Raw genomic sequence first — 54131 nt, forward strand, 5'->3', positions numbered from 1 at the left:
CGCCCGCACGCCCCGACCGAAGCCGAGGAGCAGGCCCACCAGGCCATGCTCGCCAAGCTCTCGAATCCGCTGTGGCAGCAATAGGTTTTTGGGTCACCACGAAGACACCAAGACACTAAGCAAGAGTTTCTCACCACAGAGGACACTGAGATCACAGAAAAAGTAGCGTACTGCGCGCGAAGCCCGCTAAGAATACGCGTCCTTTGGTACCGATATATTTTAGATCAAGCGCACTTTCTTCTATCTCTGTGGTCTCCGTGCCCTCTTTGGTGAATCCCTTATTCCCTTGGCGTCTTGCTGGTGAACAAAAAACGCCGGACTGCGGCACCTGCGCAGCCCGGCGTTTGATCGAACCACGATGGACGCGGGCGCTTAAGCCTGCTGGCCGTCGCCGTTCTGGTCCGGCTGCTGGGCCGCCTCGGTCTGGCGCGCCTTCTGGTCGCGGTAGAGGCGGGTGAAGTCGACCGGGTTGATCAACAGCGGCGGAAAACCGCCCTCGCGCGTGGCGTCGGAGATCACGTTGCGCGCGAACGGGAACAGGTAGCGCGGCACCTCGATCAGCAGCAGGGTCTCGCGCTGCTGCTCGGTGACCTCGCCCGACAGCGTGACCAGTCCGCCGTACTTCAGTTCGATCACGAACGCGGTGTGATCCTGCAGGGTCGCCTTCACCTCGGCGGTCAGGACCACCTCGTAGGTGTTCTCCTGCAGCCGCGTGCCCTGCACGTCGATCGAGACCTGCGCGCTCGGGCTCTCCTGCATGTTGACGTAGATCCGCGGCGCGTTCGGGTTCTCGAACGACAGATCCTTGACGTACTGCGTGTGGATCGTGATCCCGCGCTGGTCCGGCTGCTGCTGCGCGCTCTGCTGCGCACTCTGCGGGGCGCCGTCGGCGCCGCCCTGCTGGCCCTCGGCCGGGCCGCCGTTGCTGCTGTCGTCCTGTGCCATGTCTGTTGCCTGCTGGAGTGCCTGGTCGGTGAGCGGTGGGTGCGGCGAATGCACGCGGGAACCGCCCGGGCGGGATCGCGCGCCCCGCCGGCCGGTCGAAGCCGCGCGTTGGCTAGCACGAACGCCGACCCCTCACAACCACGCGCCGCGCGGGGACGGAAAGGCGGCCGCGGGCGAGTCCAAGCGGCAGGATCCCGGAAGCTCGCGCGAACCTGCCCTAGAGCTACATGCTTGAAGGCCGATACGGCCTGTGAGCTGAATGTAGCTCTAACTTGTTGAAGATAGGGCAAGAGTCAGCTGAAAGGCGATTCCACCTTTCAGCATCTTGCCTTAGCGCCGCAACCGGCGGTTCGGGTCGTTGGGGTCGTCGTTGGCGTTGGCGTCGTCCGGCTCGCGGGTGACGTCCTGGTAGTCCGCGTCGATCACCCCGTCGTCCGGCCCGCCGCGCCCGCCGAACGGGCCGCCCGGCCCGCCGGGACCGCGCGGACCGCCTGGTCCGCCCGGACCGCCCGGACCGCCCGGTCCGGCCTGGTGGGTGTAGACCCGCGCCTCGGCACGTTTACGGACGTAGGGACCGACCACCTGCAGCAGCAGCCGGCGGAACGGCGCGAGGAACATCAGCATGCCGACCACGTCGGTGACGAAGCCGGGGGTCAGCAGCAGCGCGCCCGCGAACAGCAGACACACGCCGTCGAACAGCGTCTGGGTTGGGATTTCGCCCTGGTCCAGCTGGCGGCGCAGCTTGTTGACCGTGGCGAGGCCCTGCGCGCGCAACTCGATCGAGCCGACGAGCGCGGTCAGGATCACCAGTCCCAGGGTGGGCCACAGGCCGATCCAGCCGCCGACCTGGATCAGGACGGCGATTTCGACGATCGGCACGGCGATGAACAGAACGAGGAGGATGAGACCCATACTTGCCCTTTCCCAGCTTAACTCCTATGTGTTGAGGACGTAGGCGATGCGCAAGCGGGCGGATCCGGGCTGCCTCGAAAACGCGCGCAAGACGCATCCGCGAACCCGCGCGCCGCGGCGGGGTCGACCGGCCCGAACAGGGCACCGGAGACCGCCGGGGTGGGCATGAGCAATACGTGCCGATGCGGCTTGTCGTCGAGGCGGACGCCTGACATTTCGGCGTGAGCCGGTCGCCGGGTCGACCGCACCAACGCCAGGACATAGGCCTGCTTCCATGGGTGAAGGCTTCCAGTTTTTCGACATCATTCTGTTCGCCGCGATCGCGGCGTTCCTGGTGCTGCGTCTGCGCAGCGTGCTGGGCAAGCGCACCGGGCACGAACAGCGGCCCGGGCAGGATCCCTTCCAGCCCTCGCGGCAGCGCCAGCAGCAGGGCTCCGACGGGTCGGACCGCGACACCGTGGTTCCGATGCCCGGACGCGCCGAGGACAACGGCGTGACCGACGAGGACCTGAAGAAGGCGGCCGACAAGGCGGAAACGCCGCTGTCCGCCGGCCTGACGCAGATCAAGCTCGCCGACCGCGACTTCGACGAGGACGGCTTCGCCGAGGGCGCCAAGGGCGCCTTCGAGATGGTCGTCAACGCCTACGCCCAGGGCGACCGCAAGACCCTGCGCCAGCTGCTCGCCAACGACGTCTACGGCGACTTCGAACAGGCGATCGACGAACGCGAGAAGGCGGGGCAGACGCTCGAGACCACCCTGGTCAACATCCGCGAGGCGGAGATCATCGAGGCCGAGCTCCAGAACCGCACCGCGTTCGTCACGGTCAAGTTCGTCTCCGAGCAGATCAATGTGCTCAAGGACGCCGAGGGCAACGTGGTCGAGGGCGACGCCGAGCAGGTGCTGGACGTCACCGACATCTGGACGTTCGCCCGCAACACCCGCTCGCGCGACCCGAACTGGACCCTGGTGGCGACGCGCAGCCCGGAGTAGGGTCCGTCGAACCAGCGGCGACGGGACGTCCCAAGATCATGCGACTCCAAGCGATTCCGGGCGCGGCCACACGATGGGTCGCGCTCGTTTTCTGTGCCCTCACGCTCGCGGCCTGCGGCGACGCGCCGAAGCCGCAACCCGCGGCGGACGCCGAGCGCGAGCCGCGGCTGCTGCTGGCTCGGGTCGCCTTTGCCGACCTGCCGGGCTGGCAGGACGATACGCTCGCCGACGCCCTGCCCGCGCTCAAGCGCTCCTGCGCCAGGCTGATGCAGCGCGCCGACGACGCGCCGGTCGGGCCCGACGGGCGCGCCGGCACGGTTGCCGACTGGCAGGCCCCGTGCGCCGCGCTCGCGGAGCTGTCGGCGGACGACGGCGCGGCCGTGCGCGCGGCGCTGGAACGTCACTTCGTCCCGTTCGCCGCGGAAAGCCCGGACGGACCCAAAGGCCTGTTCACCGGCTACTACGAGGCCAGCCTGGACGGCGCGCGCGAACGCCGCGGGCCCTATCAGCACCCGATCTACGCTCGCCCGGACGACCTGGTCACCGCCGACGTCGCCAAGTTCCGCGCCGACCTGAAGCCGACCCGGATCGTCGGCCGGGTCCAGGACCAGCGCCTGGTGCCCTACTACACCCGGGCGGAGATCTGGGACGGCGCGTTGCGGGACCGCAACGACCTGCCGCTGTTCTACGCCGACGATCCGGTCGACGTGTTCTTCCTGCACGTCCAGGGCTCGGGCGTGGTCGAGCTGCCGGACGGCACGCGCCAGCGGGTCGGCTACGCCGCCAACAACGGCCACGAGTTCTTCGCCATCGGCCGCGCCCTGATCCGCTCCGGCGAGATGGACGGGCAGGACATGTCGATGCAGGGCATCCGCGACTGGCTGCGCGCCCATCCGGACAAGGCCGACGCCCTGATGCGCCAGAACCCGCGCTTCATCTTCTTCCGCAAGATCGACGGCCCCGGGCCGATCGGCGCGCAGGGCGTGGCGCTCACCGCCGGCCGGTCGCTCGCGGTCGATCCCGCCTACATGCCACTCGGCGCGCCGGTGTTCCTGGACACCACCCACCCGGTCACCAAGCAGCCGCTGCAGCGCCTGATGGTCGCCCAGGACACCGGCAGCGCGATCCAGGGCCCGGTCCGCGGCGACTTCTTCTGGGGCTCCGGCGAACCGGCGCTCGCAAAAGCCGGCCGGATGAAGCAGCAGGGCCGCTACTACCTGCTGCTGCCCGAAAGCGTCGCCGCCCGCCGGGCGGGGAGCTAGCGGCGTCCCGGCTTGTGTGACGGGTGACCCGGCGGGTCCCTCTCCCTCGAGGGGAGAGGATAGGTGAGGGTGAGACTCCTCGGCGTACGGCGGGGACTCCCACCCTCACCCTCCCACAGGCCTTCGGCCCGCGGGCCCCGCCCTCTCCCGTCAAGGGACAGGGAGGGGTTTGGCGGCATGCCACCACCATACCCGTGTTTAACGTGAAACACCGTCCCTGGTCGCTGCCGCTGCGCGGCTTGCCTTATACCGGCGCCAAGGCCATTTTGGCGCGCGTATATGGGGAGGCGAAAAATGGCCGCGAAGGCTGAACACACGGGCGCGCCCAGCGCGCCGCCGCGCCCGCCGCGGGTCGGGCTGTTCGTCACCTGTCTGGTCGACTTCGTCCGGCCGAGCGTCGGCTTCGCGGGCGTCAAGCTGCTGGAGGACGCCGGCTGCAGCGTCGAGGTGCCGAAGGCGCAGACCTGCTGCGGCCAGCCGGCGTTCAATTCCGGCGACCGGCAGGACACCAAGCTGATTGCCCAGCAGGTGATCCGGGCGTTCCGCGACGTCGACTACGTCGTGGTGCCGTCGGGCTCCTGCGGCGGCATGATCGCGACCCATTATACCGAGCTGTTCGAGGACGACCCGGACCTCGCGCGCGACGCCGAGGATCTGGCCTCGCGAACCTACGAGCTGCTGCAGTTCCTGGTCGACGTCATGGGTGTGGACGCGGTCGACGCCAACTTCGAGGGCAAGGTGACCTATCACGACGCCTGCGCCGGCCTGCGCGAACTGGGCCTGAAGGGCCAGGCGCGCACGCTGCTGTCGTCGGTCGCCGGGCTGGAGCTCGCCGAGCTGGCGGACACCGAGGTGTGCTGCGGCTTCGGCGGCACCTTCTGCGTCAAGTACCCGGAAATCTCCAACCAGATGGTCGACGGCAAGGCGCAGTCGGTCGAGGCGACCGGCGCGGACACGCTGCTGGCGGGCGAGCTCGGCTGCCTGATGAACATCGCCGGCAAGCTGCAGCGCCGCGGCTCCGCCGTGCACGTCCGCCACGTCGCCGAGGTGCTGGCCGACATGACCCACGCGACGCCGCCGATCGGCGAGGCCGCGGGCGAAAGCCCGCCCGAGCTGGAAGCCGCGGCGGCCGGAAAGGAGGCCTGAGCCATGCAGCCGACCTCCCACGCCTTCAAGGAAAACGCGGCCAAGGCGCTCGACAACCAGCAACTCCAGCGCGCGCTCGGCAACATGAAGCAGGGCTTCATCGTCAAGCGCCAGAAGGCGGTCGACCGGCTGCCCGAGTTCGACCAGCTGCGCGACCACGCCAAGGAGGTCAAGGACCACGCGCTGGAGCACCTGGACTTCTACCTGGAGCAGTTCGAGGACCGCGTGAATTCCCAGGGCGGCCAGGTGCACTGGGCGCCCACGGCCGAGGACGCCCGGCAGCACGTGCTCGAGATCTGCCAGCGCCGCGGCGCCGGGACGGTGACCAAGGGCAAGTCGATGGTCGCCGAGGAGCTCGGCCTCAACGAATTCCTGGAAAGCCACGAGATCGTGCCGGTCGAGACCGACCTGGGCGAATACATCATCCAGCTGCGCGGCGAGCCGCCCAGCCACATCATCGCGCCGGCGGTGCACCTGAACCGCGACCAGGTGGAGGCGGACTTCCGCAAGCACCACCTGCAGTTCCCGCCCGAGCGCGCGCTGTCGGAAGCCCGCCAGCTGGTCAACGAGGCGCGCACGGTGCTGCGCCAGCGCTACCTGGACGCCGACATCGGGATCACCGGGGCGAACTTCCTGATCGCCGAGACCGGCGCCACCGTGATCGTCACCAACGAGGGCAACGGCGACCTGACGCAGTGCCTGCCGCGGGTCCACGTGGTGATCGCCAGCCTGGAGAAGATCGTGCCCACGCTGGAGGACGCGACCACGATCATGCGCGTCCTCGCCCGCTCCGCCACCGGTCAGGAGCAGACGGTCTACACCACCTTCTCCGCCGGGCCGAAGCGCGCGGGCGATCTGGACGGACCGGACGAGTTCCACGTCATCCTGCTGGACAACGGCCGCTCGGCGATGCTGGGCAGCGAATTCCAGGACATGCTGCGCTGCATCCGCTGCGGGGCGTGCATGAACCACTGCCCGGTCTACCACGCGGTCGGCGGCCACGCGTACGGCTGGACCTATCCGGGCCCGATGGGGGCGGTGCTCACGCCCAGCCTGATCGGCGTCAACGAGGCCGGGCACCTGCCCAACGCCTCCACCTTCTGCGGGCGCTGCCAGTCGGTCTGCCCGATGCATATCCCGCTGCCCAAGATGATGCGGCACTGGCGCGAGCGGGAGTACGAGCGCCATCTGCAGCCGCTGCCCGCGCGCACCGGCCTGAAGCTGTGGGCGGCGCTGGCCCGCCGGCCGGGGCTGTATCAGCTGGCGACCCGGCTGCAGGCCAAGGCGATGCACCTGGTCGGTAAGCGCAAGGGCCGGTTCGGCTGGCTGCCGCTCGCCGGCGGCTGGACCCGGCACCGCGACTTCCCCGCGCCGGAGGGCAAGACGTTCCAGCAGCTCTGGGCGGAACGCCAGCGCGACCGGGACGCGGCGCCAGCCAAGGACCAGCCGGCCGAATGAGCGTGCAGAACAGCCAACGCGCGCGCGTGCTCGGCGCCGTCCGGCGGTCGCTCAAGCGCGGCCCGCTGACCGGCGAGCGGCTGAACGCCGTGCAGCGGCGCACCGCCAACCCGCCGCGCGGGCCGGTTCCCGCGCGCGGCCAGCTGGGCCGGGAGGAGACGGTCAAGCTGTTCCAGCAGATGGCGGAAGAGGCCGCGGCCACGACCCAGCGCCTGGACACCATGGCGGAGGTGCCGCAGGCGGTGCTGTCCTACCTGCAGGGCCGCAACGAGGCGGCGCAGGCCAGGCTCGCCCCGCACCCCGAGCTGACCGAGCTGGACTGGCACGATACGGCGCCGCTGCTGCAGGTCGATCAGGGCGCGGGCGAAGAGCAGACCGGCGTGGGCGTCTCGCGCGGCTTCGCCGGGGTGGCGGAGACCGGCACGCTGCTGCTCTATTCGCGCGAGACCAGCCCGACCACGCTGAATTTCCTGCCGGCCACTCACGTCGTCGTGGTGCGCGCGGCCGAGGTGCTGGGCGTCTACGAGGACGTCTGGGACCGGCTGCGCGAACGCCTGGGCCGGCGATCCGACGGAGCCGACGGCGCGTGGTCGGACAACTGGCCGCGCACCGTGAACCTGATCACCGGCCCGTCGCGCACCGCCGACATCGAGCAGACGCTGCAGCTGGGCGCGCACGGGCCGATGAACCTGCACGTGCTGGTGGTCGGCGCGGCGGACGCGGACTTCGGGGGCGATGAGCGCGGATGATACCCCCGGCGGCCGGGCACGCCGGCGGCGCGAACGCGTCGCCAGCCGGGCGGAACGCGACCTCTGGCAGGAGGTGATGCGCGACGCCACGCCGATGCGCCACAGCAAGCGCGCCCCGGTCGACGTGCCCGATGCCAGCCCGGACGCCCGGCCGACGAAACCCGCGACCGGCTCCGACGCGTCCGCCAAATCCGCGGATGGCAAGCCCGCCAAGGCGCCGCCGCGCCCGCAGCCGACCCCGCCGATCCAGCCCAGGAAAGCGCCCGATCCCGGGGTCACGCCGGGTCGGCTGCACAACCTCGACCGGCGCACCGCCGACCGGCTGAAACGCGGCCGGCTGGAGATCGAGGGACGGATCGACCTGCACGGCATGACCCGGGCGGCCGCCCAGGACGCGCTGACCGGCTTCATCGTCGCCGCCGCCGACCGGGGCCAGCGCTGCGTGCTGGTGATCACCGGCAAGGGCACCTTTTCCGGCGGTCCGGGCGTGCTCAAGCAGGAAGTGCCGAAGTGGCTGAACATGTCGCCGCTGCGCGAGCGCATCGTGGCGGTCAACGCGGCGCAGCCGCGCCACGGCGGCGGCGGCGCGCTCTACGTCCTGCTCAAGCGCAAGCGCGGCTGAGCGCCCGGCCCCGTACGACGGACCGGACGAGGGCGCCGCGGCCGCGTCCGATTCCGGGACCCGCGGCCGGGCCGCGGCGTCGTGGGGTTTATCAAGCGGACTGAATAAGATACCGATGGGATGCGGCGGCCGGGTCGGCCAGGGTCTCCGGCCGGGACCGCGCCGGTCCACGGAATCGCTCTAACTTCAAGCGGTTGATCGCCGCGTTTCCACGGGTCACCTTCACGCAAGAGCCGGGGTTTGTGTCGTGCGCGGGCGCGGACGTTACGCGGGCGAAACGGCCCCTGGCTTCGCGAGGGAAACGCCACGGGAGGTCCCATGACCCCATTCGGCCAGCGCCTACGCGACCTCCGCGGCGAGCGCGGCCTGACCCTGAAGCAGATGGCCGCGGACCTGGGCGTCTCGCCCGCCTATCTCTCGGCGCTGGAGCACGGCCACCGCGGCCGGCCGAACCGGCGGTTCGTGCACCGGGTGTGCCAGGCGCTCAACATCATCTGGGACGACGCCGAGGAGCTGCAGCGCCTGGCCGACCTGTCGCACCCGCGCGTGACCGTGGACACCAGCGGCCTCAGCCCCGAGGCGACCGAGCTCGCCAACCGCCTGGCCGAGCAGATCCACGGCCTGGACCGGGAGACGGTCAACCGCATGCTGTCCGACCTGCGCCAGCGCGCCGCCGACAACGCCGGCGCCCAGGACCCCAATGCCGGCGACACTGGCGAAGCCCCGGCCCAGAACCGCCGCTCGGCGTAGGGATACCGGCGTTTTCAACAAGCTGTGCACGCTTAATATCCCCTCTCCCTTCTTGAGGGGAGAGGGAGGGGCCCAGGTGCCGAAGGCGCGTGGGAGGCTGAGGGTGGGAGTCCCCGCTCTACGCCGAGGAGTCTCACCCTCACCTGTCCTCTCCCCTCCAGGGAGAGGGACCCGCCGCGACGGCCGTCGTCATCCGGATGCCGCCGCTTGCGCGCATACCGTTGCGATATGGGTGTCGTAGGGCGGGTGCGCGCTTGCAACCCGCCGTTTTATCCGTCCGGCGTTACGGTGGATTGCCGCGGAGTGTGGCGAATCCACCCTACAGGGCACCGGGTCTAAAGAATAAACTTCGACAGGTCGGTGTTCTTGGCGAGGTCGGCGACCTGGGTCTGGACGTAGTTGGCGTCGATCGTGACTTCCTCGCCGCTGCGTTCGCTGGCGGTGTAGGAAATCTCGTCGAGCAGCCGTTCCATCACGGTGTGCAGCCGCCGGGCGCCGATGTTCTCGACGCTGGCGTTGATCTCGGCCGCCAGGTCGGCGAGCGCGTCGATCGCGTCCTCCTTGAACGTCAGGGTGACGTTCTCGGTCTCCAACAGCGCGCGGTACTGCCGGATCAGGCTGTTCTCCGGCTCCATCAGGATGCGCTTGAAATCGTCGCGCTGCAGGGCCTGCAGCTCGACGCGGATCGGCAGCCGGCCCTGCAGCTCCGGCAGCAGGTCCGACGGCTTGGCGTAGTGGAACGCCCCGGAGGCGATGAACAGGATGTGGTCGGTCTTCACCGTCCCGTGCTTGGTCGCGACCTGGGTTCCCTCGATCAGCGGCAGCAGGTCGCGCTGCACGCCTTCCCGGCTGACGTCGCCGCTGGCCTGGCTGGCGGCGGTGATCTTGTCGATCTCGTCCAGGAAGACGATGCCGTTGTCCTCCACCGTGCGGATCGCCTGGCTGGACAGCTTGTCCTGGTCCAGCAGGTTGTCCGCCTCCTCCTCGGTGACCTGCGCGAGCGCGTCGGCGACCCGCATCTTGCGGGTTTTCTGCTTGCCCTGGCCGAAGGCTTTCCCGAACAGCTCGTTCAGGTTCATCATCCCCATCTGGCCGCCCTGCATGCCGGGGATGTCCATCATCGGCATGCCGCCGCCGGAATCCGACACGGCGATGTCGATCTCGCGGTCGTCCAGCTCGCCGCCGCGCAGCATCCGGCGGAACTTGGTGCGGGTCTCGCCCTGGGCGTTCTGGCCGACCAGCGCGTCCAGCACCCGCTCCTCGGCGTTCAGCTCGGCGGACGCCTGGACCTCCTTGCGCAGCCGCTCCCGGGTCATCGAGATCGCGATCTCGACCAGATCGCGGATGATCTGCTCGACGTCGCGGCCGACGTAGCCGACTTCGGTGAACTTGGTCGCCTCGACCTTGAGGAACGGCGCGCGGGCCAGCTTGGCGAGCCGGCGGGCGATCTCGGTCTTGCCCACGCCGGTCGGCCCGATCATCAGGATGTTCTTGGGCAGCACCTCCTCGCGCAGCTCGTCGGGCAGCTGCTGGCGGCGCCAGCGGTTGCGCAGCGCGATCGCGACCGAGCGCTTGGCGTCCTTCTGACCGACGATGTAGCGGTCCAGTTCGGAGACGATCTCGCGCGGGGTAAAGGCGGCGTCGCCGGCCTTGCGCTTGGCCTGCTGGGCGGCCTGCGGGCCGCTGCCGCCGGTGCCGCCCGGGCTGGCGGCGTCGCGGTTGGGCTGGGTATCGCTGTCAGCGGGCATCGAGTTTCTCGATCGTGATGGCGTCGTTGGTGTAGATGCAGATGTCGCCGGCGATCTTCATCGCCTTCAGCGCGATGTCCTCGGCCGTGTAGCCGTCGACGTCCAGCAGGCCGCGCGCGGCCGCCAGCGCGTAGGGGCCGCCGGAGCCGATGCCGATCAGGCCGTCCTGCGGGTCCAGCACGTCGCCCGTGCCGGTCAGCACCAGGGAATGCTGCGGATCGGCGACCGCCATCATCGCCTCCAGCCGGCGCAGGTAGCGGTCGGTGCGCCAGTCCTTGGCGAGCTCGACGCAGGCCCGCTTGAGCTGGCCCGGATGCTGCTCGAGCTTGGCCTCCAGGCGCTCGAACAGCGTGAAGGCGTCGGCCGTCGCCCCGGCGAAGCCGGCGATCACGTCGCCCTTGGTGCCGAGCGGGCGGACCTTGGTCGCGTTCGCCTTCATCACGGTTTGGCCGAAAGTGACCTGCCCGTCGCCGGCGATCACCACCTGGTCGCCCTTGCGCACCGACAGGATCGTCGTGCCGTGCCAGGGGGCGGGGGAATGCGGCTGTTGGGAATCCTGCGCGTCCTGTGCCATGCCTGACAAATGAGGGAGTGGGGACCGGCGTTCAAGACGCGCCGTGCTGGCGGGCGTCCGGCGATCCTGCTACAAGTCCGCGCGCTGAGCGAAAACGGCCACAGTAGCGGGTCCCTCTCCCTTGAGGGGAGAGGCTAGGTGAGGGTGGAAATCCCCGGCGTACGGCGCGGAGTCTCACCCTCACCCTCCCACGAACCCGACGGTTCGCGGGCCCCTCCCTCTCCCCTCGAGGGAGAGGGGATTCAGCGCCCTCGAGGGCGTGGGGATGAGAGAACGAAGGACGTGAGGGCCATGCGCGAAGGGCGCGTCGAGCGGAAGACGAACGAGACCGAGATCGCGGTCCGGGTCAACCTGGACGGCCAGGGCGACTACCAGATCGATACCGGGATCGGCTTTCTGGACCACATGCTGGCCCAGCTGGCCCGGCACGGCCTGCTCGACCTGGAGATCGCGGCCAAGGGCGACCTGCAGATCGACGCGCACCACACCACCGAGGATACCGGCATCGCCCTCGGCCAGGCGGTGGCGCAGGCGCTGGGCGAACGCACGGGCGTGCAGCGCTACGGCCATGCCTACCTGCCGATGGACGAGACGCTGACGCGGGTCGCGCTCGACCTGTCGAACCGGGCGTATCTGGTCTGGAAGGTCGACTTCAGCCGCGACAAGGTGGGCGACTTCGACACCGAGCTGTTCCGGGAGTTCTTCCAGGCGTTCGCGCAGCACGCCGGGATCACGCTGCACGTCGAGACGCTGTACGGCGACAACAACCACCATATCGCCGAATCCGCGTTCAAGGCCCTGGCCCGGGCGCTGCGCGCGGCGGTCGAGATCGACCCGCGCAAGGCCGACCAGGTCCCGTCCACCAAGGGCGCGCTGTAGCGCCCACCCGTCGCCGCGGCGCGCGCCGCCGCCCGGCACGCGTCCGATCTCGTTGCGTAGGCGAAACGTCATGACCCGCAGCACCATCGCCGTGATCGACTACAGTTCCGGCAACCTGCGCTCGGCCGCCAAGGCGCTGGAGCGTGCCGCCGGCGAGGCCGGCGTGCGCGCCGACGTCCGGGTGACCGACCACGCCCGGGAGGTGGTGGCGGCGGACCGGATCGTGCTGCCCGGGGTGGGCGCGTTCGGCGACTGCTGGCGCGGGCTGAACGCGCTGGACGGTGTGGTCGACGCGCTTAACCGAACCGTGATCGACGGCGGCCGGCCGTTCCTGGGCATCTGTGTCGGCATGCAGCTGATGGCGACCCGCGGCCTGGAATACGGCGAGACCCCCGGGCTGGACTGGATCCCGGGCGAGGTCGCCGCGCTGCGGCCCGGCGACCCGGCGCTGAAGATCCCGCACATGGGCTGGAACGCGCTGGAGCCGGTCGCGCCGCGCCATCCCCTGCTTGAGGGCCTGAGCGCGGACGCGCACGCCTACTTCGTGCACTCCTACGCCGTCCAGCCGCGCGAGCGCGCGCACGTGCTGGCGACCACCGACTACGGCGGGCCGGTCACGGCCGTGATCGGGCGCGACAATCTGGTGGGCACGCAGTTCCATCCGGAGAAGTCACAATCGACCGGCTTGCGCCTGCTGACGAACTTTCTCACCTGGACGCCATGACCCAGCACACCGAGACCAAGGCGCCGGCGACCGCCGTCGAACTGATCACCGAGCTGGTCGGCGCGGACCTGCACGATCTGTGCGACGCCGCCGAGTCCGCGATTCAAGACGGCGGCGGCTTCGGCTGGCTGAAGGCGCCCGAACGCCACGTCATGGAATCCTACTGGCGCGGCGTGCTGCTGGTGCCGGAACGCGAACTGTTCGTCGCCCGGCTGGACGGCGTGATCGCCGGGTCGGTGCAGCTGCAGCGCGCGCCGCGCAACAACGAGGCGCAGGCCTATGTCGGCCAGCTGACCACCTTCTTCCTGGCGCCCTGGGCGCGCGGCCACGGCCTGGCACGCCGGCTGGTCGAGGCGGTCGAGGCGCGCGCGATCCAGCATGACCTGCAGGCGGTCACGCTGGACGTGCGCGACACCCAGACGCGCGCGATCCAGCTGTACGAGGCGATGGGGTACCGCCACTGGGGCACCAATCCCTATTACGCCCTGGTCGACGGGCGCTGGGTCGGCGGCCACTACTACGTCAAGCCGCTGGAGGCCTGGCAGGCCCGCCACCCCGAGCGCGCTGGCGGCGGCCCGTCCGGTGGCGGTCCGTCCGGCGGCGGTCCGTCCGGCGGGGGCGGGACCGGCGGATCCGGCGGGGCTGGGCGCTGATGCATCTGTTTCCGGCGATCGATCTGAAGGGCGGCCAGGCGGTCCGGCTGCTGCGCGGCGACATGGCGCAGGCCACCGTGTTCAACGACGATCCCAGTGCCCAGGCGGCGGACTTCAAGGCCGCCGGCTTCGGCTGGCTGCACCTGGTCGACCTGGACGGCGCGTTCGCCGGCCGGCCGGTCAACGCCGACGCGGTCGAGCGGATCGTGACGGCCGTCGGCGACACGCCGGTGCAGCTGGGCGGCGGCATCCGCGACCTCGCCACGGTCGAGCGCTGGCTGGCGCGCGGCGTCGCCCGGGTGATCCTGGGCACCGCCGCGGTCAAGGATCCGGACCTGGTCGCCCAGGCCTGCCGCGCCTTTCCCGGACGGATCGTGGTCGGGATCGACGCCCGCGCCGGCCGGGTCGCGACCGAGGGCTGGGCCGAGACCAGCGACCTTGCCGCCGCCGATCTGGCGCGCCGGTTCGAGGACGCGGGCGTGAGCGCGATCGTCTATACCGACATCGACCGCGACGGCGCGCTTGAGGGCGTCAACGTCGACGCGACGGCGGCGCTTGCGCGCGCCGTCGATATCCCGGTGATCGCCTCGGGCGGCGTCTCGGGGCTCGAGGATATCCGCCGGCTGATGGCGGTCGAGCAGGACGGCGTGACCGGCGCGATCCTGGGCCGCGCGCTCTACGACGGCCGGATCGACCCGCGCGCCGCGCTCGAGCTGACCCGCCAGGAGGCGCGAGGCGAGCCATGCTGAAGGCGCGGATCATCCCCTGCCTGGACGTCAAGGACGGCCGCGTGGTCAAGGGCGTCAACTTCGTCGGGCTGCGCGACGCCGGCGATCCGGTCGAGCAGGCCAAGGTCTACGACGCCGCCGGCGCGGACGAGCTGACCTTCCTGGACATCACCGCCAGCCACGAGGACCGCGGCATCCTGCTGGACGCCGTCCGCCGCACCGCGGAGGCCTGCTTCATGCCGCTGACCGTGGGCGGCGGCGTGCGCACGCTGGAGGATATCCGCCAGCTGCTGCTGGCCGGCGCGGACAAGGTCTCGATCAACACCGCCGCGGTGAAGACGCCGGAGTTCGTGCGCCAGGCGGCGGAGAAGTTCGGCGACCAGTGCATCGTGGTCGCGCTCGACGCCAAGGCGACCGACAACCCGGAGATCGCAAGCGGCTTCGAGATCTTCACCCACGGCGGGCGCAACGCGACCGGGATCGACGCGGTCGCGTGGGCGAAGAAGATGCAAGAGCTGGGCGCCGGCGAGCTGCTGCTGACCTCGATGGACCGCGACGGCACGCGGATCGGCTACGACATCCCGCTGACCCGCGCGATCGTGGACGCCGTCGGCATTCCGGTGATCGCGTCCGGCGGGGTCGGCGGCCTGGACCACCTGGTGCAGGGCATCCGCGAGGGCGGCGCCTCGGCGGTGCTTGCGGCCTCGATTTTCCACTTCGGCGAGCACACAATCGCGCAGGCGAAACGGGCGCTGCTGGACGCCGGCCTGCCCGCGCGTCCGCCGCACGTCTTCTAAATCAACTTCAGCGCGAACAAGCGAGCGACCGATCCGATGGCCCAGCGCGACAGCCACGTCCTGGACGAGCTCTACCAGGTGATCCAGAGCCGGCAGGGCGCGGATCCCGAGAGTTCCTACACCGCCAAGCTGCTGGCCGCCGGGCCGGACAAGGTGTCCAAGAAGCTCGGCGAGGAGGCGGTCGAGGCCGTGATCGAGGGGGTGCGCGGCGACAACGCCGCGCTCGCCGACGAAAGCGCCGACCTGTTGTACCATCTGCTGGTGCTGTGGACCGCGCGCGGGCTCGACCCCGACCAGGTCTGGCAGGCGCTGGAGGCACGGCTGGGCACCAGCGGCATCGCCGAGAAGATGGCGCGCAAGAAGCAGGCGTGAGGTGCGGAGCAACCCGCCAGCGAGGGAGCGAGACGACGATGGCCAGCTACGACGACAACAACGTGTTCGCCAAGATCCTGCGCGGCGAGATCCCCTGCGACAAGGTCTACGAGGACGACCACGTCCTGGCGTTCAACGACATCAACCCGCAGACGCCGACCCACGTGCTGGTGATCCCCAAGGGCCAGTACGTCTCCAGCGACGACTTTTTCAACGAGGCGTCCGACGCGGAGATCGCCGCGCTGTTCCGCGCCGCCGGCAAGATCGCCCGCGAGCGCGGGATCGTGGCCGACGGCTACCGCATCCTCGCCAACTGCGGCCGCGACGCCCACCAGGAAGTCCCCCACTTCCACCTGCACATCTTCGCCGGCTGTGACCTCGGCATCATGATCCGGCCGAACCGGTAGGGTTTGGCTCCGGGGTCGGCGGCTGCTGCCGCCATAGCGACTGCGGCAGCGCCAGCCGAGCGACAGCGATAGCCGAGGCGACCGCCTGACCCTCTGCCTCTGCTCCCCGTGGCGGCGAGGGGACCCACCGCGCCACCCTTGCCATCGCGCCGGCGCCGGTCGATGCTCCCGGCCGTTGCACGTGAAACCGCCCGGAGCCTGACGCCGCCATGCCGACCGAGTCGATTGCGCCGCAGCCGCCGCTGCCCCTGCGTCCGGAGGTGGCGGAATTGGAGCCGTCGAAGATCGTCGCGCTGTGGCAGCAGGGCTTCGGGCGCGACGACCTGATCCCGCTGTGGGTCGGCGAGGGCGACCTGACCACGCCGCAGGTGATCTGCGATGCGGCGACCAAGGCGCTCGCGGACGGGCATACCTTCTACACCCACAAGCGCGGCTGGCCGGAGCTGCTGGACGCGCTCGACGGCTACCACGGCCGGCTGCACGGAGTCCGGCCCGAGCCGGCGCGGCTGTCCCTGACCAGTGCCGGGATGAACGGCATCCAGCTGATCCTGCAGGCGGTGCTTCGGTCCGGCGACGACATGATCGCCCTGACCCCGGTCTGGCCGAACGCGCTGGCGGCGGCGAAGATCCACGGCGGGGCGATCCGCGACGTCCCGCTGGCCCGGCGCGCTGACGGCGGCTTCACGCTCGACGTCGACGCGCTGGACGCCGCGATCGGGCCCGCCACCCGCGCGATCTTCATGGCGAGCCCGTCCAACCCGACCGGCTGGACCGCCAGCGAGGCGGACCTGCGGGCGGTGATCGACCTGTGCCGGGCGCGCGGCGTCTGGCTGATCGCGGACGAGGTCTACCACCGCTTCGTCTACGATTCGGCCCAGCCGGCGAGCGCGCCCAGCGTGCTGCCGCTGATCGACCCGGAAGACCCGGTGATCGTGGTCAATTCTTTCTCCAAGACCTGGGCGATGACCGGCTGGCGGCTGGCCTGGCTGGTGCATCCGCCGTCGATGGGCCCGGCGTTCGATTCGCTGATCGAGTTCAACACCTCGGGCGCGCCCGCGTTCCTGCAGGCCGGCGCGCTGGCGGCGATCCGCGACGGCGAGGATTTCGCCCGCGAGATGGTCGAGCGCTGTGCCGCCGGGCGCGAGTTGGTGCTGCAGCGGCTGGGGGCGATGCGCCGGGTCACGCTGGCCCGGCCGGAGGGCGCGTTCTACGCCTTCTTCAAGGTCGACGGCGTCAGCGACAGCCTGGCCTACGCCCAGCAGATCCTGGAGCGCACCGGCGTCGGACTGGCCCCCGGGATCGCGTTCGGCGCCGCCGGCGAAGGCCACCTGCGGCTGTGCTTCGCCTCCTCGCAGACCCGCCTGGCGACCGCGATGGACCGGCTGGCGTCGCTTCTGGACGATTAGCCGTCGCCCGTGAAACAGGCGGTGACGCCGTTTGACGCGGGTCCTGTCGTACGGCCCCGACGCTGTGTCGATCGCGCGCAAACCCCCGTGAACCGGCGTTTTTCGCACATGCACAATACGCATGGCCGCGAGAGTCACCGGACATTGGACGCGTGAAACATCCGCTCCCAAATATCCGGGTGAACGGCGACGACGCCATGAATGCGCCGGTCGGCCGTGGACGGACCCGTTCAACCCGCGAGACGAAGTGAGATACCACCGATGACGATGCTGACCGCCGGCATGCTCCGCGATCGCCAGACCACGACCACCGAGACCGCCGCCAACCGCACGGGCGTGTTCCGGCGCCTGCGCAGCAGCCTGACGGGCGGCCGGCGGCCGATCCGGCGCACCGCCGCCGGGCGGCCGAACACCGTCCTGCTGCGCGACGTCGCCCTGGGCGGCACCGCCGCCAGCGCGGCCAACCGCTACCTGAAGGCGCTCGCCACCGGGCGTCGGGCGTAACGCCCGATCCGGTTCGCGACCGACCGGGCGGGCCGGCCGGGGGTTCTCGGGTCTTCTTGGCCCGGCCGGCCGCCCGGCGCACGCTGGACGCCGGACGCCGCCATGGGCGGTCCGGCGGCCCGCCTTGCCCGGGGCCGATGCCCCGGCCATTCAGACCTCCCTGTTGGACCTCTGCACCGCCGGCGGTCACCGGGCTCCCCCTTTTCCCGGCCGCCCGGCGGTGCTTTTTTATCCCGTATGGCCTCGTCTGGAGCGGAATCGAAGAAGGCCGAACCGAGCCGTAAGGGACGCCCGCCATGCCCGGCCGCCTGCCCGACTTCCAGCGCCTTGCCGATTACAACGCCTGGGCCAACGCGCGCCTGTACGACGCGGTCGCCGCGCTCAGTCCGGACGCGCTACGGGCGCAGCGGCCCGCCGCCTTCTTCGAATCGATCCTGGGCACGCTGAACCACCTGCTGGTGACCGACCGCATCTGGCTCGACCGGTTCCAGCACCTGCCGCCCGTCCACGGCCAGGTCGACGAACGGGTCCACGACGACCTGGACGCCCTGCGCGCCGCGCGCATCGCCGAGGACGCGCGGATCCGCCGGTTCGTGGGTCGCCTTGGGGAAGCCGACCTGGATGCCCAGCTCGCCTACAAGACGTCCAGCGGCGTCCCGCACAGCGACCCGCTGGGCGCGCTGTTGACGCACGTCTTCAACCACCAGACCCACCATCGCGGCCAGGCGCACGCGCTGATCCAGGAAGCCGGGCTGAGCCCGTCGCCGCTCGACCTGATCTACTACATGCGGGAGACCGGTTAGAGCAAGATGCTGAAAAGCCACTTTTCAGCTGTATCTTGCTTTCTCCTCAAGCAGTTAGAGAAAAATTCACGATGAAGGTCGACCAGACCGTCATCGATTTTGCTCTGGGCCGAATGCCGGCGGTCGCTCAGGTCAGCTCGGCGCGCAGCTTCTGCCGCAGCACGTCGAGCGCGACCAGGCCGCCGTCGGGCTGCACGGCGTGCCAGAAGGTCCAGCCGTTGCAGCTGGGCGCGCCCTGCACGGCGGCGCCGACCTGGTGGATCGAGCCCTTGTGGTCGGCGCTGACGATCGTGCCGTCGGCGCGGACCTTGGCGGTGAACTGCCGCCGCCCGCCGGCGTAGAGCAGGTCGCCCGGGTGCAGCTCGCCGCGTTCGACCAGCCAGCCGAACGGGATGCGCGGCGCGTCGCGCTTGCTTTCGATCGCCACCAGCGTGGGATCGTCGACCGGCACCACGCCGTCGATCCGCTGCCGGGCGGCGGCGGCGTAGTCGGCGTCCAGTTCGAAGCCCAGCCAGCGCCGGCGCAGGCGCCGGGCGACCGCGCCGGTGGTGCCGGAGCCCATGAACGGATCGGCCACCAGGTCGTCCGGCCGGGTCGAGGCCAGGATCACCCGGTGCAGCAGCGCCTCCGGCTTCTGCGTCGGGTGGGCCTTGCGCCCGCTGGCGTCCTTCAGCCGCTCCTGGCCGGAGCAGATCGGCATGGTCCAGTCGGAGCGCATCTGTAGATCGTCGTTCAGCGCTTTCATCGACTGGTAGTTGAAGGTGTACTTCGACTTCGGCGACTTGGCCGCCCAGATCAGCGTCTCGTGCGCGTTGGTGAAGCGCCGGCCGCGGAAGTTCGGCATCGGGTTGGTCTTGCGCCAGACCACGTCGTTCAGGATCCAGAAGCCCATGTCCTGGAGCAGCGCGCCGAGGCGGAAGATGTTGTGATAGCTGCCAATCACCCAGATCGAGCCGTCGTCCTTCAGCGCGTGCCGGGCGGCCGTCAGCCACTTCCGGCAGAACGCGTCGTAGGCCGCGAGGTCGTCGAACTGGTCCCAGGCGTCGTCGACGCCGTCGACCCGGGTGTTGTTCGGCCGGTGCAATTCGCCGCCCAGCTGCAGATTATACGGCGGATCCGCGAACACCAGGTCGACCGAGCCCGCCGGCAGGGCGTTCAGCCCGTCGATGCAGTTCTGCTCCAGTATCCGGTTCTCCGGCGGCCGCAGCTGCGGCTCCGCCGGCTGTGTGGTCGCCGCGGGCTGCTTGCCCCCGAAGGTCGGCCGGACCACCGATCCCATACTCAAAACCTCATCCCCCGTATCGCCGCGCGGCTACGCCCGTGAAATCGGGCGGCGCGAAGCATCGATCCTGAGTCACGCCGGAGTCGCGGTCAAGAGTGTTGGCGGACTCAAGAGGTTAGGAGGCGTTCTTAAGAGCTTCTTGGACCGGTTTGAAGGACCGCCGGTGGTGCGCCGTCACGCCCAGCCGGGCCAGGGCGTCGCGGTGCTGGCGGGTGCCGTAGCCGGCGTTGGCGGCCCAGCCGTATCCGGGGTGCCGGAGGTCCAGTTCGGCCATCTCGCGGTCGCGCGCGACCTTGGCGACGATCGACGCGCCGGCGACCGACAGCGCCCGGCCGTCGCCGCCGACCACCGCCTGGGCCGGACACGCCAAGCCGTCCGGCACCTTGTTGCCGTCGATCAGGGCGTGCGCGGGCACCTGCGGCAGCGCGGCCACGGCGCGGACCATCGCCAGCATCGCCGCCCGCAGGATGTTCAGCCGGTCGATCTCGCCGACTTCCGCCCGGCCCAGGGCGTGCACCGCACAGGCGCGCAGGCCGTCCGCGATCTCGCGCCGTGCCGGGGCGCTCAGCGTCTTGGAATCGCGCAGCCGGGCGATCAGCGCCGGCGGCGCCGCCGCAGGGTCGAGCGCCAGGGCGCAGGCGACCACCGGCCCCGCCAGCGGCCCGCGCCCGACCTCGTCGACGCCCACCACCAGGCGCCCGGGCCCGGCCCCGGCGGCGGTCTCGAAGTCGAACGTCGGCGCGGGCTTTTCGGGCATACGCGGGCGCTGAACTTAAGCGGCGCGGTTACGCCGCCAGGCCCTTGGCGACCAGCTGGCTCATCCGGCGGGCGAACGCCGACGGGTCGCTGGGCGTCTCGCCCTCGACGATCCGGGCCTGGTCCAGCAGCAGCCAGGCGGCATCCGTCATCGGATCGCCGCTCCCGTTGGCCGCCGGCTGGCCGCCCTGGCTGGCGCGCTCGGCCAGCCGCTGGATCAGCGGGTGCTTGGGGTTGATCTCGAGGATCCGCTTGTTGGTCGGGACCGTCTGGCCGTGCTGGCGCAGCATGCGCTCCAGGTGGATGTCCATGTCGCCCTCGTCGGCGACCAGGCAGCACGCGCTGTCGGTCAGCCGCTGGGTCGACCGGACGTCCTTGACCTCGTCCTCCAGCGCGGTCTTCAGGAAGGCGACCAGGGTGCCGACCTGGCTGTCGTCGGGCTGATCCTGCTTCTCTTCCTCGCTGTCGGAGGACTCGTCTTCCTTGCCGGACTTGATGTCGTCCAGCTCCGCCGCGCCGCGGGTGACCGACTTGATCGGGTAGCCCTGGTACTCGCCGACCATCCAGGTCCAGAAGTCGTCGATCGCATCCGCCAGCAGCAGCACCTGGACGCCCTTGGCCTTGAAGCCCTCCAGCTGCGGGGACTTCTTCAGCGTGTCCAGATCGTCGCCGGTGATGATGTAGATCGACTGCTGGCCTTCCTTCATGGTCTGCACGTAGTCGTCCAGCGAGATCAGGCCGTCGCGTTCGCTGGAGCGGAAGCGCGCCAGGTCCAGCAGCTGGTCCTTGTGCTCCTGGTCCTCGTACAGGCCTTCCTTCAGCACCGCGCCGAAGTTCTCCCAGAACGTCTGGTAGGCCTCGGGCTCCTTGTCGGCCTTCTTCTTGAGCTCGCCGAGCACGCGGTTGACCAGCGTCTGCCGGATCTTCGCCACCGTCGGGTTGTGCTGCAGCATCTCGCGGGAGATGTTCAGCGGCAGGTCCTCGCTGTCGACCACCCCGCGCAGGAAGCGCAGGTAGGCCGGAACCAGGTCCTCGCACTGATCGGTGACGAACACCCGGCGGACGTACAGCTTCACGCCGTGCTGCCGGTCCGGGTGGAACAGGTTGTAGGGCTGCTGGGTCGGCACGAACAACAGGCAGGTATACTCGAGCTTGCCCTCCGCCTTGAAGTGCAGGCGCAGCCACGGCTCGTCCATCGCGTGGGCGACGTGGTGGTAGAACTCGGTGTACTGCTGCTGGCTGATCTCCGACTTCGGCCGGGTCCACAGCGCGGAGGCGGTGTTCAGCTGGTCCGGGCCGTTGCCTTCCCCATCACTTTCGGAGGGGTCCGGCCGTTCGCCCAGCAGGATCGGGATCGCGATGTGGTCGGAATAGGTCTGGACGATCCGGCGGATGCGCTGATCCTCCAGGAACTCGTCCTCGCCCTCCTTCAGGTGCAGGCGCACGCGGGTGCCGCGCGCCGGCGCCGCGTCGGTCTCCTCGATGGTGAACTCCCCTCGGCCGTCGGAAATCCAGCGCCAGCCCTGGCTTTCGCCGGCCTTGCGGGTTTCCACCTCGACCTTGTCCGCGACCACGAAGGCGGCGTAGAAGCCGACGCCGAACTGACCGATCAGGCTGGCCTTGTCGCTGTCGCCGGACTGCTGCAACTGCTCGACGAACTTGAGCGTGCCGGACGAGGCGATCGTGCCCAGGTTCTGCACCAGGTCGTCGCGGTCCATGCCGATGCCGTTGTCGATCACGGCGATCGTGCGCGCTTCCTTGGTGGGCACGACGTTGATCCGGAAGTCCGGATCGTCCTGCGTCAGCTCGGGCTGCGTGATCGCCTGGTAGCGCAGCTTGTCGCAGGCGTCGGAGGCGTTCGAGATCAGCTCGCGCAGGAACACCTCCTTGTTGGAATAGAGCGAGTTCGCAACGATATCCAGGAGTCGGCTGACCTCTGCCTGGAAGCTATGCGTCTCCTTCGCCATGGGGGCTCACCCGTCCTTCATGCGTGGTCGTGTTGGTCGCTTCGGCGTGTTCGGGGTCGCGGGCCGTTCGGGCGCGACGCGCGCAGCGCCCGTGCTGCTACGCCCGTGCCGCAGCGCCCGTGCTGGGGCCCAGCGTTGGGCCGATGTGTGCTCGGCGTGTGCCAGTGCTAGACTGCTCGGACCGCCGCCGCTCCTGAGACCGGGCGGCTGGGGCGCGGTCGGGCTAGCTGGCATATGTGGTCGCGGGGTCCCCGCTTGCAAGTGCAGGACCCGGCACCTGAACGACTCGCTCGAGACCCGCACGGAAACGAGGCCAAGCGCGATGGCGAGACCGACCGGTGACGGCGCGCCTGGACGGCATCAGACTGGACGGCATCAGACCGGACGCCCCCAGGACGGCGCGGCCTGGCCGCGCGCCGGGGAGCGCCGGCAGCTCGCCGACGCGGTCGCGCGGGAGGTGCGGGCGACCGCGCGCGAGCTCGGCTTCGACCGGCTGGACGACGACGTCCGCGCGGCGCTGGAACGGGTGCCCCGGCACCTGTTCGTGCCCGAGCGCGATCGCGCCGACGCCTACGCGAACCGGCCGCTGCCGATCGGCCACGGCCAGACGATCAGCCAGCCCTACATCGTCGCGATCACCACGCAGCTGTGCCGCCCGGGCCCGGACAGCCGGGTGCTGGAGATCGGCACCGGCTGCGGCTACCAGGCGGCGATGCTGGCGGAACTGGCACGCGAGGTGATCAGCCTCGAGGCGGTCCCGGAACTCGCCGAAAGCGCGCGCAGCCGGCTGACCGAACTCGGCTACGCCAATGTACGGGTGATCGCCGGCGACGGCTCGCACGGCCGGCCCGACGCGGCGCCGTTCGACGCGATCGCGGTGACCGCCGCCGCGCCGGCCAGCGTGCGCGCCGCGCTGGCCGAGCAGCTCGCCCCCGGCGGCCGGCTGGTCGTCCCGGTCGAGCCGGACGGCGGGCGTGCGCTGATGGGCGCGCAGGACCTCTGCCTGGTCACCAAGGACGCGGACGGGCGAACCCACAGCCGCAGCGTCCTGCCGGTCGCCTTCGTCCCGCTGATCGCCGGCGACCGCCGGGCCTGACTGCACGCGATCCGCGAAAGCGTAACCTGGAAACACGTAATACGGCTAATCTTTGTTTTCGGCACGAGCGCTGACGTGTATCCTCGCGGCCGGCCCGCGGCATCGACGCGGTCCGCTTGTCCGAGTCTCCATCCGGCAGCCCATGTCCTCAGCTTTCGTCGTCCCGCTGAAGGAGTTGCGTCTGGTCGAACCGGACGCGCTGACGATGCCGGCCGCGCACGCGTGGCTCGGCTATTGGCGCGAACTGTGTGAGCGGGCGCCGGACGGCATGGCGCGCCGGGCCGACCTGGACCTGATCCGCGACCGCCCGCAGCTCGCCCGGCTGGCGGTCTGGATCGAGGTGCTGACGGACGACTACCGCTTCATCCTGGCCGGGGAAGACGTCCGCGCGCTGTTCGGCCGGTCGATCAAGGACCTGAAGCTGTCGGAGATCCGCTTCACGGGCTGTGCCGAGACCACCTGGCGGCAATACGACGCGGCGGTCGAGACCCGGCAGCCCTGCTGTTCGATCGGTAGGTATTATTTCAGCGATGCCTCCAGCTATCAGGTCGGCGGAACCAGGGCCACGCGGGAAATGGCGATGCTGCCGTTCGTCAACCCCGATGGCGCGGTCGACCGTCTGTTGGCTGGGATGGCGTTCGATACCCGGCAGCCGCGGCTCTCCGCCTTTTCTTGAAGGAAGGGCAAGAGTCAGCTGTAAGGTGAGTCGCCGTCTCGGACTCTCGCCTCGGACGCGCTCTCTTTCGAGGCATTGAAGCCTATCTGCATGATATCGTATGTTTACATCGCGTCGGTGTCCGGCTGCAATCGCGCAGGCCGCGGCCCACGTCCCCGTCCGGTCCCACCTTGTGTCCTTCAACGTGACCTTACAGCCCTCTCTGCCCGTCGCCCCGGCGTCGCCCCGGCTCAGGGCTTTCCACGCTTATTGGCGCGGCCTCGCGCCGGCGGGCGCCGTGCCGGCCTATCGCGGCTTCGACGTGGTCCATGTCCCGCGCGATCTGCTGGCGTTCCTGCTCCTGCTGGAGGTGCTCGACGGCGGGGCGGACTTCCGCTACCGCGTCGTCGGCACTGGCGTGGTCGACGCGATCGGGCGCGACTTCACCGGCGAGACGGTGAGCGAGTACCGCCACCGCCACGAGCCGCCCGGGGTCGCCGACGGCTACCGCCGCGTCTGCAGCCTGCAGGCGCCGGACCTCTACCAGGGCACGCTGGAATCGGTGGGCAAGGGGTTCATCCGTTACGAACGGCTCGCGCTGCCGTTCGCCGACGACTCGGGCCGGGTCGGCCACGTCCTGGCGTGCTTCCAGTTCGAGCGCGCGGCCGGCTGACCGGCCGGGGCCGCGGGCGCGCCCCGCGCCGGCCCCCGCCCGCATCCTTGCACGCGCGGCCCGCGTATCCGATCCTGACCGCATCATGCTGACCCACACGCCGCGCCCCGACGACGGGCCCGGAACGGTCAAGGCCGTGCTCGGCCCGACCAACACCGGCAAGACGCACCTCGCGATCGAGCGCATGCTGGGGCACACCTCCGGCATGATCGGCTTCCCGCTGCGCCTGCTCGCGCGCGAGAACTACGACAAGGTCGTTCAAAAGAAGGGCCGCGGGCAGGTCGCGCTGGTGACCGGCGAGGAGAAGATCCTGCCGCCCAACCCGCGCTATTTCCTGTGCACGGTCGAATCCATGCCGGTCGACCGGCCGGTCGAGTTCCTGGGCGTCGACGAGATCCAGCTGTGCGCCGACCCGGAGCGGGGGCACGTCTTCACCGACCGGCTGCTGCACGCCCGCGGCCTGTCGGAGACGATGTTCATGGGCTCCGACACCATGCGGGCGATGATCCGCGAGCTGGTGCCGCGCGCCGAGATCTCCTCGCGGCCGCGGCTGTCGACGCTGCGCTACGACGGCGCGCGCAAGCTCACCAAGCTGCCCGCGCGCTCGGCCGTGGTCGCGTTTTCCGCATCCGACGTCTACGCCACGGCCGAATTGATGCGCCGCAACCGCGGCGGCACCGCCGTGGTGCTGGGCGCGCTCAGCCCCCGCACCCGCAACGCCCAGGTGCAGATGTTCGAGGAGGGCGAGGTCGACTATCTGGTCGCCACGGATGCGATCGGCATGGGCCTGAACCTGAACCTGGACCACGTCGCGTTCGCCCGGCTGAACAAGTTCGACGGCCGGATGCCCCGGCGCCTGACCGCGCCGGAGGTCGGCCAGATCGCCGGGCGCGCCGGCCGGCACATGTCCGACGGCACCTTCGGCACCACCGCCAACATCGGCGAGATCGACCCCGAGATCGTCGACGCGGTCGAGCACCACGCCTTCGAGCCGGTCGAGTCGCTGTGCTGGCGCAACCGCGAGCTGGACTTCAAGTCGCCGCAGGCGCTGATCAAGAGCCTGGAGGCCGCCCCGCCGGCCGCCGCCCTGACCAAGGCGCGCGACGCCGAGGACTACAACGTCCTGTGCCAGTTCGCCCGCGATCCCGAGATCGCCGAGATGACGACCGACCAGGGCGCGGTCCGGCTGCTCTGGGAGGTCTGCCAGATCCCGGACTTCCGCAAGGTCCTGTCCGACCAGCACACCCGCCTGTTGGCGCAGATCTACCGCTACCTGATGCGTTCGGACGGCGCGCTGCCGGAAGACTGGGTGGCCAAGCAGTTGGACCAGCTGGACAAGACCGAAGGCGATATCGATACGCTGGTGCAACGAATCGCCTACGTCCGGACCTGGACCTACATCACCCACCGCGGCGACTGGCTGCACGACAGCGCGCACTGGCAGGCCCGCGCCCGGCAGATCGAGGACAACCTGTCGGACGCGCTGCACGACACCCTGACCAACCGCTTCGTCGACCGCCGGTCGGCCACGCTGATGAAACGGCTGAAGGACGGCTCCGACCTGATCGGGGCGGTCCGGCGCGGCGGCGAGGTGCTGGTCGAGGGCGAGTACGTCGGCCGCCTGCACGGCCTGAGCTTCGAGCTCGACGGCGAGGCGAAGGGCGAGGACAAGCGCCCGCTGCAGGCCGCCGCCCGGCGCGCGCTGTCGACCGAGATCCCGCGCCGGATCAAGCAGCTGGAGAGCGACAACGACGGCGCCATCGCGCTCACCGACGCCGGCGGCCTGACCTGGCGCGGCGAACGGGTCGGCCGGCTGGAGCCGGGGGAAACGCCGCTCAAGCCCAAGGTCGCGGCGGTCGACAGCGACTTCCTGGACGGCGCCCAGCGGGAGCGCGTGCGCAAGCGCCTGGCCGACTGGTTCGACCGGCACCGGCGCAACAAGCTGGCCCAGCTGTTCACCCTGGCCGAGGCGGAACTGCCGGCACGCGCCCGCGGCCTGGCGTTCCAGCTGGTCGAGGCGCTCGGCGTGGTCGACCGCGCGGAGGTCGCCACCCACGTGCGCGAGCTCGGCCGGGACGAGCGCAAGCAATTGAACCAGCTGGGCGTTCGGATCGGCCGGCAGAGCCTGTGGCTGCCAGCATTGCTGCATCCCCGGGCGATCCGGATGAAGGCGCTGTTGACCAGCCTGCACCGCGGCCAGCCGATCGAAGCCCTGCCGACCAGCCGGGCCGCGGTGATCCGGCCGGGCGTGGAGCTCGACGACGCCGCCTGCCGCGCGCTCGGCTACCGCCGGATCGAGCCGCCGCGCCGCGGCCGGTCGCGCGTGCGCACCCAGGAGGCGGCGGTGGCGGTGCGCGTCGACGCGCTGGAGCGCCTGGCGGGGGCGCTGCACAAGCTGAACCCGGCCGGCCCGTTCACACCGGTGGGCGAGTTGGCGCAAATCCTGGACGGCGACCGATCCGCGCTGGAGCTGGCGCTGCCGCTGTTGGACTACCACCCCTACGGCCGCGACGGCGCGGCGCCGGCGTTCCGGCCCAAAGGCAAGCCGAAGGCCGAGAAGCGCAAGCCCGCCCCGCGCCCGCCGCGGGTGAAGGCGGACACCGCGCCCGCCACCGCGACGGCGGCGGATCCGCCCGCCGAGGCGCCGCGGCAGGCCGGCCAGGCGGGGGTCGAGGCGGGTGCCCCGGTCGACGCCAAGCCGGCGACCAAGCGCCGCCGGCGTAAGCCCAAGCCCGGCGGTCAGCCGCCGGCCGCGTCGGCCGACGCCCAGAACGCCGACGACGCGCAGCCGAGCGCCGACACCGACCAGGCGGACACGCACGGCAAGCCGAAACCGCGGAAGCACGCGGGCCAGAAGCGCCCGGCGCCGAAAAACACGGGCCGGACGCACACGGGCCCGAACGGCGGTCGGGCCGGTCAGCCGGCGGATCGCCCGGCGGACCGCAAGCCCAAGGGCAAGCCGCGCCCGGCGGAGGTCGACCCCAACCACCCCTTCGCCAAGCTGAAGCACATCACCTTCGCCAAGTGACCGCGCGCCAAGTCCCTGCGCGCCAGACCACGGCGCGCCAGACCACCGCGCGAGCGAGAGAGACCTGCGCCGGATGAGCGAGCAGCGCGACGACCAGACCCGGGATCCAGCCGATCCGGCGACCGCGGCCCCGGTGGGCGACGCCGCGCCGCCGACCCAGGCGGCGCCCAAGCCGGACCCGAACGCCCCCGGCATCCGCTGTGACAAGTGGCTCTGGCAGGCGCGCTTTTTCAAAAGCCGCACGCTCGCCGCCAAGGCGGTGCAGGGCGGGATCCGGCTGTCCGGGGAGAAGACCGACAAGCCGAACCGGTCGGTGCGGGTGGGCGACGTCCTGACCTTCCAGCAGGGCCGCACGATCCGGGTGATCCGGGTGGAGGCGCTGGGCACCCGCCGGGGTCCGGCGGCGGAGGCCCAGACGCTGTTCACCGACCTGGATCCGCCGCAGCCCAAGCCCAAGACCGGCCCCAAGACCGGCCCCAAGACCGGCAAGGCCCCGCCGCCCGGCGCCGAACGCCCGAAAGGCGCCGGCCGCCCGACCAAACGCGAACGCCGCCAGCTCGACAAGCTGCACGGCACCGACGACGTGATTTAGAGCAAAATCGATGAAGGTCCAGTCGACCTTCACCGTGAATTTTGCTCTAACTGCTTGAAGAGAGAGCAAGATTCAGCTGACAGGTGGCTTCACCTTTCAGCATCTTGCTCTAGCCGGCCGCGGCGCCGATCGGGCGTCACGGCCATCGCAGCGGGTCCGCTCTGCCGCGAGAGAGACTTTTGCACGCGGGCACCAGCGTCCGTGGGGTGCTTCGACACGCCAGCCTGCGGCTGGCTACTCACCATGAAGGTGTATGTAATCGTTTGACAAATTTACAACTTCATCCTGAGTAGGACGCCGAAGGCGTCCGTGTCGAAGGACCCACACGGGCGCCCACGCGAGCTGCGCAAAAGTCTCCTCACAGGCGAAGGGGATGGCAAGTCCGCCCATCCCAAAACCCCGCTTGCCCTCGCGCGCCGGGTCGCTTACCTGATCGACCATGACCGACCCGATCCCGCTTGTCGCCCTGCCCGCCTGCCGGTGGGAGAAGGGCGGGCAGAGCTACCACACGATCGGCGACAAGTACGTCCGCGCGGTCGCGGCGGCGGGCGGGTGCCTGCCGATGATGCTGCCCAGCCTGAGCGGGTCGCTCGATCTGGACGACCTGATCGGTAAGCTGGATGGCCTGGTGCTGACCGGCAGTCCGTCCAACGTGCATCCCGAGCGCTACGGCGACGCGGCCAGTGACAAGGCGGAGCCGTACGACGTCTGGCGCGACGCGGTGACCCTGCCGCTGATCCGCAAGGCGGTCGAGGCTGGCCTGCCGCTGCTGGCGATCTGCCGCGGCTTGCAGGAACTGAACGTCGCCTTCGGCGGCACGCTCCATCCCAAGGTGCACGAGGTCGCGGGCCGCGACGACCACCGCCGGCCGCAGGCGGACGACCTGGACACGCAGTACGGCCCGCGCCACACCGTCGAGCTGGCCCCCGACGGCCAGCTGCGCGCCGTGCTGGGCAGCGGCCAGGTCGACGTCAATTCGCTGCACCACCAGGCGGTGCGCGAGATCGCGCCGTCGCTCAAGCTGGAAGGCTGGGCGCCCGACGGCACGGTGGAGGCGCTGTCGCGGCCCGGCTCACCCGGCTTCCTGCTGGCCGTGCAGTGGCACCCGGAATACCGGGCGACCGGCGACCCGGTCTCCGCCCGGCTGTTCCAGGCGTTCGCCGGCGCCGCGCGCGAGCGCGCGCGCCTGCGTCAAAATGCCGCAAATGTGCGCGCGGTCTCCTGAGCAAACCGCTGGAATCGCGTGTGCCGCCGCGTGTCGGCAGCGGATGTGCGTGCGACAGACCTCATATGTTCGTGATCCGTCCATTGATCCGTCCGCGCGCGGGGCCATGTTTCTGGTAACGGCCGGATCCGCAACGGCCGGCCATAGCGGCGCGGACGTGTTCCCCTGCCGACCGCGCCGCGGCTCCGATCGGAGCTTGGAACGCCCGGCCTCCCCCCGACCGGGCGTTCCTCCGTTTGGGCCCCTGAGTCGCCTCCGAATGCGCCAGTCTTGCGTGAAGCCCAATCTCGCGTTGAGCCCAGTCTTGCGTTGAGCCCAGTCTTGCGTTGAGCCAGGTCGCGGCACCGGCTAGCTTGCGCCGGCCATGCGTGTTGCCACTTATAACGTCAATTCCATCCGAATCCGGCTGCACTGTCTGGACCAGCTGGTGCAGGACGGGCAGCCGGACGTCATCTGCCTGCAGGAAACCAAGGTCACCGACGACGCCTTTCCGTACGACCACGCCGCCCAGCTGGGCTATCCCCACGTCGCGGTGCGCGGGGAGAAGTCGTACAACGGCGTCGCCATCCTGTCCCGCCACCCGTTCGAGGCGGAGGAGCGCTGGAGCTGGTGGGGCCAGGGCGACAGCCGGCATCTCAAGGTGACCTTCCGGGACGCGTTCGAGCTGCACTGCTTCTACGTCCCGTCCGGCGGCCCCGATCCGGACCCGGAGAAGAACCCCAAGTTCGCGCACAAGCTGGGTTTCCTGGACGAGATGACGGCCTGGGCGCGGGACGCGCGGCTGTCCGGCCGGAAGGTCGCGATCCTGGGCGACTTCAACGGCGCCCCGCTGGAAAACGACGTCTGGAACCACAAGAAGATCAAGCGCCAGGTCGGCCACACCCCGCTCGAATCCGAGAAGATGGCGACCCTGCTCGACGCCGGCGGCTTCGTCGACGTCGGCCGGCGCTTCGTGCCGCCGGAGCAGTTCCTGTTCACCTGGTGGGGCTACCGCCACCCGCAGTCGTTCCAGAAGAACTACGGCTGGCGCCTGGACCACGTCTGGGTCACCCCGCCGCTCGCCGACCACCTGCAGCACCACCAGGTGCTCTCGCACGCCCGCGCCTGGGAGCGCCCGAGCGACCACGTCCCGGTGCTGGTGGATTTGAAGTAGCGGGGGCCCGGCCGGGAGATGCGCCTCCCCCGGCTTGCATGTCGCCCTCGCCTCGACTGGGCGGAGAGGGCTGGGGAGAGGAGGTGAACAGGTCCTCCGAGGTGGCGCGGCAGCCGCCTCCCCTAACTAACCCCTCCTCCGACGCGGAGGAGGGACATAGCGGAAGCGTCACCGCCACAGTTTGACGCCGTACTTGTCTTCCAGACCCTTGTACAGGTGGGCGACCTGCTCGCCGTAGCCGTTGAACTTCTGGGTCGGCACTTCCTTGGGGCTGGCGGCGAAGCCGATGTCGTCGGTCGACTGCAGGAACTTCTCGGTGGCCTGCGACCAGCGCGGATGGTCGACCTCCGGGTTCACGTTGGCCCAGAAGCCGTACTCGTTGCCCTGCACCTCGTGCCAGAAGGTCAGCGGTTTCTGGTCGGTGAAGCTGAAGCGCACCAGTCCCTTGGCGGACTTGAAGCCGTACTTCCACGGCACCGCCAGGCGCAGCGGCGCGCCATTCTGCTGCGGCAGCGGGTGACCGTAGGCGCCGGTGACGAGGAAGGCGAGCTCGTTGGTCGCCTCCTCGATCGTCAGCCCCTCGACGTAGGGCCAGGGGTACCAGCTGGCCCGCTGACCGGAGGCGACGTCCTTGTCGAGGAAGGTCTCCATCCGGACGTACTTGGCGCTCGACAGCGGCCGGGCGAAGTCGACCAAGGCGGCCATCGGGAAGCCGCTCCAGGGCACGTTGATCGACCAAGCCTCGACGCAGCGGTGGCGGTACAGGCGCTCCTCCAGCGGCATCCGCTTGATCAGGTCGTCGATGTCGACCGTCTTTTCCTGCTCGACCATACCGTCGATCTCGACGGTCCAGGGGCGCACCGGCATCTCGCGCGCCTCTTGCCAGATCGTCTTCGACGAGCCGAACTCGTAGTAGTTGTTATAGGTGGAGACGAGCTTCTCGGTCGACAGCGGCCGCTCCAGGGTATAGGCGCCGTTGCGCTCGAACGGATAGATGCCCTTGGTCGGATCGTTGGCGGGCGGACCGACCGCCTCGGCCGCCTCGGCCGGGTTGGCGAACGGCACGGCGGCGGTCGCGGCGGCGACGCTGCCGGCGGCGAACAGGCGGGCGAACTCCCGCCGGTTGTAGAAGGCCGCGGCGTCCGTGGCCGCCGAGTCCGGCAGGTCCCAGGCGCGCTTGCGCTTGATCGGCATGATCGTCCCCTCAGGTATGGATGGCGTGCGAACGTCCGCCCGGTAAATGGCGCCAATGCCCGGTTCCGGCAAACTCACGACTGCGCGAGCGTGCCCGGCCGGCGGGCGAGCAGCATCAGGTTAAGCCCGTTCAGGACGGCGTACAGCTGGTCGAATTGCCGGCGCGCGGCGTCCGGATCGAGCCCGGCATCCTGGGCGCACAGCGCCTGCACGATCTCGCCGATCGTGCGCGTGCCGTCGACCCGGCGCAGGAATGGGGCGGTCAGGCGGGGCAGCGGAAAGCTGCGCTTCTCGCCGTCCAACGTCACCGTTAGCGTGGGCGACGCCCCGGCCAGCCGGTCGGCGAGCGCGGCCGGGTCGCTGCCCGGCATCACCGGCACCGCGGCGTCGTTCGGCCGGGCCACGGGATCGCCCGCGCCCGCCGGCACGGCGTAGGCGATATGCTTCTTCATCGTCCCGGTCAGTCGTTCGGCGAACGCCGCGCGCTCGATCGGGCCGGCCTCGGCCAGCGGGCGCAGCAGCTTGGGGTCGTTCAGATAGCTCGCCGGGTCGTAGCGCGCCGGCTCCAGGAACGCTGCCGGGCGCAGGTCGCCCGCCGGCAGCAGCCGGGCGAATTCCGGCACGGTATAGCTGCGGTCGCGGGCGTGCAGCAGCAGGTCGACCAGTTCCGCGTCGCTGCGCTTGTGGTCGCCGACGAACGGGTTGCGGCGCAGCCAGTTGCTGCCGGGCAGCCGGTCCCACAGCCGGCGCGCGACCGCGACCTGCTCGGCGAGCGGCCGGTCGCCCGCCAGCTGCGCCAGCATCTGCTGCATCGGGTAGACCCCGGTCCGGCCGTACGGGGCGTAGACCATCACCCCCAGTCCGCCGCCGACCGTGGCGACGTCCGGGCGCAGCGCCCGCGCCAGCGCCCGCGCCCCGGCCGGCGGGTCTTCCAGGTGGTGCAGGACGCCGCAGCAGTCGATGTAATCGAACCCGCCGAGGCCGAGGTCGTCCAACGCCAATAGGCTGCCGGTGACGAACGCGACATTGGTCAGCCCGCGCGCGGCGGCCCGCGCCTCCGCGATCTCGCGCGCGGCCGTCGACATGTCGAGGTAGACCACCTCCCCGCCGCCGGCTTCGGCCAGCTGCTGAGCCAGCATGATCGCGGCGTCGCCGGTCCCGCCGCCCGCGACCAGCGCCTTGAAGCCCTGCCGCACGTCCAACCGGCCGGCGTAGAGGTAGTGGCGAATCTCCGCCAGATGGCTGGGCGAGCCGGTGACCAGCCGCGTCGCCTCGTCCCCGGGATCGCGGTGGGGATAGGGGAATTGCTCGTACTGCCGCCGGACGGGATCGTCGTGTTGGTCGGCCATCGCCGCTAGCCGTCCCGCACCTGCACGACCAGCTTGCCGGTCGCCTTGCGGCCCTTCAGATCGCTCAATGCCTGCACCGCGTCCTGCAGCGGGTAGGTCCGCGAGATTCGCGGATGCAGGCGGCCGGACCCGTACCAGGCGAACAGGTCCTCGAACTGCCGGCGCATCAGTTCCGGGGCGCGGGCGCGGTAGCTGCCCCAGTACAGGCCCATCACGCTGACGTTCTTGACCAGCAAATGGTTGGCCTTGGGCCGCGGGACCGTGCCGCTGGCGAAGCCGATCACCACGATCCGGCCGCACCAGGCGATGCAGCGCATCGAGGCGTCGAACACCTCGCCGCCCACGGGATCGAACACGACGTCGGCGCCGTGCCCGTCGGTCACCTGCTTGACCGCCGCGCGGATGTCCTGGGCCTTGTGGTCGATCGTGTGGTCGGCGCCGTGGGCGGCCGCGATCGCGGTCTTCTCCGGTCCCCCGGCGGTGGCGATCACGCGCGCACCCAGCGCCTTGCCGACCTCGACCGCGGCCAGGCCGGCGCCGCCGGCCGCACCGTGGACCAGCAGCGTCTCGCCGCGTTTCAGCTGCGCGCGCCACACCAGCGCGCCGTGGGCCGTGCCGTAGGTGATCGGGCAGCCGGCGGCGGTCGCCATGTCCATCGCCTCGGGCAGCGCGAACACGTCGGCCGCCCGGGCGACCGCGACCTCCGCGAAACCGCCGGAATCCAGGATCGCCAGCACCCGCTGGCCGGGGGTCGGGCTGTCCACGCCGGGGCCGCGCGCGCGCACCGTGCCGGCGACTTCCAGCCCCGGGGCGAACGGCGGCTCGGGGGTGGCCTGATAGCTGCCCGCGACCATCAGCGTGTCGGCGTAGTTCAGCCCGGCGGCGGCGACCTCGATCGCGACCGCGCCCGGCCCGGGCTCGGGCACCGGCGCATCGGTCTCCAGCGTCAGCGTGTCGAGCGCTCCGTGCTCGCGGCAGGCGATCCGGCGCATCGCAGGCGTCCTCTGTGGTTACTCGCCCAGGCCCGGGAAGTTCGCGGCCGGCCGGATCTCGCCCACCGTGCGGCCATCGCGCGCGGTCACCGCGGGATTGGCGTGACCGGCCAGGGCGTCGCCCGCGGCGCCGTCCAGCAGCTGCAGCCGGGTTAGCAGGCGCAGCAACGCGACCTCGGCCGCGCGCCCGGCGCCGTCGTCGATCTTGAGCGCGAGGCCCAGCCCCAACTCCGGCAGCGCCGCGCCGTACACCCCCTCCGCGCCGGTCTTGGCGAGGCAGCGGGGGCCCAGTGCCTGCGCGATCGCGCTATCCAGCCGGTCGGTCCCGGCGATCATCCGCGGCTGCGCGGCGAGCGCGTGCCGCAGGCGCCGGCAGGCGGCCTGGCGGCGTTCCGGCTGGTCGTCCGCGGCGCCGAAGCGGGCCATCGCCAGCGCCAGGTTGCCGAGCGGCAGGGCGATCGTCGGGATGCCGCAGCCGTCGATCCCGCGCGGCTGCGCGGTCAGGTCATCCAGCCCGGTCATCTGCTCCAGCACGCCCAGCACCCGCTGCTGGACCGGGTGCGCGAAGCCGACGTAGCCGCGGGTCGGCGCGCCCAGCTGCCGGGCCAGGGTCAGGAACCCGGTGTGCTTGCCGGAGCAGTTGTCGTGCCGGCCGTCCCAGGCCTGCCCGGCGCGCGCCAGGGCCCGGGCGCTCGGCTCGTGCTTGGGCGCATGGCCGCCGCACGCCAGGTCGCCCGCGCCCAGACCCAGCCGGGCCAGCCAGCCGGTCACCGCCTCGACCTGGTCGGGTTCGCCGTTGTGGCTGGCGCAGGCGATCGCCAGTTCGGCGTCGCTCAACGCGAACGCATCGGCGGCGCCGCTTTCGATCAGCGGCAGCGCCTGGATCGGCTTGATCGCGGAGCGCGGGAACACCGGCGCCGCGACGCGGCCGGCCGAGAGCACCACGCGCCCGTCCGTGTCGACCACCGCGAACGCGCCGCGGTGCCGGCTTTCCACCGCGCCGCCGCGGGTCACCTCGACCAGCACCGGATTGTTGGCGGACTCGGCGGGCGCGTCGAACGGCATGGCGGGGCGTGAACCTGCGAAACTGGCGGGCAAGCGGCGATCTTTCGAACCTGCCGGGATGCCCGCCCGGAAGCCGTGAGCGGCGGGCCTGACGGGGCGGCAGAAACCGCGAATCACCTTGCCTTGGGGGGAGGGGGCATGCAAGGTACCGGGCGCCATGCGAGGGTACTTCGGGATCGGCGTCGAAGGGATCAGCAAGCCCATGAACCTGGGCAACCTGATGCGCTCCGCGCACGCCTTCGACGCGTCGTTCTTCTTCACCGTCAACGCGGCCTTCGACGCCCGCGCGGTGGCGCAGTCCGACACCTCCGCGGCGACCCAGCACGTCCCGCTGTACGTGTTCGACCGGACCGACCAGCTGCTGCTGCCGCGCGGCTGCCGGCTGATCGGGATCGAGTTCACCGACGATTCGGTCGAGCTGCCGAGCTTCAAGCACCCGCTGATGGCGGCCTACGTGCTGGGGCGCGAGCGCGGCAGCCTGACGCCGGAGATGCAGGCGCGCTGCGACGCCGTGGTCAAGATTCCGACAAAGTTCTGCGTGAACGTCGCCACCGCCGGGGCGATCGTGATGTACGATCGCGTGATTTCTCTGGGGCGCCATGCGCGCCGGCCGGTCGGCCTGCAGGCCGCGCCCGAGCAGGTGTCCCGGCCGGCCGGCCATGCGCCGCCGATCGGGCAGCGCGGGCCGGAACCCACACCAGGGCGCAACGACGACTCGACACGGCCCGTCCAGCCAGCGCAGGCTCACGCGCACACCGCATCCGGCGGCACGCCGGAAGACACCGGGGGCACCTAGGCAGCTTCCTGGCACGACATCGGGACGCCGCGGGCCGCGTGGGGCGCGACCCTATCGTCGCAACGGGCCCGACGCGCCAGGCCACCACACCGCTCGTGACGCACACACGCACGACGACGACAACGCTACAGAGGATCGGGATGCACCTGTACCGGTTGAGGACCCTTCTCGCGACCGCCGCCGTGGCGGTGACGGTCGCCCTGCCGCTGCTGCTTGCCAGCGCGGCGCAGGCCCAGGACATCAAGAGCCTTGGCCAGTTCGAGGACTGGCGCGCCTTCACCTTCCAGGAGGACGGCAACAAGGTCTGCTACATGGCCAGTCAGCCGCAGAAGGAAGAAGGCGACTACACCCGGCGCGGCGAAGTCTACGCCATGGTGACCCACCGCCCGGCGCAAGGCACCCAGAACGTGGTCAGCTTCGTGATCGGCTATCCGTTCAAGGAGGACAGCCGGGTCAACGTGTCGATCGACGGCAAGGGCTTCACCTTGTTCACCCACAAGGACACCGCCTGGGCCCCGGACAAGGAAACCGACCGGGCGCTGGTGCAGGCGATGCGTGCCGGGCGCACGATGATCGTGAAGGGCGTGTCCGACAGCAACACGGAGACGACGGATACCTATTCCCTGCTCGGCTTCACGGCCGCGCACAACACGATCAACGAAGCCTGCAACGTCGACTGAAGACCGCTGCCGGCTGCGGCGCCCGACTGATCCCCCTCCTTCCAAATCGAGGAGAGGCGAGCGGTTTGCATCCCAAACCGGCGTTTTCCTTGTCCCGCCCGCTGCGCGAGGTTATCTACGCGGACATGAGCACGCAGGCGCACGAAACTGGGTTCCAGCCGCCCCGGCACGGGCCGTTCAAGGCCGGCCCGCGCACCCCGGCCGAGCGGCGGACCCCGCTGGTCGGGATGGACCGGGGTGAGCTGACGGCGTTCGTCGAGCAATTGGGCGAGCCCAAGTTCCGCGCCAAGCAACTGTACCATTGGATCCATCACCGCGGCGCCACCGACTTCGACCAGATGACCACTCTGGCGAAGGGTCTGCGCGCGCGCCTGCCCGAGGTCGCCTCGCTCGACCGGCCGATGGTCAAGGACAAGCAGGTCAGCCACGACGGCACGATCAAGTGGCTGCTGCGCCTGGCGGACCTGCAGGAGGTCGAGGCGGTGTTCATCCCGGAGGAGGACCGCGGCACGCTGTGCATCTCCTCCCAGGTCGGCTGCACCCTGACCTGCCGGTTCTGCCATACCGGCACCCAGCGCCTGGTGCGCAACCTGTCCGCCGGCGAAATGCTCGGCCAGATCATGCTGGCGCGCGACGAACTGAACGAGTGGCCGACGCCGAAGGACGGCCGGCGCCTGACCAACATCGTCCTGATGGGCATGGGCGAGCCGCTGTATAACTACGACGCGGTCGCCAAGATGATCCGCCAGGCGATGGACGGCGACGGCCTGGGCTTCTCGCGCCGGCGGATCACGCTGTCGACCAGCGGCGTGGTGCCGATGATGCAGCCGTGCGGCGAGGAGTTGGGCGTCAACTTGGCCGTCTCCCTGCACGCGGTCGACGACGCCACGCGCGACTACCTGGTGCCGCTCAACAAGAAGTATCCGCTGGACCAGCTGATGGCGGCCTGCCGGGCCTATCCGGGGCTGAACAACGCCCGCCGGATCACCTTCGAGTACGTCATGATCGATGGCGTCAACGACAGCCCGGCGGAGGCCCGCCAGCTGGTCCGCCTGCTCGACGGCATCCCGGCCAAGGTCAACCTGATCCCGTTCAACCCTTGGCCGGGCACCGAGTTCGAATGCTCCAGCCCGGAGGCGATCGAGCGGTTCTCCGACATCCTGTACGCGGCCAACCTGTCGGCCCCCGTGCGCACCCCGCGCGGGCAGGACATCATGGCCGCCTGCGGCCAGCTGCGCTCGGAAAGCCAGCGCCAGAAGAAGTCCGTGCGCGACGCCGCGGCGCCGGCCGCCGCCGAACCGGCCGGGTAGCTGGCGCGCATGCAAGCTCACGCTCAGGACGGTGGCGGCGGCACGGGTGGCATGGCCGGTGAGGGCATGGGCGGCCCGGGGCCGATGGGGCCCGGCATGGCCCCCGGCTTCAGCATCGCGGTCACGCTCGGCTTTTCGCTGCTGCTGATCTACCCGTTCTGGCGGATCTACCGCCGGGCCGGGCTCAATCCCTGGTTCAGCCTGCTGGTGCTGCTGCCCTACGTCGGTCTCCCGGCGGCCGCGGGGATCCTGGCGTTCCAGAGCTGGCCGAACGGCGAGAGCCGGCGCGCGGGCAAGGGCGTGTTCGCGCCCAAGTCTTCCGGCGGCGGGAGCGGCTGAGCCATGGGTCTGGGCGGCTTCCTGTTCGAGATCGCGATCGCCGTGCTGCTGGTCTGGCTGCACGCCCGGATCGCCACCAAGGCCGGCTTCTCGCCGCTGTGGGCGCTGACCGCCCTGGTCCCGCCGGCTTATCTGGTGGCCGCCTGGTTCGCGGCGTTCATCCGCTGGCCGAAGGACGACGAGGCCCCGGCCGACGCCGCGATGGACGCGCCGGACGAAGGCTGAGCACAGCGCGTCCCCGCCGACCCCGCGCGTTCCCGGCACGTTGCCGCCGCGCGTGGCCGTGCGGTAAACTGCGGGCCATGGCCGGGCTCAGCGATCAGGACCGGGATCTCTTACGGCGCTTCGAGGCGCGCGTGCGCGACGCCCTGCCCGGGCGCGTCGAGCGCGTGGTCGCCTTCGGCTCCCGCGCCCGCGGCGATCACGCGGCGGACAGCGACCTCGACGTCGCGGTGTTCGTGCGCGGGCTGACCCGCGAGGACGACCGCGTCTTGAGCCGCGTTGCCGCCGAATTCCTGGGACACGGTGAGCCGTTCCTAAGTGCGCTCGGCTTCGACGCGGCACGCTATCACGAGACCAACTTCCTCTTGCGCAACATCCGCACCGAAGGCGTCGGCGCATGACGCCCGAGGCTGAGCCGCACCGGCGACAGGCGCAGCGGTTCGTGCGGCAAGCGGACAAGTTCGATGCCGAGGAAGACCCGGAAGCCGTCATTCATTACGGCTACTACGCGATCTACCACGCCGGTGTCGCAGCACTCTTGCAGGTCCATGGCACCGCCCCAAGCAAGCACGGCAAGGTGAACGACGCGATCGCGCAACTTGCCCGCAACACCGTGGGCTCGGGGCAGGAAGCGGCGATCCGGCACGCGGTGGTGCAGGCGTATAAGTTTCGCGTCCGGGCCGATTATTTGGCCGACACGCCGATCGCGCAACGACAGGCGGACGCGCGGGAGATCCTTGCGTGTCGCGATGAGGTCCTGAAGTTCTGTCGACAGATCGTCGAAACCGCCCAGACCTAAACCCCCCCCCCGCCCGCCTGTTCCTGAAATGTTGCCGTCGGTTGTGCCGGCGCGGTAAACTCCGTGCCATGGCCGGGCTCAGCGACCAGGACCGGGATCTCTTGCGGCGCTTCGAGGCGCGCGTGCGCGAGGCCCTGCCCGGGCGCGTCGACCGGGTGGTCGCGTTCGGCTCCCGCGCCCGCGGCGACCACGAGGAGGACAGCGACCTCGACGTCGCGGTGTTCGTGCGCGACTACCGGTACGAGGATCGCGCTGCCGTGGTGAGGGTGGCGTCGGAGTTTTTGGGCGAGGAGCCGGTTTATCTCCAGGCGATGGCATTCGAAGCCAGCCGCTATGACGAGACCAATTTCTTTTTCCGGAACATCCGCACCGAAGGCGTTACGGCGTGAGCGGCGAATATCAGGCCTATCTGGACAAATCCCGGCGCTTACGAGCTGAAGCGGAAGCCATTTCTCCGACCCAGGCTCCGTCCGCCGTGATCAGCGCGTGCTACTATGCGGCTTTCCACGCCGCTATCGCCGCCTTGCTTGCGGTTCACGGGACGGCGCCAACCAAACACGGCACGGTTCACGACGCGCTGGCCAAACTTGCCAAGGCCCGGGAGCCTGAGGCCGATGCGGCAGCTATTAAGGATGCGCTTGAGCGGGCTTATGAAATGCGTATCCGCGCCGACTACGAACCCGACGCCCGGCCCGAGGAGACGCGCGTCAACGCGGAGCGTATCTCCGAACTGCGCGACACCGTGATTGCCTTCTGCGACCGGGTGATCGACGGCGGGTAAGGCCGACGCGCGACGCCCTGCCCGGGTGCGTCCGCCGCGCGCTGGATTTGCGCCCGCGAGCCGACGACGTTATCGCCCTGTATGCGCGGCGGCTGGATCACGAAGCCGCCCGGCGTCCAGTCTCCTTGCCCCACACCGCCTAATCCCTATACTCCGCGCGCGCCGGGCCCGCGGGTCCCAAAAGTGCGCCCGAGACACCCAAGACAAGCGCGAGAGCGGCGATGAGCGACGTCAAGAAGGTCGTGCTGGCCTATTCCGGCGGCCTGGACACCTCGGTGATCCTGAAGTGGCTGCAGGAGACCTACGGCTGCGAGGTGGTGACCTTCACCGCCGACCTGGGCCAGGGCGAGGAGCTGGAGCCCGCGCGGCGCAAGGCGGAGCAGCTCGGCATCAAGCCCGAGAACATCTACGTCGACGACCTGCGCGAGGAGTTCGTGCGCGACTTCGTCTTCCCGATGTTCCGCGCCAACGCCGTCTACGAGGGCGAATACCTGCTGGGCACCTCGATCGCCCGGCCGCTGATCGCCAAGCGCCAGATCGAGATCGCGCGCGCAACCGGGGCCGACGCCGTCTGTCACGGCGCGACCGGCAAGGGCAACGACCAGGTCCGCTTCGAGCTCGGCTACTACGCGCTCGAGCCCGGCATCAAGGTGATCGCGCCGTGGCGCGAATGGGACCTGAACTCGCGCACCAAGCTGCTCGACTTCGCGGAGAAGCACCAGATCCCGATCGCCAAGGACAACATGGGCGAGGCGCCATTTTCGGTCGACGCCAACCTTCTGCACATCTCCGCCGAGGGCAAGGTGCTGGAGGACCCCTGGGAGACCGCGCCCGAATACGTCCACACCCGCACGACCGCGCCGGAGGACGCGCCCGACCGGCCGACCCGGATCACCATCGACTTCGAGCGCGGCGACCCGGTCGCGGTCGACGGCGACACGCTGTCGCCGGCCGACCTGCTGGCGCGGCTGAACCAGCTGGCGGGCGACAACGGCATCGGCCGGCTGGACATCGTGGAGAACCGCTTCGTCGGCATGAAGTCGCGCGGCGTCTACGAAACCCCGGGCGGCACCATCCTGCTGGCCGCCCACCGGGCGATCGAATCGCTCACCCTCGACCGCGAGGCCGCGCACCTCAAGGACGAGCTGATGCCGCGCTACGCCACGCTGATCTACAACGGCTTCTGGTGGGCGCCGGAGCGCGAGATGCTGCAGGCCCTGATCGACCGCAGCCAGGCGCACGTCACCGGCCGCGTCCGGCTCAAGCTCTACAAGGGCAACGTGACCGTCGAGGGCCGCCGCTCCCCGGAGTCGCTGTACAGTCAGGAGCACGTCACCTTCGAGGAGGACACGGTCTACGACCAGCGCGACGCCGAGGGCTTCATCAAGCTGAACGCCCTGCGGCTGCGTCTCTCCGGCCGGCAGAAATAGCCGCCGCTAAGCGCCTGTTAACCCGCGGATGCGTACGGTTCCGGGCCGAGCGTGGGCCGTATAGGGAAAGCAGGAGCCGTGTGGCCGTTCAGCCCGTCCAAATCGAAAGCCGCCGATTCGGGCTCTGGCGGGTCCGCCGGCGCTTCCGGGCCGCTGGTGCGCGCGCGGATCGACCGCAAGGTCCACCCGGTCACGCAGTTCGACCGCGCCACCGTGACGATCGACGGCGTCACCGAGGACATGGTGCCCCGCCAGCGCTTCCAGTTCGCCTTCTGCCTCGAGGTCGACGGGGAGGAGGTCGAAGTCCCGACCCGCGGCACCGTGGTCGAGGTCAAAGGCAAGCAGGTGGTCGCGACGTACCTGGCGCCGCAGCCCTATTACCAGAAGCTGATGCGCCGCGCGCTCAGCCAGCGCGCCGCGTAACCGGGCGGCCCGGGGCGCTGGCCCCGGATGCCGGGCGGCAGCCACAGGCCCGATCGAATACCGCCCGGCGCATGGCCGTTCAATGCGGCGGCAGCGCGCTGACCCCGATCAGCCAGGGGTGCAGGTGCATCACCGCGGCGTAGACCGCCAGGCCCGCCACCGGTCGCCACAGGCCGAGACCCTTCCAGTCCATCTTGGTGCGCCCCGCGATCAGGGCGGCGAACGGGATCAGGCTGGTGGTCAGCTGGATCGGGCCCCAGCCCGCGCCCATCTGGTGCTGGCGCTTCATGTCGATGTGCACCATGCCGCCCAGCGACAGGATCAGCATCCCGGCGAACACCACGATCGACGCCGCGTCGCCGTTGACGCACAGGTGCGACAGCGACCACAGCGCCGCGCCCCACAGGAAAGGATGCCGGGTGATGCGCAGAATCCCGGGCGCCGGGTCTTCCGGGCCCAGCTCGGCCGCGCGCTTGTCGCCGCCGACCATGGTCGGGCTGCGGGTGGTCACGCCCGAGACCACCAGCACCGCCGCGACCGGGTTCAGCACGGTGGGGATCCAGTACAGCTCGATCGGCGGGTACCAGACCGGGACCGGCGGCGCGGCGCCGTAGGCCACCACCAGCCACAACAGCGCGCCCGTCATCGCCAGCGAATAGACGGTGGTGAAGCCCTGGGCGCCGAGGAACTTGACCGCGGGATCGCGCAGCGTCTGGCTGGACAAAAGAAAGTGACCGCCCACGAAGAACACCGTGGCGGCGAACAGGGCGTCGAGGGTTCCAAGCATGGGTGCGGCGGGGCTTTCGCGGCTGGTGGGTCGCTCGGGCGGCGCCGCCGACGGTCGAAACCATCCACGGCCTTGCCCGCGACGTCGGGCCGGCGCCCTGTCGTCGGCGCGGATTGGTGCCGGCCTTGTGGCGCCGGGCTGAACCGTGCGACAAGCCGGGCCGCCGCCGCAAGCCCGGTAACCCCGGAACAGGACCTTTTGCCGCGATGACCGAGCGCCCCGACACGCCCGCCGCCGGCGATGCCGACGGCGCCGCCGAGCCGAACCGCCCGAAGCGGACCGAGGACAGCGACCCGCTGGCGGGCGAGATCCTGCGCCTGGTCGAGCAACGCGGGCCGGGCAAGTCGATCTGCCCCAGCGAGGTCGCCCGGGCGTTCGCCGAGCAGCGGCGCAAGCCGACCGACCCGCCGGACCTATGGCGCAAGTACCTGCCGGCGGTGCGCCAGCAGGCCAAGAACCTGGCCCGCCAGGGCCGCATCTCGATCCTGCGCCGGGGCAAGCCGGTCGACCCGACGGTCCCGGTCAAAGGCGTGGTCCGGCTGAGTTTGCCGGTGGAGATCGGTGGGCATACCGGCGGGTCTGAGTAAGCGGTGGCGGCGGCCTACGTGTCGCCACCCGTCGTGCGTCCTTCGACACGGCCCTTCGGGCCTGCTCAGGATGACGTCTTCGTTTTTATCCCATGAATATTAGTCTATATTGCATGAATATTCGACGTCATCCTGAGCAGGTCGACGCAGTCGGCCGTGTCGAAGGACGCCCGACGGCTATAGAAGCTTGAATGCCTGCTCTAACCGGACAGCCTCATAATCCGGGCGCGCCCGCTACCCCTTCGGCTCAGCGATCCCGTTGGCGCGGCAGCAGGCGGTGACGGTGTTGGCGAGCAGGACGGCGATCGTCATCGGGCCGACGCCGCCCGGCACCGGGGTGATCGCGCCGGCGACGCGGCGGGCGGCGTCGAAGTCGACGTCGCCGACCAGCGGGCCCTTTTCGCCCTCGCGCTCGGGCGGCAGGCGGTTGATGCCGACGTCGATCACCGTGGCGCCCGGCTTGATCCAGTCGCCCTGAACCATCCGGGTACGCCCCACCGCGGCGATCAGGATGTCGGCGGTGCGGCACACCTCGGCCAGGTTCCTGGTCTTGGAATGCGCGACCGTGACGGTGCAGCTGCGCGCCAACAGCAGCTGGCTCATCGGCTTGCCGACGATGTTGGAGCGCCCGAGCACGACCGCGTTGAGCCCGGTCAGGTCGCCCAGCTGGTGTTCCAGCAGCATCAGGCTCCCCATCGGCGTGCAGGGCACCAGCGCGCGGTCCAGCTGGCCGCGGCTGAGCAGGCCGGCGTTGACGACGTGGAAGCCGTCGACATCCTTGGTCGGCTCGATCGTCGCCAGCACCTTTTCCGAATCGATCTGCCCGGGCAGCGGCAACTGCACCAGGATGCCGTGGACGGCCGGGTCGTCGTTCAGCTGGCGCACCAGGTCGAGCAGCGTCCGTTCGGCCGTGTCGGCGGGCAGGCGGTGCTCGAACGACTGCATGCCGACCTCCGCCGTCTTCTTCGCCTTCATGTTGACGTAGACTTGGCTGGCGGCGTCCTCGCCCACCAGCACGACGGCCAGGCCCGGCTGGATGCCGTGCCGCTGCGTCAGCTGGTCGACCTGCCGGCCGACGCGCGCGCGGACCTCGCTGGCGAACGCCTTGCCATCGATCAATTGGGCGCCTGGGTTCTGCGGATCGGCCATTCGTGGGGGCACTCGCTTGGTTCTGTGGGTCGGGGTCGAGGTCGGTCCGGGCGGCACGCGGTGCGGGGGCGGCATCGGCCGCGCACGGCGACGACAAGTCTGCCGTCGCCCGAAGGCCTGGCGTTCGCCCGGAACCGCCATCGAACGATCCCAGACCGACGCGTCCCGCCTCGGCGCGGGCCGGGCGGCTATAGCTCATCGTGCAGACGCGCGGCAAGCGCGTCCGGATCGCCCGCCAGATGCACACGCTTGCGCCGCGCCGCCGTGCCCGCGACCAGCGTCACGTCGGACCTGGCGAGGCCCCAGCGCTTGGCGAGCAGCCTGACCAGCGCCTGGTTCGCCTTGCCGTCGGCGGGCGGCGCCTTCAGGCGCACCCGCAGCACGGGCGTGCCGTCGGCCAGCACCTCGACGCCGCCGACCCGGTCCGCCTTGGCCCCGGGCGTGACCTGCAGGTCGACGCGCAGACCGCCGTCGGCGGGCCGCCAGGGCCGCGCGCCGGTCATCGCCGGGCTGGAGAGCTACATGCCGCCCATGCCGGCGCCGGCCACCATCTCGTAGCGCAGGTTGCCGAGCACCCGCTGCACGAAGAACAGGCCCAGGATCAGGATGATCGGCGAGATGTCGATCCCGCCCAGGTTGGGCATGATGTTGCGGATCGGCCGCAGCGCGGGCTCCGTCACCCGGCCCAGGAAGTCCAGGATGGTATAGACCAACCGGTTGGTCGTGTTGATCACGTCGAAGGCGATCAGCCAGCTCAGGATCGCGGAAATGATGATCGCCCAGATGTAGAGATCGATCGCGACGATGATGATCTCGATCAGCGGGCCCAGGATGACCATGAAGCAGCTGCCTCTCGGGAGCGTGGGACGGGAAGGCCGGGCGGCCCCGTTCGGATCTGTCGACGGCCGCGTCCGAACGCACGGGTGCGCGCGGGCCGGGCGGAAAAGCCGGCGCCAATCTAGTCATGGCCGCACCGCGAGACAAGCCGCTGCCGGTCTCGGCGCGACCGGACCTCACCCGCTGCCCGGTGCGCGGCGAACAAACGCGATCGGCGCAAATCGCCCCTTGATCCGCCCGGGGCGGATTTGCATGCTCCGGCGCGCAGCGACGCCCGCCGGCCGCGCACGTCCCAGCGATCGTCGGCGGGCGTCATCCGGCCCTTGTGTCCAAGCCCGGCGCGGGCTACATGAGGGCTGCGCCGCGCGCGGGCTGACGCGCCCGCTCGCGCGCGACAGCGTGGGGCCGTAGCTCAGCTGGGAGAGCGCTAGAATCGCACTCTAGAGGTCGCGGGTTCGAGTCCCGCCGGCTCCACCAATTTTCCCCCGCCGTTCGCTTCGTTCCCCGCCGCATTTCCGGCCCGCGCCGTGTCGCTGTTCGCGCGGGCATGTCCGTCCAGCGCCGGCGTGGTGGGGGCTGCGCGCCCGACGTTGGCGCGTGCGTAGGGCGGTTACGTTCGATCGGCCGGCGACGGCGCGGGCATCGGCCGCGGCCTACCGCCCGAGGGCCTGCTCGTAGATCTGCTTTGTTTCGGCATCGAAACAGCAGAACATGACCTTTTCCGGCAGCGCCATCTCGGCGAGCGCGGCGCGCACCGTGTCGACGGCGATCCGGGTGGCGCGGTCCAGCGGGAAGCCGTAGGCGCCGGTCGAGATCGCCGGGAAGGCGACCGTGCGGGCGTCGTGCTCCGCGGCCCGTTTCAGGGAGTTGCGATAGGCCTGCGCCAGCGTGTCGTCCTCGCCGGCGGTGCCGCCGGACCAGACCGGGCCGACCGTGTGCACCACGTGCCGGGCGGGCAGCTTGAAGCCGGGCGTGACCACCGCCTGCCCGGGCGCGCAGCCGCCGATCTTCTGGCAGGCGTCCTTCAGCTCCGGCCCGGCCGCGCGGTGGATCGCGCCGTCGACGCCGCCGCCGCCGGCGAGCTGCTTGTTCGCCGCGTTGACGATGGCGTCGACCTCCAGCTGCGTGATGTCGCCCTGGATGACCTCGATGCGGGCGTCGACGCTGTCGCTCATGGCTGCTGCCTCCTGCTCGCGAGCCGATCCGGCCTTCACGCAGGCCGCCGAAGCTAGCGCGGGGCGTCGGCTTCGGCGGTCGGGCCGTCCGGCTGTGACTGTGCCGTTTCGTTCGTGCCGGCCGCCTCGCCGCGCGGGCCGCGGTGGATCACCCAGAGCGCGAGCGCGATCGCCGGCAGGCCGATCGCGGCCGCGATCAGGAAGAAGTCGACGTAGCCGCGGGTGTCCACCACGATCCCGCCGAAGCCGCCCATGAATTTCCCCGGCAGGGTCATCAGCGAGGAGAACAGGGCGTACTGCGTGGCCGTGTAGGCGGTCGATGTCAGGGACGACAGGTACGCGACGAAGACCGCCCCGGCAAGCCCACCGGCCAGGTTGTCCGCGCTGATCGTCATGGTCAAAAGCCGGATGTCCGGGCCGGCCTGGGCCAGGACCGCGAACAGCAGGTTGGTGACCGCGACCAGGAGCGCCCCGATCACCAGCGGCCGCAGCACTCCCAGCCGCGCCACCAGCAGCCCGCCCAGGAAGGCGCCCGCGATCGACATGGCGAAGCCGAACACCTTGGTGACGCTGGCGATCTCCGCCTTGGAGAAGCCGAGGTCGATGTAGAAGGGATTCGCCATCACCCCCATGGTGATGTCGGACAGGCGGTAGACGGCCACGAACGCCAGGATCATCAGCGCCGCCCGGCCGTAGCGGCCGAAGAAGTCGAGGAACGGGCAGGCCACCGCGCCGTACAGCCAGGCGAGCGTGCGCCGGACGCCGGCCGGCATGCGCGCGCCCGCCAGGCGGGCGGGCAGGCGCGCGCCGTGTTCGGCGGCCAGGTCGCGCTGCTTCTCCGGCTCCCGGATCAGCAGCACGGTCGCCATGCCGACGCCCATGCAGGCCGCCATCGCGGTGTAGGCGGCGGGCCAGGAGACGAATTCCGCGATGTAGAGCGCGCCCGCGCCCGCGACCAGCAGCGCCAGCCGGTAGCCCAGGATGTAGGCCGCCGCCATCGCGCCCTGCACCGCGCGCTGCACCGCCTCGATCCGGTAGGCGTCGATCGCGACGTCCTGGGTGGCGGAGAAGAACGCGATCGCGACCGCGACCATCGCCAGGCGCGGGATGTCCGCGCTCGGATCCGAGGCCGCGATCGCCAGCAGCCCGGCCGCCACGCCGACCTGGCCCAGCAGCATCCAGCTGCGCCGCCGGCCGAGCCAGCGGGTCAACAGCGGCAGGCGCATCCGGTCGACCACCGGCGCCCAGACGACCTTGATCGAGAACATGATCCCGGCCCAGGAGAAGAAGCCGATCGTGGTCGCGGTCACGCCGTCCTCGCGCAGCCAGGCGGACAAGGTGGCGAAGATCAACAGGAACGGCAGGCCGGCGGAGAACCCCAGGAACAGCATCCCGGCCACCCGCGGGTGCAGGTAGACGCGCGCGGACAGGAGCCAGCTCGCCAGCCAGCCGCGCTGGGCGGCGGGGTCGGGGGACGCGTTCATCGGCTGCGGCTCGCTCCCATCGTTGCGCGGCCGGTGTAACCCGACCGCGCCCGCCCACGCCATCGCCGACGCTGTGACGGTGTTAAGACCGCCACTGTCCGGGCGGGCGGGTTAATTTTCGAGTCATCAAGCGAACGTCGGATTGTGTCGTTCGGGTCGGACTCGACCTGCGAAAGGCCCGTGTGGCGTCCTTCGACACGGCCGCTGACGCGGCCTGCTCATGATGACGTCCAAAAAGAAAAAAGGGATGGCTATATCAGCAGTTAAAAACATCGACGTCGTCCTGAGCAGGCCCGCGAAGCGGGGCGTGTCGAAGGGCGCCTGACGGGTCGATGCCGCCGGCAACCTCCTCTCCTCGACCCTCTCCTCCCAGTCGAGGAGCGGGTATGAGTTCTCACCCCCGCTTGTTCAGTCGCGCGGCGTAAAACCCGTCCATGCCGCCCTGCTCGGCCCAGTGGCAGGGCAGGGTGCGCAGGTCGCCGTGCGCGGTGATCGCCTCGGCCGGGACGCCCAGCTCCTCGGCGCTGACCGGCATCCGTTCGAAATCGTTGCGGTCACGCAACAACGCCTGGACCCGTTCGACGCCCTCCTCCGGCTCGAGCGAGCAGACGGCGTAGACCAGCGTGCCGCCGGGGGCGAGCATCTCGGCGGCGGCGGCCAGCAGCGCGGCCTGCAATTCGGCCATCGCGGCGGGGTCTTCCGGGCGCTTCAGGTGGGCGATGTCGGGGTGGCGGCGCAGCGTGCCGGTCGCGCTGCAGGGCGCGTCCAGCAGGATCTTTTCGGGCGTGTCCGGCGGGGTCCAGGTCTGGATCTCCGCGGCCACGGTGGCGGCGGCGAGCGACAGCCGGGCCAGGTTTCCCTCCAGCTGGCGCAGCCGGGTTTCCGAGCGGTCGACCGCCATGACGTGGGCGCCGGCCGCGGCCAGCTGCGCCGTCTTGCCGCCGGGCGCGGCGCACAGGTCGAACACGCGCTGCCCGTCGACCGCGCCCAGCAGGCGCGCGGGCAGGGCGGCGGCGGCGTCCTGCACCCACCAGGCGCCGTCGTCGTAGCCGGGCAGCCTGCGCACGTCGCCGCGCGCGCCGGTCAGGCGCAGCGTGCCGCTCGGCAGGCGGATCGCGTCCAGCTTCTGCGCCCAGCCGTCGGGGTCGGCCTGCACGCTCAGGTCCAGCGGCGGCTCGGCCAGCTGCGCCTGGGCGATCGCATGCGCGGTGGCCTCGCCGTAGGCGGCCGTCCAGCGCCGCCACAGCCAGTCGGGCGCGGACAGGCGCGCCGCGTCTTGGCTCGCCAGGATTTGCGCGCGCTCCCGGTCCAGGCGGCGCAGCACGGCGTTCAGCAGGCCCTTGTGCGCGCCCACGCGCACGCCGGTCGCCAGCCCCACCGTCTCGCCGACGGCGGCGTGCGCCGGCACCTCCAGGATCAACAGCTGGGCCGCGCCCAGGCGCAGCAGATCCTGCACCGCGTTCAGCTTGCCCTTCAGCGGCTTGTCCAGGCAGCGCGCGATCGCGTCGTCCAGCTGGCCGAGCCGGCGCAGCACGGTCGCCGCCAGGTGCCGGGTGAACGCGCGGTCGCGCGGCGCCAGGTCGTCCAGGCGCGGCGTGTCCGCCAGCGCGTCCTCCAGCGTGCGCCCCTTGCGCAGCACCGCGCGCAGCAGCTCGAACGCGGCCCGACGGGCTTCCCGGCCGGCGGCGGGTTGGGTCTCGGTCTCGCTCATGCCCGCGCATGTAGCACGGCCGCGGCGTTCGTGCGGAGGGGAGATTTTCAGCTGGGCCACCACAGCGGAGATCAAGGAGGCCAAGCCGGTTCTGTTCCTTGGCGGCCTCGCGTGCTGGCGGTAAAGATTCTTACTTGTACTGCTTGAGGGCCTCGCGGGCGAGGGCGTCGGCGCGTTCGTTCTCGGGGTGGCCGGCGTGGCCCTTGGTCCAGGCCCATTCGACCTCGTGGGTCTTCAGCGCGGCTTCCAGGCGCTGCCACAGGTCCTTGTTCTTGACCGGCTTGTTGTCCGCCGTCTTCCAGCCCTTGCGCCGCCAGGCGTGGATCCACTGGGTGATGCCCTGGCGCAGGTAGTTGCTGTCGGTGACGATCCGGACCCGCCGGTTCTCGCCCTTGATCGCCTCCAGCACCTGGATCGCGGCCATCAGCTCCATGCGGTTGTTGGTGGTCTCCGGCTCGCCGCCCGCCAGTTCCTTTTCGTGGCCGCGCCAGCGCAGGATCGCGCCCCAGCCGCCTGGGCCCGGGTTGCCCGAGCAGGCACCGTCGGTGAACGCCTCGATCCGGTCGCCGCTGTCGCCGCTGCCGTTCCGGCCGGTCATGCCCGTCCTGTTAGTTCGTTGCAATCGCGTAACTAATCCCCTCTCCTCCCAAGGGAGCAGCGGGGACCCGCCGGTCGTCCCTGCCACCAAGGCATGCAGACCATCGATCTCAGCAGTTAGGTCAGCCCGTACGCGCCGGGCCCGCGGACGTCGCGGTGGAAGCGCAGCTTGCGCAGGTACTCCCGCGGGTCCTTGGGCGCGACGTAGGCGCCCTCCGGGTGGTTCAGCCAGTCGAACAGGCGGGTCAGCAGGAAGCGCATCGCCGCCCCGCGCGCCAGGGTCGGGATCGCCTGCAGCTCCGCGTCGGAGAAGCGGCGGACTTCCTGGTAGGACTGCAGCAGGGCGCGCGCCTTGGTGGCGTTGAAGTCGTTGTTGGTCTCGAAGCACCAGGCGTTCAGGCAGACCGCCAGGTCGTAGGCCAGCTGGTCGTTGCAGGCGAAATAGAAGTCGATGAAGCCCGACACCTCGCCCTGGTGGAAGAACACGTTGTCGGGGAACAGGTCGGCGTGAATCACGCCTTCCGGCAAGTCGCGCGGCCAGGCCTGTTCCAGCACGTCCAGCTCGGTCTTGAGCTCGCGCGCCAGGCCCGGCTCGACCTCGTCCGCGCGCGCGCCGCAGGCCTCCAGCAGCGGCCGCCAGCCGTCGACGCTCAGGTCGTTCGGCCGACGCAGCGGGAAGTCGCGCCCGGCCGCGTGCATCTCGCCGATCGCGCGGCCCAGCTTGCGGCAGTGGTTCACATGGATGCGCTTGGGCCACATCCCCTGCAGGAACGTCACGATCGCCGCCGGCCGGCCGCACAGCTCGCGCAGCGCCTGCCCGTCGCGCCCGTGGATCGGCGTCGGGCAGCGGATGCCGCGCCCGGCCAGATGTTCCATCAGCCCCAGGAAAAACGGCAGGTCGTCGCGCTTCACCCGCTTTTCGTACAGGGTGAGGATGTAGGTGCCGGTGGTCGTCGAGAGCAGGAAGTTGGAGTTCTCCACGCCCTCGGCGATCCCCTTCATCGAGACCACCTCGCCCAGGTCGTATTCCCGCAGAAAGGCCGCGACGTCGTCGTCGGTGACTTCGGTGTAGACGGCCATGCGTGCCCGGGGGAAGTGGGTATGGAGACGTCTGAGACGGGGGCGCGCCGGTTCCGCCGACACGCTCGGCGGAGCTCGGGGAGCCGGCTAAGGGCGCCGGCGCCTAGCGGGCGGGCGAGGCCTCGACCGGGTCGGTGTCGATGAGCGCGCGGGGCAGCTTGAACTGGATGTTCTCGTCGGTCACGCGCACCTCCTCGACGGTCACCTCGAAGCGCTCGCGGCAGGCGGCGATCACCTCGTCGACCAGGATCTCGGGGGCGCTGGCGCCGGCGGTGATGCCCAGGCTCTCGACGCCGTCCAGTTTCGACCAGTCGATGTCGCGCGCCCGCTGCACCATGAACGACGGCGCGCAGCCGCGCCGCTCGCCGACCTCGACCAGCCGCTGCGAGTTCGACGAGTTGGGCGCGCCCACCACCAGCAGCGCCTGCGCGGAACTGGCGATCGTCTTGACCGCCTCCTGCCGGTTGGTGGTGGCGTAGCAGATGTCTTCCTGCTTGGGCGTGGAGATGTTCGGGAAGCGGCGCTGCAGCACCTGCACGATGTCGGCGGTGTCGTCGACCGACAGGGTGGTCTGGGTGACGAACGCCAGGTTGTCCGGATCCTCGACCTGCAGCCGTTCGGCCTCGTCAGTGTCCTGCACCAGCTTGATCGCGCCGTCGGGCAGCTGGCCCATCGTGCCCTCGACCTCCGGGTGGCCGGCGTGGCCGATCAGGACGACGACCCGGCCCTTGCCGTGCTGGCGTTCGGCCTCCCGGTGGACCTTGGAGACCAGCGGACAGGTCGCGTCGAGGTAGAACATCTTGCGCCGCTCGGCTTCCTGCGGAACCGCCTTGGGGACGCCGTGGGCGGAGAACACCACCGGCTTGTCGACCGGCACCTCGTCCAGCTCGTCGACGAAGATCGCGCCCTTTTTCTCCAGCTGCTCGACCACGTAGCGGTTGTGTACGATCTCGTGGCGGACATAGACCGGCGCGCCGTACTTCTGCAGCGCCCGCTCGACGATGTCGATGGCGCGCTCAACGCCGGCGCAGAAGCCGCGCGGGCCGGCGAGGTAGATGGTCAGCGGCGGTTTGCTCATGGCGTGGCTGCGGTCCTCTCGGCTGCGGTCGCCGGGTCTGCGGTCGCCGGGTCTGCGGTCGCCGGGTCTGCGGTTGGGGCTATCCGGCCTGCACGTCTGCGGTCGGCGGGCCGATCGCGCGGCCGGTCGCGAGCCTTGTGCGCGCCGGGCCGCTTTCCTAAAGTCGCGCCAACGTCCGCGCGTCCGGCGTCCGGCGCCTCGGCGCATGGCTTGGGGCGTATGGCGTGGACAGTAACCCAACACCGCCGCCGGAAGGAACCCCGCATGGCCGACCGCATTCCCGCCCAGAAGGCGCCCTACCCGGTCCAGCTGGAAGCCGGCAAGACCTATGCCTGGTGCGCCTGCGGCCGGTCGGCGAACCAGCCGTTCTGCGACGGCTCGCATTCCGGAACTGGCCTGGCGCCCAAGGTGTTCAAGGCCGAGCAGAGCCGCACGGCCGCGCTGTGCGGCTGCAAGCAGTCCGGCGACGAGCCGTTCTGCGACGGGACGCATGCCAAGCTGTAAGGTCCGCTGGATCCGGCCAGCCGCGCCGCGACTCAGGCGCGCCGCCCCATTTTCCGCATTCTGACGAGAGGTCGACTGCGCGTGCCGCGCTTCATCCCCCGCCGCCCCGGTGCCGCCCCGGCGCTCGCCGGCCTTGCCGCCCTGCTCGCTCTCGCCGGCTGTGCCAGCGACGACCAGCCCGCGCGGCTGGTCTGCCCGCCCGCCGTGATCCCGCAGGAAAGTTCCCAGTTGATCGCCTTCCAGGGCGGCGGGCGCGACCTGACCGATGTGCGCTTCGATTTGCAGGTGAGCGACGTCGCGCTGACCTGCGAATTGGAGCGCGACGACGATGCGCGCACGCTGGAGACCGAGCTCGGCGTGCGCTTCACCGCCGAGAAGGGCCCCGCGAACACCGAAGGGGTCGCCAGCGGCCGGTACTTCGTCGCCGTCGTCGGGCCCGACGGCAAGGTCTTGAAGCGGCGGAGCTTCGACATCGAGCTCGAGCTGCCGGGCAACCAGACCCGGGTCGCCGCGGCGCAGTACCTGTCGCCCACGATCCCGGTCGCCGATGGCGCGGCGACCGACGCCTATACGATCTACGTCGGGCTGGTGCTGACGCCCGCGCAGCTGCGCTACAACCGCGCCAACCTGGGCGGATGACCGCGCCGGCGACTCGGCCGGCCGGCGCGGCCGACCGGCCATTGTTGCGCGCAGGCAACACGGTTGTGTCAATCGCGGGACCCGTACCGGCTGGTCTTTATTCGGGCAGTTTTCTATGGTGGCCTTCCGATCGTGCTTAACCGCCGCGCTGGTATTCCTGGACGAAGCCGCGCGCAGCGGCTTACAAATCGCACCGTCAGCAACAACATCTGCCTAGAACGAAGGGGGTTAAAGAGATGACGTTCCGTATCGCCAAGACGCTCGGC

At 70.5% G+C, this 54131-nt stretch carries 60 protein-coding genes and 1 tRNA gene (1 of these 61 running past the window's edge); 40 read left to right on the forward strand and 21 right to left on the reverse strand.

Translation table 11 applies throughout. The annotated features are described in order from the left end of the window. Positions 1 to 372: 372 nt before the first annotated feature. On the reverse strand, positions 373 to 945 hold the full coding sequence (gene secB / locus CKO28_RS05215; RefSeq protein ID WP_200339486.1) for a protein-export chaperone SecB: 573 nt from the start codon (positions 943 to 945) through the stop codon (positions 373 to 375). A gap of 330 nt (positions 946 to 1275) precedes the next feature. Further along, positions 1276 to 1857: an FxsA family protein gene (locus CKO28_RS05220; protein ID WP_200339488.1), complete on the reverse strand. Its 582-nt coding sequence runs from the start codon at positions 1855 to 1857 to the stop codon at positions 1276 to 1278. Between the two features lie 274 nt (positions 1858 to 2131). On the opposite strand from CKO28_RS05220, the gene CKO28_RS05225 reads away from it, so the two are divergent. The 7 genes from CKO28_RS05225 (at position 2132) to CKO28_RS05255 (ending at position 8835) form a co-directional block, all read left to right on the forward strand. Then, positions 2132 to 2848, forward strand: coding sequence for a Tim44/TimA family putative adaptor protein (locus CKO28_RS05225; RefSeq protein WP_200339490.1), 717 nt, complete (start codon positions 2132 to 2134; stop codon positions 2846 to 2848). Positions 2849 to 2886: 38 nt separating this feature from the next. Then, positions 2887 to 4110 carry a murein transglycosylase A gene (mltA, locus tag CKO28_RS05230; protein WP_200339492.1) on the forward strand — a complete coding sequence of 408 codons (1224 nt, stop codon included), beginning with the start codon at positions 2887 to 2889 and terminating at the stop codon, positions 4108 to 4110. A 294-nt stretch (positions 4111 to 4404) separates the two neighbouring features. Continuing rightward, positions 4405 to 5256: a (Fe-S)-binding protein gene (locus CKO28_RS05235; RefSeq protein WP_200339494.1), complete on the forward strand. Its 852-nt coding sequence runs from the start codon at positions 4405 to 4407 to the stop codon at positions 5254 to 5256. Between the two features lie 3 nt (positions 5257 to 5259). Continuing rightward, positions 5260 to 6714 (forward strand): LutB/LldF family L-lactate oxidation iron-sulfur protein, encoded by a 1455-nt coding sequence (locus CKO28_RS05240; protein ID WP_200339496.1) that lies wholly within the window; start codon positions 5260 to 5262, stop codon positions 6712 to 6714. Beyond that, positions 6711 to 7463 carry a LutC/YkgG family protein gene (locus CKO28_RS05245; RefSeq protein WP_200339498.1) on the forward strand — a complete coding sequence of 251 codons (753 nt, stop codon included), beginning with the start codon at positions 6711 to 6713 and terminating at the stop codon, positions 7461 to 7463. The genes CKO28_RS05240 and CKO28_RS05245 overlap by 4 nt, the downstream gene beginning before the upstream one ends. Then, positions 7450 to 8085: a Smr/MutS family protein gene (locus CKO28_RS05250; protein WP_200339500.1), complete on the forward strand. Its 636-nt coding sequence runs from the start codon at positions 7450 to 7452 to the stop codon at positions 8083 to 8085. Before CKO28_RS05245 ends, CKO28_RS05250 begins: the two co-directional genes overlap by 14 nt. 318 nt (positions 8086 to 8403) lie before the next feature. After that, positions 8404 to 8835 (forward strand): helix-turn-helix domain-containing protein, encoded by a 432-nt coding sequence (locus tag CKO28_RS05255; protein ID WP_200339502.1) that lies wholly within the window; start codon positions 8404 to 8406, stop codon positions 8833 to 8835. Between the two features lie 335 nt (positions 8836 to 9170). Here the strand turns inward: CKO28_RS05255 and hslU are convergent, their stop codons facing one another. Continuing rightward, a complete protein-coding gene (gene hslU / locus CKO28_RS05260) occupies positions 9171 to 10583 on the reverse strand; it encodes an ATP-dependent protease ATPase subunit HslU (RefSeq protein WP_200339504.1) in 1413 nt (470 codons plus the stop codon). Then, positions 10573 to 11157, reverse strand: coding sequence for an ATP-dependent protease subunit HslV (gene hslV / locus CKO28_RS05265; RefSeq protein WP_200339506.1), 585 nt, complete (start codon positions 11155 to 11157; stop codon positions 10573 to 10575). The genes hslU and hslV overlap by 11 nt, the downstream gene beginning before the upstream one ends. Before the next feature lie 291 nt (positions 11158 to 11448). Between hslV and hisB the strand changes: the two genes are divergently transcribed. The 10 genes from hisB (at position 11449) to CKO28_RS05315 (ending at position 18430) form a co-directional block, all read left to right on the forward strand. Then, positions 11449 to 12036 carry an imidazoleglycerol-phosphate dehydratase HisB gene (gene hisB, locus CKO28_RS05270; RefSeq protein WP_200339508.1) on the forward strand — a complete coding sequence of 196 codons (588 nt, stop codon included), beginning with the start codon at positions 11449 to 11451 and terminating at the stop codon, positions 12034 to 12036. A 70-nt stretch (positions 12037 to 12106) separates the two neighbouring features. Further along, complete coding sequence (gene hisH / locus CKO28_RS05275) at positions 12107 to 12760, forward strand: imidazole glycerol phosphate synthase subunit HisH (protein WP_200339510.1); 654 nt, start codon at positions 12107 to 12109, stop codon at positions 12758 to 12760. Further along, entirely contained in the window at positions 12757 to 13413 is a 657-nt protein-coding gene (locus CKO28_RS05280) for a GNAT family N-acetyltransferase (RefSeq protein WP_200339512.1), read from the forward strand. The genes hisH and CKO28_RS05280 overlap by 4 nt, the downstream gene beginning before the upstream one ends. Further along, entirely contained in the window at positions 13413 to 14162 is a 750-nt protein-coding gene (gene hisA / locus CKO28_RS05285; RefSeq protein WP_200339514.1) for a 1-(5-phosphoribosyl)-5-[(5-phosphoribosylamino)methylideneamino]imidazole-4-carboxamide isomerase, read from the forward strand. The genes CKO28_RS05280 and hisA overlap by 1 nt, the downstream gene beginning before the upstream one ends. Beyond that, complete coding sequence (hisF, locus tag CKO28_RS05290) at positions 14156 to 14938, forward strand: imidazole glycerol phosphate synthase subunit HisF (protein ID WP_200339516.1); 783 nt, start codon at positions 14156 to 14158, stop codon at positions 14936 to 14938. Before hisA ends, hisF begins: the two co-directional genes overlap by 7 nt. Before the next feature lie 36 nt (positions 14939 to 14974). After that, positions 14975 to 15310 (forward strand): phosphoribosyl-ATP diphosphatase, encoded by a 336-nt coding sequence (locus CKO28_RS05295; RefSeq protein WP_200339518.1) that lies wholly within the window; start codon positions 14975 to 14977, stop codon positions 15308 to 15310. Between the two features lie 38 nt (positions 15311 to 15348). Further along, the gene (locus tag CKO28_RS05300; protein ID WP_200339520.1) at positions 15349 to 15717 is read left to right on the forward strand and encodes a histidine triad nucleotide-binding protein; all 369 of its coding nucleotides are present in this window, start codon (positions 15349 to 15351) and stop codon (positions 15715 to 15717) included. A 209-nt stretch (positions 15718 to 15926) separates the two neighbouring features. Then, positions 15927 to 17123: a pyridoxal phosphate-dependent aminotransferase gene (locus CKO28_RS05305; RefSeq protein ID WP_200339522.1), complete on the forward strand. Its 1197-nt coding sequence runs from the start codon at positions 15927 to 15929 to the stop codon at positions 17121 to 17123. 261 nt (positions 17124 to 17384) lie between these two features. Next, positions 17385 to 17627, forward strand: a complete 243-nt coding sequence (locus CKO28_RS05310) for a hypothetical protein (protein ID WP_200339524.1) — start codon at positions 17385 to 17387, stop codon at positions 17625 to 17627. Positions 17628 to 17923: 296 nt separating this feature from the next. Beyond that, complete coding sequence (locus CKO28_RS05315; protein ID WP_200339526.1) at positions 17924 to 18430, forward strand: DinB family protein; 507 nt, start codon at positions 17924 to 17926, stop codon at positions 18428 to 18430. 127 nt (positions 18431 to 18557) lie between these two features. Here CKO28_RS05315 and CKO28_RS05320 read toward each other — a convergent pair whose 3' ends face one another. The 3 genes from CKO28_RS05320 to htpG form a co-directional block, all read right to left on the reverse strand. Continuing rightward, positions 18558 to 19709: a site-specific DNA-methyltransferase gene (locus CKO28_RS05320; protein ID WP_200339642.1), complete on the reverse strand. Its 1152-nt coding sequence runs from the start codon at positions 19707 to 19709 to the stop codon at positions 18558 to 18560. Between the two features lie 118 nt (positions 19710 to 19827). After that, a complete protein-coding gene (rnhB, locus tag CKO28_RS05325; protein ID WP_200339528.1) occupies positions 19828 to 20469 on the reverse strand; it encodes a ribonuclease HII in 642 nt (213 codons plus the stop codon). A gap of 28 nt (positions 20470 to 20497) precedes the next feature. Next, entirely contained in the window at positions 20498 to 22435 is a 1938-nt protein-coding gene (gene htpG / locus CKO28_RS05330) for a molecular chaperone HtpG (RefSeq protein WP_200339530.1), read from the reverse strand. A 322-nt stretch (positions 22436 to 22757) separates the two neighbouring features. On the opposite strand from htpG, the gene CKO28_RS05335 reads away from it, so the two are divergent. From CKO28_RS05335 to xth, 7 genes are all read left to right on the forward strand, one after another. Continuing rightward, the gene (locus CKO28_RS05335) at positions 22758 to 23531 is read left to right on the forward strand and encodes a protein-L-isoaspartate(D-aspartate) O-methyltransferase (RefSeq protein WP_200339532.1); all 774 of its coding nucleotides are present in this window, start codon (positions 22758 to 22760) and stop codon (positions 23529 to 23531) included. Between the two features lie 142 nt (positions 23532 to 23673). Beyond that, positions 23674 to 24207 (forward strand): PAS domain-containing protein, encoded by a 534-nt coding sequence (locus CKO28_RS05340; RefSeq protein WP_200339534.1) that lies wholly within the window; start codon positions 23674 to 23676, stop codon positions 24205 to 24207. 100 nt (positions 24208 to 24307) lie between these two features. Then, a complete protein-coding gene (locus CKO28_RS05345; protein ID WP_242480349.1) occupies positions 24308 to 24859 on the forward strand; it encodes a PAS domain-containing protein in 552 nt (183 codons plus the stop codon). Between the two features lie 85 nt (positions 24860 to 24944). Next, positions 24945 to 27887, forward strand: coding sequence for a helicase-related protein (locus CKO28_RS05350; protein ID WP_200339538.1), 2943 nt, complete (start codon positions 24945 to 24947; stop codon positions 27885 to 27887). Between the two features lie 73 nt (positions 27888 to 27960). Further along, the gene (locus CKO28_RS05355; protein ID WP_200339540.1) at positions 27961 to 28479 is read left to right on the forward strand and encodes an RNA-binding S4 domain-containing protein; all 519 of its coding nucleotides are present in this window, start codon (positions 27961 to 27963) and stop codon (positions 28477 to 28479) included. A 439-nt stretch (positions 28480 to 28918) separates the two neighbouring features. Further along, positions 28919 to 29704, forward strand: coding sequence for a gamma-glutamyl-gamma-aminobutyrate hydrolase family protein (locus CKO28_RS05360; protein ID WP_200339542.1), 786 nt, complete (start codon positions 28919 to 28921; stop codon positions 29702 to 29704). Between the two features lie 364 nt (positions 29705 to 30068). Beyond that, positions 30069 to 30857, forward strand: a complete 789-nt coding sequence (gene xth / locus CKO28_RS05365) for an exodeoxyribonuclease III (RefSeq protein ID WP_200339544.1) — start codon at positions 30069 to 30071, stop codon at positions 30855 to 30857. Positions 30858 to 31025: 168 nt separating this feature from the next. On the opposite strand, the gene msrP is transcribed toward xth, so the two are convergent. The 4 genes from msrP to CKO28_RS05385 form a co-directional block, all read right to left on the reverse strand. After that, positions 31026 to 32051, reverse strand: coding sequence for a protein-methionine-sulfoxide reductase catalytic subunit MsrP (msrP, locus tag CKO28_RS05370; protein ID WP_200339546.1), 1026 nt, complete (start codon positions 32049 to 32051; stop codon positions 31026 to 31028). A gap of 74 nt (positions 32052 to 32125) precedes the next feature. Beyond that, positions 32126 to 33400: a class I SAM-dependent methyltransferase gene (locus tag CKO28_RS05375; protein ID WP_200339548.1), complete on the reverse strand. Its 1275-nt coding sequence runs from the start codon at positions 33398 to 33400 to the stop codon at positions 32126 to 32128. A 5-nt stretch (positions 33401 to 33405) separates the two neighbouring features. Next, on the reverse strand, positions 33406 to 34392 hold the full coding sequence (locus CKO28_RS05380) for an NADPH:quinone oxidoreductase family protein (RefSeq protein ID WP_200339550.1): 987 nt from the start codon (positions 34390 to 34392) through the stop codon (positions 33406 to 33408). An 18-nt stretch (positions 34393 to 34410) separates the two neighbouring features. Further along, positions 34411 to 35457 (reverse strand): asparaginase, encoded by a 1047-nt coding sequence (locus CKO28_RS05385; protein WP_200339552.1) that lies wholly within the window; start codon positions 35455 to 35457, stop codon positions 34411 to 34413. Positions 35458 to 35614: 157 nt separating this feature from the next. On the opposite strand from CKO28_RS05385, the gene CKO28_RS05390 reads away from it, so the two are divergent. The 11 genes from CKO28_RS05390 (at position 35615) to CKO28_RS05440 (ending at position 42237) form a co-directional block, all read left to right on the forward strand. Further along, positions 35615 to 36253 (forward strand): RNA methyltransferase, encoded by a 639-nt coding sequence (locus CKO28_RS05390; protein ID WP_200339554.1) that lies wholly within the window; start codon positions 35615 to 35617, stop codon positions 36251 to 36253. Positions 36254 to 36408: 155 nt separating this feature from the next. Then, positions 36409 to 36933 carry an invasion associated locus B family protein gene (locus CKO28_RS05395; protein WP_242480350.1) on the forward strand — a complete coding sequence of 175 codons (525 nt, stop codon included), beginning with the start codon at positions 36409 to 36411 and terminating at the stop codon, positions 36931 to 36933. Between the two features lie 125 nt (positions 36934 to 37058). Then, complete coding sequence (rlmN, locus tag CKO28_RS05400) at positions 37059 to 38243, forward strand: dual-specificity RNA methyltransferase RlmN (protein ID WP_200339644.1); 1185 nt, start codon at positions 37059 to 37061, stop codon at positions 38241 to 38243. A 9-nt stretch (positions 38244 to 38252) separates the two neighbouring features. Beyond that, entirely contained in the window at positions 38253 to 38582 is a 330-nt protein-coding gene (locus CKO28_RS05405) for a hypothetical protein (protein WP_200339558.1), read from the forward strand. Between the two features lie 3 nt (positions 38583 to 38585). Further along, positions 38586 to 38807 carry a hypothetical protein gene (locus tag CKO28_RS05410; RefSeq protein ID WP_200339560.1) on the forward strand — a complete coding sequence of 74 codons (222 nt, stop codon included), beginning with the start codon at positions 38586 to 38588 and terminating at the stop codon, positions 38805 to 38807. 77 nt (positions 38808 to 38884) lie between these two features. Beyond that, the gene (locus tag CKO28_RS05415) at positions 38885 to 39205 is read left to right on the forward strand and encodes a nucleotidyltransferase domain-containing protein (protein ID WP_200339562.1); all 321 of its coding nucleotides are present in this window, start codon (positions 38885 to 38887) and stop codon (positions 39203 to 39205) included. Continuing rightward, a complete protein-coding gene (locus CKO28_RS05420) occupies positions 39202 to 39603 on the forward strand; it encodes a HEPN domain-containing protein (protein ID WP_200339564.1) in 402 nt (133 codons plus the stop codon). Before CKO28_RS05415 ends, CKO28_RS05420 begins: the two co-directional genes overlap by 4 nt. Before the next feature lie 68 nt (positions 39604 to 39671). Next, a complete protein-coding gene (locus CKO28_RS05425) occupies positions 39672 to 39992 on the forward strand; it encodes a nucleotidyltransferase domain-containing protein (RefSeq protein WP_200339566.1) in 321 nt (106 codons plus the stop codon). Beyond that, the gene (locus tag CKO28_RS05430; protein ID WP_200339568.1) at positions 39989 to 40384 is read left to right on the forward strand and encodes a HEPN domain-containing protein; all 396 of its coding nucleotides are present in this window, start codon (positions 39989 to 39991) and stop codon (positions 40382 to 40384) included. The genes CKO28_RS05425 and CKO28_RS05430 overlap by 4 nt, the downstream gene beginning before the upstream one ends. Before the next feature lie 221 nt (positions 40385 to 40605). Continuing rightward, positions 40606 to 41814 carry an argininosuccinate synthase gene (locus CKO28_RS05435; RefSeq protein ID WP_200339570.1) on the forward strand — a complete coding sequence of 403 codons (1209 nt, stop codon included), beginning with the start codon at positions 40606 to 40608 and terminating at the stop codon, positions 41812 to 41814. Between the two features lie 78 nt (positions 41815 to 41892). Beyond that, a complete protein-coding gene (locus tag CKO28_RS05440; protein ID WP_200339572.1) occupies positions 41893 to 42237 on the forward strand; it encodes a hypothetical protein in 345 nt (114 codons plus the stop codon). A 79-nt stretch (positions 42238 to 42316) separates the two neighbouring features. Here the strand turns inward: CKO28_RS05440 and CKO28_RS05445 are convergent, their stop codons facing one another. After that, positions 42317 to 43024: an NnrU family protein gene (locus CKO28_RS05445; RefSeq protein WP_200339574.1), complete on the reverse strand. Its 708-nt coding sequence runs from the start codon at positions 43022 to 43024 to the stop codon at positions 42317 to 42319. Positions 43025 to 43230: 206 nt separating this feature from the next. Between CKO28_RS05445 and CKO28_RS05450 the strand changes: the two genes are divergently transcribed. Beyond that, on the forward strand, positions 43231 to 43611 hold the full coding sequence (locus CKO28_RS05450; RefSeq protein WP_200339576.1) for a DUF3253 domain-containing protein: 381 nt from the start codon (positions 43231 to 43233) through the stop codon (positions 43609 to 43611). 234 nt (positions 43612 to 43845) lie between these two features. Here CKO28_RS05450 and folD read toward each other — a convergent pair whose 3' ends face one another. The 3 genes from folD to CKO28_RS05465 all read right to left on the reverse strand — a co-directional run bounded on the left by folD (position 43846) and on the right by CKO28_RS05465 (position 45599). After that, positions 43846 to 44760 carry a bifunctional methylenetetrahydrofolate dehydrogenase/methenyltetrahydrofolate cyclohydrolase FolD gene (gene folD / locus CKO28_RS05455; RefSeq protein ID WP_200339578.1) on the reverse strand — a complete coding sequence of 305 codons (915 nt, stop codon included), beginning with the start codon at positions 44758 to 44760 and terminating at the stop codon, positions 43846 to 43848. A gap of 188 nt (positions 44761 to 44948) precedes the next feature. Further along, the gene (locus CKO28_RS05460; protein WP_200339580.1) at positions 44949 to 45263 is read right to left on the reverse strand and encodes a DUF167 domain-containing protein; all 315 of its coding nucleotides are present in this window, start codon (positions 45261 to 45263) and stop codon (positions 44949 to 44951) included. A gap of 15 nt (positions 45264 to 45278) precedes the next feature. Continuing rightward, a complete protein-coding gene (locus CKO28_RS05465; RefSeq protein WP_200339581.1) occupies positions 45279 to 45599 on the reverse strand; it encodes a YggT family protein in 321 nt (106 codons plus the stop codon). Positions 45600 to 45998: 399 nt separating this feature from the next. Here CKO28_RS05465 and CKO28_RS05470 point away from each other — a divergent pair. Continuing rightward, positions 45999 to 46074: transfer RNA gene (locus CKO28_RS05470), tRNA-Ala, on the forward strand. Positions 46075 to 46250: 176 nt separating this feature from the next. On the opposite strand, the gene CKO28_RS05475 is transcribed toward CKO28_RS05470, so the two are convergent. From CKO28_RS05475 to ispH, 6 genes are all read right to left on the reverse strand, one after another. Next, on the reverse strand, positions 46251 to 46772 hold the full coding sequence (locus CKO28_RS05475) for an O-acetyl-ADP-ribose deacetylase (protein ID WP_200339583.1): 522 nt from the start codon (positions 46770 to 46772) through the stop codon (positions 46251 to 46253). 53 nt (positions 46773 to 46825) lie between these two features. Beyond that, positions 46826 to 48256, reverse strand: coding sequence for an AmpG family muropeptide MFS transporter (locus tag CKO28_RS05480; protein WP_200339585.1), 1431 nt, complete (start codon positions 48254 to 48256; stop codon positions 46826 to 46828). A gap of 394 nt (positions 48257 to 48650) precedes the next feature. Next, the gene (gene rsmB / locus CKO28_RS05485) at positions 48651 to 49967 is read right to left on the reverse strand and encodes a 16S rRNA (cytosine(967)-C(5))-methyltransferase RsmB (protein WP_200339587.1); all 1317 of its coding nucleotides are present in this window, start codon (positions 49965 to 49967) and stop codon (positions 48651 to 48653) included. A 130-nt stretch (positions 49968 to 50097) separates the two neighbouring features. Then, on the reverse strand, positions 50098 to 50565 hold the full coding sequence (gene rnhA / locus CKO28_RS05490; protein ID WP_200339589.1) for a ribonuclease HI: 468 nt from the start codon (positions 50563 to 50565) through the stop codon (positions 50098 to 50100). Positions 50566 to 50681: 116 nt separating this feature from the next. Beyond that, entirely contained in the window at positions 50682 to 51644 is a 963-nt protein-coding gene (locus CKO28_RS05495) for a homoserine kinase (protein ID WP_200339590.1), read from the reverse strand. Between the two features lie 103 nt (positions 51645 to 51747). Next, entirely contained in the window at positions 51748 to 52722 is a 975-nt protein-coding gene (gene ispH / locus CKO28_RS05500; RefSeq protein WP_200339591.1) for a 4-hydroxy-3-methylbut-2-enyl diphosphate reductase, read from the reverse strand. Positions 52723 to 52986: 264 nt separating this feature from the next. Between ispH and CKO28_RS05505 the strand changes: the two genes are divergently transcribed. The 3 genes from CKO28_RS05505 to CKO28_RS05515 form a co-directional block, all read left to right on the forward strand. Continuing rightward, a complete protein-coding gene (locus CKO28_RS05505) occupies positions 52987 to 53226 on the forward strand; it encodes a CDGSH iron-sulfur domain-containing protein (protein ID WP_200339592.1) in 240 nt (79 codons plus the stop codon). Positions 53227 to 53307: 81 nt separating this feature from the next. Next, positions 53308 to 53865, forward strand: a complete 558-nt coding sequence (locus CKO28_RS05510) for a hypothetical protein (RefSeq protein ID WP_200339593.1) — start codon at positions 53308 to 53310, stop codon at positions 53863 to 53865. 236 nt (positions 53866 to 54101) lie between these two features. After that, positions 54102 to 54131 carry the beginning of an Lpp/OprI family alanine-zipper lipoprotein gene (locus CKO28_RS05515; protein WP_200339595.1) on the forward strand. It continues 249 nt past the right edge of the window, so the window shows 30 of its 279 coding nt (coding positions 1-30); the start codon lies at positions 54102 to 54104; its stop codon lies beyond the right edge, outside the window.

Origin of the sequence: Rhodovibrio sodomensis (assembly GCF_016583645.1) — a bacterium.
GTDB classification, from domain to species: domain Bacteria; phylum Pseudomonadota; class Alphaproteobacteria; order Kiloniellales; family Rhodovibrionaceae; genus Rhodovibrio; species Rhodovibrio sodomensis.

Bases quoted from the DNA above. Each gene is read 5' to 3' on its own strand.
- CKO28_RS05220 (WP_200339488.1), bottom strand. From the start codon at position 1,857: ATGGGTCTCATCCTCCTCGTTCTGTTCATCGCCGTGCCGATCGTCGAA.
- CKO28_RS05310 (WP_200339524.1), top strand. From the start codon at position 17,385: ATGACGATGCTGACCGCCGGCATGCTCCGCGATCGCCAGACCACGACC.
- CKO28_RS05295 (WP_200339518.1), top strand. From the start codon at position 14,975: ATGGCCCAGCGCGACAGCCACGTCCTGGACGAGCTCTACCAGGTGATC.
- CKO28_RS05305 (WP_200339522.1), top strand. From the start codon at position 15,927: ATGCCGACCGAGTCGATTGCGCCGCAGCCGCCGCTGCCCCTGCGTCCG.
- CKO28_RS05255 (WP_200339502.1), top strand. From the start codon at position 8,404: ATGACCCCATTCGGCCAGCGCCTACGCGACCTCCGCGGCGAGCGCGGC.
- msrP (WP_200339546.1), bottom strand. From the start codon at position 32,051: ATGCCGATCAAGCGCAAGCGCGCCTGGGACCTGCCGGACTCGGCGGCC.
- CKO28_RS05225 (WP_200339490.1), top strand. From the start codon at position 2,132: ATGGGTGAAGGCTTCCAGTTTTTCGACATCATTCTGTTCGCCGCGATC.
- CKO28_RS05420 (WP_200339564.1), top strand. From the start codon at position 39,202: ATGACGCCCGAGGCTGAGCCGCACCGGCGACAGGCGCAGCGGTTCGTG.
- CKO28_RS05320 (WP_200339642.1), bottom strand. From the start codon at position 19,709: ATGGGATCGGTGGTCCGGCCGACCTTCGGGGGCAAGCAGCCCGCGGCG.
- mltA (WP_200339492.1), top strand. From the start codon at position 2,887: ATGCGACTCCAAGCGATTCCGGGCGCGGCCACACGATGGGTCGCGCTC.
- CKO28_RS05410 (WP_200339560.1), top strand. From the start codon at position 38,586: ATGGGTCTGGGCGGCTTCCTGTTCGAGATCGCGATCGCCGTGCTGCTG.
- rsmB (WP_200339587.1), bottom strand. From the start codon at position 49,967: ATGAGCGAGACCGAGACCCAACCCGCCGCCGGCCGGGAAGCCCGTCGG.
- rnhB (WP_200339528.1), bottom strand. From the start codon at position 20,469: ATGCCCGAAAAGCCCGCGCCGACGTTCGACTTCGAGACCGCCGCCGGG.
- folD (WP_200339578.1), bottom strand. From the start codon at position 44,760: ATGGCCGATCCGCAGAACCCAGGCGCCCAATTGATCGATGGCAAGGCG.
- CKO28_RS05245 (WP_200339498.1), top strand. From the start codon at position 6,711: ATGAGCGTGCAGAACAGCCAACGCGCGCGCGTGCTCGGCGCCGTCCGG.
- secB (WP_200339486.1), bottom strand. From the start codon at position 945: ATGGCACAGGACGACAGCAGCAACGGCGGCCCGGCCGAGGGCCAGCAG.
- hisB (WP_200339508.1), top strand. From the start codon at position 11,449: ATGCGCGAAGGGCGCGTCGAGCGGAAGACGAACGAGACCGAGATCGCG.
- CKO28_RS05475 (WP_200339583.1), bottom strand. From the start codon at position 46,772: ATGAGCGACAGCGTCGACGCCCGCATCGAGGTCATCCAGGGCGACATC.
- hisH (WP_200339510.1), top strand. From the start codon at position 12,107: ATGACCCGCAGCACCATCGCCGTGATCGACTACAGTTCCGGCAACCTG.
- CKO28_RS05390 (WP_200339554.1), top strand. From the start codon at position 35,615: ATGCGAGGGTACTTCGGGATCGGCGTCGAAGGGATCAGCAAGCCCATG.
- CKO28_RS05465 (WP_200339581.1), bottom strand. From the start codon at position 45,599: ATGGTCATCCTGGGCCCGCTGATCGAGATCATCATCGTCGCGATCGAT.
- ispH (WP_200339591.1), bottom strand. From the start codon at position 52,722: ATGAGCAAACCGCCGCTGACCATCTACCTCGCCGGCCCGCGCGGCTTC.
- CKO28_RS05435 (WP_200339570.1), top strand. From the start codon at position 40,606: ATGAGCGACGTCAAGAAGGTCGTGCTGGCCTATTCCGGCGGCCTGGAC.
- CKO28_RS05375 (WP_200339548.1), bottom strand. From the start codon at position 33,400: ATGGCCGACCAACACGACGATCCCGTCCGGCGGCAGTACGAGCAATTC.
- CKO28_RS05280 (WP_200339512.1), top strand. From the start codon at position 12,757: ATGACCCAGCACACCGAGACCAAGGCGCCGGCGACCGCCGTCGAACTG.
- hisF (WP_200339516.1), top strand. From the start codon at position 14,156: ATGCTGAAGGCGCGGATCATCCCCTGCCTGGACGTCAAGGACGGCCGC.
- htpG (WP_200339530.1), bottom strand. From the start codon at position 22,435: ATGGCGAAGGAGACGCATAGCTTCCAGGCAGAGGTCAGCCGACTCCTG.
- CKO28_RS05450 (WP_200339576.1), top strand. From the start codon at position 43,231: ATGACCGAGCGCCCCGACACGCCCGCCGCCGGCGATGCCGACGGCGCC.
- CKO28_RS05415 (WP_200339562.1), top strand. From the start codon at position 38,885: ATGGCCGGGCTCAGCGATCAGGACCGGGATCTCTTACGGCGCTTCGAG.
- CKO28_RS05460 (WP_200339580.1), bottom strand. From the start codon at position 45,263: ATGACCGGCGCGCGGCCCTGGCGGCCCGCCGACGGCGGTCTGCGCGTC.
- CKO28_RS05360 (WP_200339542.1), top strand. From the start codon at position 28,919: ATGACCGACCCGATCCCGCTTGTCGCCCTGCCCGCCTGCCGGTGGGAG.
- hslV (WP_200339506.1), bottom strand. From the start codon at position 11,157: ATGGCACAGGACGCGCAGGATTCCCAACAGCCGCATTCCCCCGCCCCC.
- CKO28_RS05335 (WP_200339532.1), top strand. From the start codon at position 22,758: ATGGCGAGACCGACCGGTGACGGCGCGCCTGGACGGCATCAGACTGGA.
- CKO28_RS05345 (WP_242480349.1), top strand. From the start codon at position 24,308: ATGTTTACATCGCGTCGGTGTCCGGCTGCAATCGCGCAGGCCGCGGCC.
- CKO28_RS05250 (WP_200339500.1), top strand. From the start codon at position 7,450: ATGAGCGCGGATGATACCCCCGGCGGCCGGGCACGCCGGCGGCGCGAA.
- CKO28_RS05240 (WP_200339496.1), top strand. From the start codon at position 5,260: ATGCAGCCGACCTCCCACGCCTTCAAGGAAAACGCGGCCAAGGCGCTC.
- CKO28_RS05235 (WP_200339494.1), top strand. From the start codon at position 4,405: ATGGCCGCGAAGGCTGAACACACGGGCGCGCCCAGCGCGCCGCCGCGC.
- CKO28_RS05380 (WP_200339550.1), bottom strand. From the start codon at position 34,392: ATGCGCCGGATCGCCTGCCGCGAGCACGGAGCGCTCGACACGCTGACG.
- CKO28_RS05495 (WP_200339590.1), bottom strand. From the start codon at position 51,644: ATGGCCGTCTACACCGAAGTCACCGACGACGACGTCGCGGCCTTTCTG.
- xth (WP_200339544.1), top strand. From the start codon at position 30,069: ATGCGTGTTGCCACTTATAACGTCAATTCCATCCGAATCCGGCTGCAC.
- CKO28_RS05505 (WP_200339592.1), top strand. From the start codon at position 52,987: ATGGCCGACCGCATTCCCGCCCAGAAGGCGCCCTACCCGGTCCAGCTG.
- CKO28_RS05405 (WP_200339558.1), top strand. From the start codon at position 38,253: ATGCAAGCTCACGCTCAGGACGGTGGCGGCGGCACGGGTGGCATGGCC.
- rnhA (WP_200339589.1), bottom strand. From the start codon at position 50,565: ATGACCGGCCGGAACGGCAGCGGCGACAGCGGCGACCGGATCGAGGCG.
- CKO28_RS05480 (WP_200339585.1), bottom strand. From the start codon at position 48,256: ATGAACGCGTCCCCCGACCCCGCCGCCCAGCGCGGCTGGCTGGCGAGC.
- hslU (WP_200339504.1), bottom strand. From the start codon at position 10,583: ATGCCCGCTGACAGCGATACCCAGCCCAACCGCGACGCCGCCAGCCCG.
- CKO28_RS05385 (WP_200339552.1), bottom strand. From the start codon at position 35,457: ATGCCGTTCGACGCGCCCGCCGAGTCCGCCAACAATCCGGTGCTGGTC.
- CKO28_RS05340 (WP_200339534.1), top strand. From the start codon at position 23,674: ATGTCCTCAGCTTTCGTCGTCCCGCTGAAGGAGTTGCGTCTGGTCGAA.
- CKO28_RS05300 (WP_200339520.1), top strand. From the start codon at position 15,349: ATGGCCAGCTACGACGACAACAACGTGTTCGCCAAGATCCTGCGCGGC.
- CKO28_RS05350 (WP_200339538.1), top strand. From the start codon at position 24,945: ATGCTGACCCACACGCCGCGCCCCGACGACGGGCCCGGAACGGTCAAG.
- hisA (WP_200339514.1), top strand. From the start codon at position 13,413: ATGCATCTGTTTCCGGCGATCGATCTGAAGGGCGGCCAGGCGGTCCGG.
- rlmN (WP_200339644.1), top strand. From the start codon at position 37,059: ATGAGCACGCAGGCGCACGAAACTGGGTTCCAGCCGCCCCGGCACGGG.
- CKO28_RS05355 (WP_200339540.1), top strand. From the start codon at position 27,961: ATGAGCGAGCAGCGCGACGACCAGACCCGGGATCCAGCCGATCCGGCG.
- CKO28_RS05445 (WP_200339574.1), bottom strand. From the start codon at position 43,024: ATGCTTGGAACCCTCGACGCCCTGTTCGCCGCCACGGTGTTCTTCGTG.
- CKO28_RS05315 (WP_200339526.1), top strand. From the start codon at position 17,924: ATGCCCGGCCGCCTGCCCGACTTCCAGCGCCTTGCCGATTACAACGCC.
- CKO28_RS05425 (WP_200339566.1), top strand. From the start codon at position 39,672: ATGGCCGGGCTCAGCGACCAGGACCGGGATCTCTTGCGGCGCTTCGAG.